The organism is Paenibacillus glucanolyticus NBRC 15330 (assembly GCF_004000885.1).
Taxonomy (GTDB): Bacteria; Bacillota; Bacilli; order Paenibacillales; family Paenibacillaceae; genus Paenibacillus_AQ; species Paenibacillus_AQ glucanolyticus.
In genome coordinates this window covers 1-57,671 of record NZ_BIMC01000009.1, presented here as the reverse complement: position 1 = coordinate 57,671, position 57,671 = coordinate 1, and the positions used below count along the sequence as shown (strand labels likewise).

General features: G+C 49.6%; 51 protein-coding genes, 1 pseudogene and 1 riboswitch (1 of these 53 running past the window's edge). Of the genes and pseudogenes, 40 read left to right on the top strand and 12 right to left on the bottom strand.

The window, feature by feature from the left end; all coding sequences use genetic code 11:
* The 5 genes in view from PGL02S_RS14820 to PGL02S_RS14800 are tightly spaced (at most 22 nt apart) and all read left to right on the top strand, a layout consistent with a single transcriptional unit that may run on beyond the window.
* Nucleotides 1-547, top strand: the end of a protein-coding gene (locus PGL02S_RS14820) for an asparagine synthase-related protein (protein WP_036643503.1). The gene continues 1,478 nt to the left of window position 1, outside the view; the window shows 547 of its 2,025 coding nt (coding positions 1,479-2,025); the start codon falls outside the window, past its left edge; its stop codon occupies nucleotides 545-547.
* Between the two features lies 1 nt (nucleotide 548).
* Complete coding sequence (locus PGL02S_RS14815) at nucleotides 549-2,543, top strand: ABC transporter ATP-binding protein (protein ID WP_051449331.1); 1,995 nt, start codon at nucleotides 549-551, stop codon at nucleotides 2,541-2,543.
* Entirely contained in the window at nucleotides 2,518-4,320 is a 1,803-nt protein-coding gene (locus PGL02S_RS14810; RefSeq protein ID WP_036643501.1) for an ABC transporter ATP-binding protein, read from the top strand. Before PGL02S_RS14815 ends, PGL02S_RS14810 begins: the two co-directional genes overlap by 26 nt.
* Before the next feature lie 22 nt (nucleotides 4,321-4,342).
* The gene (locus PGL02S_RS14805; protein ID WP_164762864.1) at nucleotides 4,343-5,509 is read left to right on the top strand and encodes a clostripain-related cysteine peptidase; all 1,167 of its coding nucleotides are present in this window, start codon (nucleotides 4,343-4,345) and stop codon (nucleotides 5,507-5,509) included.
* 7 nt (nucleotides 5,510-5,516) lie between these two features.
* Nucleotides 5,517-5,981: a GNAT family N-acetyltransferase gene (locus PGL02S_RS14800; protein ID WP_006212735.1), complete on the top strand. Its 465-nt coding sequence runs from the start codon at nucleotides 5,517-5,519 to the stop codon at nucleotides 5,979-5,981.
* A gap of 115 nt (nucleotides 5,982-6,096) precedes the next feature.
* On the opposite strand, the gene PGL02S_RS14795 is transcribed toward PGL02S_RS14800, so the two are convergent.
* Entirely contained in the window at nucleotides 6,097-6,711 is a 615-nt protein-coding gene (locus PGL02S_RS14795) for a nucleotidyltransferase domain-containing protein (RefSeq protein WP_036643626.1), read from the bottom strand.
* Nucleotides 6,712-6,990: 279 nt separating this feature from the next.
* On the opposite strand from PGL02S_RS14795, the gene PGL02S_RS14790 reads away from it, so the two are divergent.
* The 4 genes from PGL02S_RS14790 (at nucleotide 6,991) to PGL02S_RS14775 (ending at nucleotide 12,168) form a co-directional block, all read left to right on the top strand.
* Nucleotides 6,991-8,100: a hypothetical protein gene (locus PGL02S_RS14790; protein WP_036643499.1), complete on the top strand. Its 1,110-nt coding sequence runs from the start codon at nucleotides 6,991-6,993 to the stop codon at nucleotides 8,098-8,100.
* A gap of 348 nt (nucleotides 8,101-8,448) precedes the next feature.
* Nucleotides 8,449-10,473 carry a heavy metal translocating P-type ATPase gene (locus PGL02S_RS14785; RefSeq protein ID WP_036643498.1) on the top strand — a complete coding sequence of 675 codons (2,025 nt, stop codon included), beginning with the start codon at nucleotides 8,449-8,451 and terminating at the stop codon, nucleotides 10,471-10,473.
* 449 nt (nucleotides 10,474-10,922) lie between these two features.
* Nucleotides 10,923-11,864, top strand: coding sequence for a thioredoxin-disulfide reductase (gene trxB / locus PGL02S_RS14780; protein ID WP_006212731.1), 942 nt, complete (start codon nucleotides 10,923-10,925; stop codon nucleotides 11,862-11,864).
* 67 nt (nucleotides 11,865-11,931) lie between these two features.
* Nucleotides 11,932-12,168 (top strand): glutaredoxin family protein, encoded by a 237-nt coding sequence (locus PGL02S_RS14775; RefSeq protein ID WP_006212730.1) that lies wholly within the window; start codon nucleotides 11,932-11,934, stop codon nucleotides 12,166-12,168.
* A gap of 115 nt (nucleotides 12,169-12,283) precedes the next feature.
* Here the strand turns inward: PGL02S_RS14775 and PGL02S_RS14770 are convergent, their stop codons facing one another.
* On the bottom strand, nucleotides 12,284-12,487 hold the full coding sequence (locus tag PGL02S_RS14770; protein WP_006212729.1) for a hypothetical protein: 204 nt from the start codon (nucleotides 12,485-12,487) through the stop codon (nucleotides 12,284-12,286).
* A gap of 153 nt (nucleotides 12,488-12,640) precedes the next feature.
* Nucleotides 12,641-13,813, bottom strand: a complete 1,173-nt coding sequence (locus PGL02S_RS14765; RefSeq protein ID WP_036643497.1) for an ROK family protein — start codon at nucleotides 13,811-13,813, stop codon at nucleotides 12,641-12,643.
* 376 nt (nucleotides 13,814-14,189) lie between these two features.
* On the opposite strand from PGL02S_RS14765, the gene xylA reads away from it, so the two are divergent.
* The 5 genes from xylA (at nucleotide 14,190) to PGL02S_RS14740 (ending at nucleotide 21,909) form a co-directional block, all read left to right on the top strand.
* A complete protein-coding gene (gene xylA, locus PGL02S_RS14760) occupies nucleotides 14,190-15,506 on the top strand; it encodes a xylose isomerase (protein ID WP_036643496.1) in 1,317 nt (438 codons plus the stop codon).
* A gap of 143 nt (nucleotides 15,507-15,649) precedes the next feature.
* Nucleotides 15,650-17,146, top strand: coding sequence for a xylulokinase (xylB, locus tag PGL02S_RS14755; protein ID WP_036643495.1), 1,497 nt, complete (start codon nucleotides 15,650-15,652; stop codon nucleotides 17,144-17,146).
* Between the two features lie 282 nt (nucleotides 17,147-17,428).
* Nucleotides 17,429-18,058, top strand: coding sequence for a bifunctional 4-hydroxy-2-oxoglutarate aldolase/2-dehydro-3-deoxy-phosphogluconate aldolase (locus PGL02S_RS14750; protein WP_036643625.1), 630 nt, complete (start codon nucleotides 17,429-17,431; stop codon nucleotides 18,056-18,058).
* Nucleotides 18,059-18,304: 246 nt separating this feature from the next.
* Entirely contained in the window at nucleotides 18,305-20,659 is a 2,355-nt protein-coding gene (locus tag PGL02S_RS14745) for a YcdB/YcdC domain-containing protein (RefSeq protein WP_036643494.1), read from the top strand.
* Nucleotides 20,660-20,766: 107 nt separating this feature from the next.
* Entirely contained in the window at nucleotides 20,767-21,909 is a 1,143-nt protein-coding gene (locus PGL02S_RS14740; protein ID WP_006212723.1) for a transglutaminase domain-containing protein, read from the top strand.
* A 66-nt stretch (nucleotides 21,910-21,975) separates the two neighbouring features.
* On the opposite strand, the gene PGL02S_RS14735 is transcribed toward PGL02S_RS14740, so the two are convergent.
* Nucleotides 21,976-23,373: an amino acid permease gene (locus PGL02S_RS14735; RefSeq protein ID WP_235187480.1), complete on the bottom strand. Its 1,398-nt coding sequence runs from the start codon at nucleotides 23,371-23,373 to the stop codon at nucleotides 21,976-21,978.
* Between the two features lie 172 nt (nucleotides 23,374-23,545).
* Nucleotides 23,546-23,725: riboswitch (Lysine riboswitch) on the bottom strand.
* 114 nt (nucleotides 23,726-23,839) lie between these two features.
* A complete protein-coding gene (locus PGL02S_RS14730; protein WP_036643491.1) occupies nucleotides 23,840-24,970 on the bottom strand; it encodes a virulence factor in 1,131 nt (376 codons plus the stop codon).
* Nucleotides 24,971-25,326: 356 nt separating this feature from the next.
* Between PGL02S_RS14730 and PGL02S_RS14725 the strand changes: the two genes are divergently transcribed.
* From PGL02S_RS14725 to PGL02S_RS14710, 4 genes are all read left to right on the top strand, one after another.
* Complete coding sequence (locus PGL02S_RS14725) at nucleotides 25,327-26,679, top strand: cytochrome ubiquinol oxidase subunit I (protein ID WP_036643490.1); 1,353 nt, start codon at nucleotides 25,327-25,329, stop codon at nucleotides 26,677-26,679.
* Nucleotides 26,676-27,707 carry a cytochrome d ubiquinol oxidase subunit II gene (locus PGL02S_RS14720; RefSeq protein ID WP_006212718.1) on the top strand — a complete coding sequence of 344 codons (1,032 nt, stop codon included), beginning with the start codon at nucleotides 26,676-26,678 and terminating at the stop codon, nucleotides 27,705-27,707. The genes PGL02S_RS14725 and PGL02S_RS14720 overlap by 4 nt, the downstream gene beginning before the upstream one ends.
* Nucleotides 27,708-27,934: 227 nt before the next feature.
* Nucleotides 27,935-28,966, top strand: coding sequence for an MBL fold metallo-hydrolase (locus PGL02S_RS14715; RefSeq protein WP_006212716.1), 1,032 nt, complete (start codon nucleotides 27,935-27,937; stop codon nucleotides 28,964-28,966).
* Between the two features lie 181 nt (nucleotides 28,967-29,147).
* Nucleotides 29,148-30,773 (top strand): ABC-F family ATP-binding cassette domain-containing protein, encoded by a 1,626-nt coding sequence (locus PGL02S_RS14710; protein WP_006212715.1) that lies wholly within the window; start codon nucleotides 29,148-29,150, stop codon nucleotides 30,771-30,773.
* Between the two features lie 130 nt (nucleotides 30,774-30,903).
* On the opposite strand, the gene PGL02S_RS14705 is transcribed toward PGL02S_RS14710, so the two are convergent.
* Entirely contained in the window at nucleotides 30,904-31,092 is a 189-nt protein-coding gene (locus tag PGL02S_RS14705; protein ID WP_006212714.1) for a hypothetical protein, read from the bottom strand.
* Between the two features lie 223 nt (nucleotides 31,093-31,315).
* On the opposite strand from PGL02S_RS14705, the gene PGL02S_RS14700 reads away from it, so the two are divergent.
* Nucleotides 31,316-32,194, top strand: coding sequence for a cation diffusion facilitator family transporter (locus PGL02S_RS14700; RefSeq protein WP_006212713.1), 879 nt, complete (start codon nucleotides 31,316-31,318; stop codon nucleotides 32,192-32,194).
* A gap of 108 nt (nucleotides 32,195-32,302) precedes the next feature.
* Here PGL02S_RS14700 and PGL02S_RS14695 read toward each other — a convergent pair whose 3' ends face one another.
* A complete protein-coding gene (locus PGL02S_RS14695) occupies nucleotides 32,303-32,647 on the bottom strand; it encodes a hypothetical protein (RefSeq protein WP_006212712.1) in 345 nt (114 codons plus the stop codon).
* A gap of 186 nt (nucleotides 32,648-32,833) precedes the next feature.
* On the opposite strand from PGL02S_RS14695, the gene PGL02S_RS14690 reads away from it, so the two are divergent.
* The 3 genes from PGL02S_RS14690 to PGL02S_RS14680 all read left to right on the top strand — a co-directional run bounded on the left by PGL02S_RS14690 (nucleotide 32,834) and on the right by PGL02S_RS14680 (nucleotide 35,680).
* Nucleotides 32,834-33,412, top strand: a complete 579-nt coding sequence (locus PGL02S_RS14690) for a hypothetical protein (RefSeq protein ID WP_036643489.1) — start codon at nucleotides 32,834-32,836, stop codon at nucleotides 33,410-33,412.
* A gap of 258 nt (nucleotides 33,413-33,670) precedes the next feature.
* Nucleotides 33,671-34,120: a MarR family transcriptional regulator gene (locus PGL02S_RS14685; RefSeq protein WP_006212710.1), complete on the top strand. Its 450-nt coding sequence runs from the start codon at nucleotides 33,671-33,673 to the stop codon at nucleotides 34,118-34,120.
* A gap of 54 nt (nucleotides 34,121-34,174) precedes the next feature.
* A complete protein-coding gene (locus PGL02S_RS14680) occupies nucleotides 34,175-35,680 on the top strand; it encodes a DHA2 family efflux MFS transporter permease subunit (RefSeq protein ID WP_036643487.1) in 1,506 nt (501 codons plus the stop codon).
* Nucleotides 35,681-35,806: 126 nt separating this feature from the next.
* Here PGL02S_RS14680 and PGL02S_RS14675 read toward each other — a convergent pair whose 3' ends face one another.
* Entirely contained in the window at nucleotides 35,807-35,971 is a 165-nt protein-coding gene (locus tag PGL02S_RS14675; protein WP_006212708.1) for a DUF1328 domain-containing protein, read from the bottom strand.
* Between the two features lie 280 nt (nucleotides 35,972-36,251).
* Between PGL02S_RS14675 and PGL02S_RS14670 the strand changes: the two genes are divergently transcribed.
* The 11 genes from PGL02S_RS14670 (at nucleotide 36,252) to PGL02S_RS14620 (ending at nucleotide 48,306) form a co-directional block, all read left to right on the top strand.
* Entirely contained in the window at nucleotides 36,252-36,773 is a 522-nt protein-coding gene (locus tag PGL02S_RS14670) for a DUF948 domain-containing protein (protein ID WP_036643485.1), read from the top strand.
* Nucleotides 36,774-36,829: 56 nt separating this feature from the next.
* Nucleotides 36,830-37,369 carry a hypothetical protein gene (locus PGL02S_RS14665; protein WP_036643484.1) on the top strand — a complete coding sequence of 180 codons (540 nt, stop codon included), beginning with the start codon at nucleotides 36,830-36,832 and terminating at the stop codon, nucleotides 37,367-37,369.
* Nucleotides 37,370-37,456: 87 nt separating this feature from the next.
* The gene (locus tag PGL02S_RS14660) at nucleotides 37,457-37,798 is read left to right on the top strand and encodes a general stress protein (protein ID WP_036643483.1); all 342 of its coding nucleotides are present in this window, start codon (nucleotides 37,457-37,459) and stop codon (nucleotides 37,796-37,798) included.
* Between the two features lie 254 nt (nucleotides 37,799-38,052).
* Nucleotides 38,053-39,228 (top strand): PP2C family protein-serine/threonine phosphatase, encoded by a 1,176-nt coding sequence (locus PGL02S_RS14655; RefSeq protein WP_006212704.1) that lies wholly within the window; start codon nucleotides 38,053-38,055, stop codon nucleotides 39,226-39,228.
* Nucleotides 39,225-42,884 (top strand): response regulator, encoded by a 3,660-nt coding sequence (locus tag PGL02S_RS14650; RefSeq protein ID WP_036643482.1) that lies wholly within the window; start codon nucleotides 39,225-39,227, stop codon nucleotides 42,882-42,884. Before PGL02S_RS14655 ends, PGL02S_RS14650 begins: the two co-directional genes overlap by 4 nt.
* A 60-nt stretch (nucleotides 42,885-42,944) precedes the next feature.
* Nucleotides 42,945-43,817: a CheR family methyltransferase gene (locus PGL02S_RS14645; protein ID WP_051449329.1), complete on the top strand. Its 873-nt coding sequence runs from the start codon at nucleotides 42,945-42,947 to the stop codon at nucleotides 43,815-43,817.
* A 21-nt stretch (nucleotides 43,818-43,838) separates the two neighbouring features.
* The gene (locus tag PGL02S_RS14640; RefSeq protein ID WP_036643481.1) at nucleotides 43,839-45,518 is read left to right on the top strand and encodes a response regulator; all 1,680 of its coding nucleotides are present in this window, start codon (nucleotides 43,839-43,841) and stop codon (nucleotides 45,516-45,518) included.
* Between the two features lie 113 nt (nucleotides 45,519-45,631).
* Nucleotides 45,632-45,955, top strand: a complete 324-nt coding sequence (locus PGL02S_RS14635) for an STAS domain-containing protein (protein ID WP_006212700.1) — start codon at nucleotides 45,632-45,634, stop codon at nucleotides 45,953-45,955.
* Between the two features lie 32 nt (nucleotides 45,956-45,987).
* Nucleotides 45,988-46,437, top strand: a complete 450-nt coding sequence (gene rsbW, locus PGL02S_RS14630; RefSeq protein ID WP_036643480.1) for an anti-sigma B factor RsbW — start codon at nucleotides 45,988-45,990, stop codon at nucleotides 46,435-46,437.
* Complete coding sequence (locus tag PGL02S_RS14625; protein WP_006212698.1) at nucleotides 46,434-47,204, top strand: sigma-70 family RNA polymerase sigma factor; 771 nt, start codon at nucleotides 46,434-46,436, stop codon at nucleotides 47,202-47,204. Before rsbW ends, PGL02S_RS14625 begins: the two co-directional genes overlap by 4 nt.
* A 124-nt stretch (nucleotides 47,205-47,328) precedes the next feature.
* A complete protein-coding gene (locus PGL02S_RS14620) occupies nucleotides 47,329-48,306 on the top strand; it encodes a magnesium transporter CorA family protein (RefSeq protein WP_006212697.1) in 978 nt (325 codons plus the stop codon).
* Nucleotides 48,307-48,397: 91 nt separating this feature from the next.
* On the opposite strand, the gene PGL02S_RS14615 is transcribed toward PGL02S_RS14620, so the two are convergent.
* From PGL02S_RS14615 to PGL02S_RS14605, 3 genes are all read right to left on the bottom strand, one after another.
* A complete protein-coding gene (locus PGL02S_RS14615; RefSeq protein ID WP_036643479.1) occupies nucleotides 48,398-48,829 on the bottom strand; it encodes a DUF5665 domain-containing protein in 432 nt (143 codons plus the stop codon).
* A gap of 137 nt (nucleotides 48,830-48,966) precedes the next feature.
* Nucleotides 48,967-49,377 carry a YtxH domain-containing protein gene (locus tag PGL02S_RS14610; protein WP_006212695.1) on the bottom strand — a complete coding sequence of 137 codons (411 nt, stop codon included), beginning with the start codon at nucleotides 49,375-49,377 and terminating at the stop codon, nucleotides 48,967-48,969.
* 51 nt (nucleotides 49,378-49,428) lie between these two features.
* A complete protein-coding gene (locus tag PGL02S_RS14605) occupies nucleotides 49,429-49,686 on the bottom strand; it encodes a GlsB/YeaQ/YmgE family stress response membrane protein (protein ID WP_006212694.1) in 258 nt (85 codons plus the stop codon).
* Nucleotides 49,687-49,968: 282 nt separating this feature from the next.
* Between PGL02S_RS14605 and PGL02S_RS14600 the strand changes: the two genes are divergently transcribed.
* The gene (locus PGL02S_RS14600) at nucleotides 49,969-50,973 is read left to right on the top strand and encodes an asparaginase (protein ID WP_036643478.1); all 1,005 of its coding nucleotides are present in this window, start codon (nucleotides 49,969-49,971) and stop codon (nucleotides 50,971-50,973) included.
* 66 nt (nucleotides 50,974-51,039) lie between these two features.
* Nucleotides 51,040-51,759 (top strand): pirin family protein, encoded by a 720-nt coding sequence (locus PGL02S_RS14595; RefSeq protein WP_006212692.1) that lies wholly within the window; start codon nucleotides 51,040-51,042, stop codon nucleotides 51,757-51,759.
* 96 nt (nucleotides 51,760-51,855) lie between these two features.
* Here PGL02S_RS14595 and PGL02S_RS14590 read toward each other — a convergent pair whose 3' ends face one another.
* Nucleotides 51,856-52,083 carry a DUF1128 domain-containing protein gene (locus PGL02S_RS14590; RefSeq protein ID WP_006212691.1) on the bottom strand — a complete coding sequence of 76 codons (228 nt, stop codon included), beginning with the start codon at nucleotides 52,081-52,083 and terminating at the stop codon, nucleotides 51,856-51,858.
* 181 nt (nucleotides 52,084-52,264) lie between these two features.
* Here PGL02S_RS14590 and yyaC point away from each other — a divergent pair, with 181 nt between their 5' ends.
* The 5 genes and pseudogenes from yyaC to PGL02S_RS14565 form a co-directional block, all read left to right on the top strand.
* On the top strand, nucleotides 52,265-52,804 hold the full coding sequence (yyaC, locus tag PGL02S_RS14585) for a spore protease YyaC (protein ID WP_036643477.1): 540 nt from the start codon (nucleotides 52,265-52,267) through the stop codon (nucleotides 52,802-52,804).
* Between the two features lie 107 nt (nucleotides 52,805-52,911).
* Nucleotides 52,912-53,703 carry an alpha/beta fold hydrolase gene (locus tag PGL02S_RS14580; protein ID WP_036643476.1) on the top strand — a complete coding sequence of 264 codons (792 nt, stop codon included), beginning with the start codon at nucleotides 52,912-52,914 and terminating at the stop codon, nucleotides 53,701-53,703.
* Between the two features lie 350 nt (nucleotides 53,704-54,053).
* On the top strand, nucleotides 54,054-54,746 hold the full coding sequence (locus tag PGL02S_RS14575) for a DUF6483 family protein (protein ID WP_036643475.1): 693 nt from the start codon (nucleotides 54,054-54,056) through the stop codon (nucleotides 54,744-54,746).
* A 32-nt stretch (nucleotides 54,747-54,778) separates the two neighbouring features.
* On the top strand, nucleotides 54,779-55,960 hold the full coding sequence (locus PGL02S_RS14570) for a class I SAM-dependent methyltransferase (RefSeq protein WP_036643474.1): 1,182 nt from the start codon (nucleotides 54,779-54,781) through the stop codon (nucleotides 55,958-55,960).
* Nucleotides 55,961-56,904: 944 nt separating this feature from the next.
* Nucleotides 56,905-57,671, top strand: a pseudogene (locus PGL02S_RS14565) (O-antigen ligase family protein); the annotation flags it as partial.

The window sequence follows — 57,671 nt, the reverse complement described above, 5'->3', positions numbered from 1 at the left end:
GCAGAGCATGCATCCTTTTTTTGATCGCAGAATGATGGAACTCTCCTTCTCGGTGCCGACAGAGCAGCATTATGATGTGCTTAGAGGCGAAGTGGATAATTATTATGGAACCAAAATGCTGATAAGAAAGGCATTTACAGATATTTTGCCGACCTATTTGCATAATCGGGTCACCAAAACGTCCTATGCGCATATGGCAAGAAAGAGCTTGCTCAATGAACGCAGTAATCTGCTGCAGCTATTTGACCGCTCAGAGGAGGTCCTGCTTCATCAGCTTGAGGTGATTAACAAGCATAAATTTTGGGAGCACCTGCTTGGAACATTGATTCGGGTGTCGGATACGAATAATGATCTGGGAATGTCCTATCAATATTTACGTATGGTCATCTCCATGGAAATTTGGCTCAGGGAAATGAGCAAGGGCAAAGCAGCCGTCCTGGAAAGGGCAAAGCCGCGCAGTCCAAGATGGCTGGCCGATATTGAAATCGTTGGCGAGCTTCAACAGTTTAAAGAAGTTAAGAATCATAGCTTCATGACAGGTGTCTGATATGAAAATGTGGCAAGAGCAAGCCAAAGGGCAACATGGGTGGCAGAGCAGGTGGCAAGAGGCCATCTCCCAGATGAGGACGATTCGACTGATAGGGAGCATGATATGGAGATCAGGACCGTTATTGGTCGTGCTTCTCTTTGCAGCCATGTTTGTGCAAGGACTAATCCCTGCACTTCAACTGCTAGCTTCCAAGCAAATCATTGATCATGTTACGGTTGGAAACGGGCGAATCAGCATGATCTGGGCATGGGCGTATGCCATTTCCATGGTATTCATGGTGTTATTGTTGTCTGTGCAGAAATGGATATCCAAAATCCTGGCCGAACGCTCCATGCTCGCCATCAATCTGCTTCTTCTGGACGCTTGGGAGAAGGTCCCCGGTATGAAGCTGTACGATCAGAAGAAGTACCGCAACCGTCTGGAGGCGCTGCAGGATTCGGCCAACTGGCTGCCTGCCCAGATCATTGCATTAAGCGCAAGCTTCATGACGGGCCTTGTGTCCCTTATCAGCATTGTTGTGCTGGTTGGGAATTTGTCCTTGATGTTAGCGATCGTGCTTGTGCTCAGCACAATTCCCCACGCCCTCAAGCAGAATCGGTATGCCGAGATGGATTGGGAATATGATAAATCGTCCACTGAAGATCGCCGCCGTATGAATTACGCTCGCGAACAGCTGCTCGGGCGCCGCGCCGCCAAGGAGATTCGGCTGTTTGGGCTGGGTCCGTTTTTTTTGCAGCTTTATCGTAAGATGTTTGAACGATTGTTCCTTCGTTTTGAGCACTTGCAAAAAAGGTTTGTCCGCGGCTCGGTCCTGACAGGACTGTTATCCGGGGGAGTGGCCGGACTCGGGTATTTTTGGATTGTGAATCAAATCAGCAGCGGCTCGGTTTCGATGGGGGATATCGCGCTTTACCTGCTGGCCATCTTCCAACTATCGAAGGAACTGAGGGAGACCAGCAACGATGGCGTAAATGCGCTTGAGCTTTGGCGTATGGGGCATGATTTCCGTCTGTTTATCGAGGCGGAACCCGATATCCATCAAGATCCGAATCCGGTGAAAGATGTGTACGGTAGTCCGATGACCATTGAGTTTAACAACGTCGTTTTTAAATATGAACAGGATGCGGAAGCAAATGAAGGCGAAGACGAAGATGACACGGACGAAGATGAGCCTGACTTCGACGAAGACATGGACGATAACTCGTATGACGTCTATATGGAGGATGGGGCCGGAGAAGAGTCTGAAGACACTGAACAGGAACGTCCGGACAGGGAATACATATTGAATGGAATCAGCTTCACCATCGCTCCAGGTGAATGCGTGGCGTTAGTGGGGGCCAATGGCTCTGGGAAAACAACCATCGTTAAGTTATTGTGCAGATTCTATGAGTTAACGGGCGGTTTTATCCGGATGAATGGGCGTGATATCCGAACACTGGATATCGGGGAATTGCGCAAACGCATTTCGGTTGTATTCCAGGATTACGGCAAATACGGGTTGACGGTTAGAGAGAATGTAGCGATTGCGAATGTGGATCAGCAGGACTTGAAGAGGATGGATGAAGCTGTGACACTCGCGCAAGCCCAATCATTCATTCAGGATTTGCCGAATGCCTATGATACGCTATTAGGACCTGAATGGGGAGGCGAGGATTTGTCGGGCGGTCAATGGCAGCGGCTTGCCATTGCCAGGTCGATGTATCGCGATGCGGACTTCATCATCCTGGACGAACCGACAGCTTCCCTTGATGTAAGGGCCGAGTACGAGCTATATAACAGCTTCCGCAAGCTGGCGGAGGGCAAATCCGTGCTGCTTATTTCCCATCGCTTCAGTACGGTGAGGATGGCTTCTCGAATTCTTGTGTTACAGGATGGGAGAATCATAGAAGAAGGAACTCATAATCAGTTAATGAAACTGGGTGGCGAGTATGCAAAAATGTACAAAATTCAGGCTGAAGCATTTGAACATGCCGGAGCTGAAAAAGACAGCTAGCTACGCTTGGTGGGGAATTAAGCTAATGTACCGCGCTAATCCGCGGCGGGCTATCTTTGTGCTGTCGGTCAGATTAATGGAGTCTACGCTGGGTCCGCTTCTTGTGTGGTTAAGCGCCATGGTCATCGATGGTTTGATACGGGATTACAGCGCCTTTTCCGAACGGGGTCTGTTCTTCTGGATGGTTGTGCTGTTTGTGATTCTTACCATTCTGGTTGAAGTGCTGGAGCCGATCGTGGAGATGAATAAGAAATTACTCACCGTTCAGATTCAGAAGCACATCGACGAACTCCTGATGGAAAAGGCAAATGAGTTCGAGGATATCGCTCCGTTTGATGATCAAAACTTCTATAACAAAATCAAAGTGATACGCCACAACGATTATGTTACGGAGTTATGGCTGGATATGACCTCCAATACATTTGGCGGTCTTGTTCAAATCATTGGTGGAACCATCCTGATATGGACGGTCTTTCCGTTAGCCCCTGTTTTGTTTGTAATTATGGCACTTCCCAGAGTTTTTGCAGAGGCCAAGCTGAACAACGTTACGTTTGAGGGCAGGGCCGAGGTCCAGGAATTGAGGCGCCGATCCGAATATTACATGAGCATTCCTCTCAGTCACGAATTGGCAAACGAGGTGAAAATGTATGGTCTCACTTCATTCTTCAAGAAGAAATACAAGGATGCTTCCCATGAACTGATAAAGATGCTGTCCGGTGATCAAAGAAAATGGACGCTCCACAATATGGGCTGGGGAGTCGCTGAAGCTGCCGTCAGCGGCATGGTGCTTCTACTTATTGTAAGCCAGGCAACATCCGGAGGAATTGCTGTTGGAGCATTGTTATTATTCATCGGAGCACTGTACCAGCTCAGGGAAGGGATTAACGAGCTATTCGCTGTATTTGCTATCGGCGCGCGAGAGATGGTCAATCTCCGCAATATGGCGGAGTTCTTGTCATTCCAGAGTCCGAAAACATCCGGAAGCTTGCCGGTCCCGGCACGCATTCATCAGGGCTTTGTACTGGAACAGGTAAAGTTCTCTTATAAAGGTCAGCGGGAAATTCTGAACATCGATCATTTAACGCTGCCCCATGGCAAGGTTACTGTGCTTGTCGGCGACAATGGGGCCGGGAAAAGCACACTGGTTAAATTGCTGCTTCGGATGCTGCACGCAGACAGCGGTTCGATCTATTACAATGGCATGCCCCTGGAAGCTTATGATATGGACGCATTCCGTTCCAACGCAACAGCCGTATTTCAAGACTTTGTCCGCTATGAAGCAACGATGAATACCAACATTGCAGTAGGAAATATGGAGCATTACAAGGATATGGACGCTGTGATGAGGTCAGCCGTGCTTGGGGGAGCTGACGGAATTGCTGCCAAGCTGCCGCAAGGCTACGAGACGGAGCTCGGACGCTTTTTTGGCGGTACTCCGCTGTCCGGCGGCCAATGGCAGCGCGTTGCGATGGCGCGCGCTTATATGAGAGATCAATCGGCGCAAGTCTTAGTATTTGACGAGCCCACCTCGGCTCTGGACCCGTATATGGAGCACGAAGTCATGAGACGATTGAAGCAATTAGGGCAGAACAAGACGGTCGTTATTATTTCGCACCGTTTGAGCACGGCAAGATTAGCGGATCATATTGTTCTTCTTCAAGAAGGAAACGTGCTGGAGACCGGAGATCATCTTACTCTGATGAAACGTGGAGGCGTATATGCAGAGTTATACGACATGCAGGCATCCAAGTATCAAGAAGCGGGGCATAATCAGTAACCCTTCGGCTATGCTCTCTGCCATGCATACAAGGTTGTTTCCCAAATTAAAGGCTCGTTACACCGTGCTGATCTATATGGTGGGCTCCGATCTGGAAACCAACTATGAGATGGCAAGCGGTGATATCAGGGAGATGATGGAGGTTGGCTCTTCCTGGGGTATACATATCGTGCTGCAAACCGGAGGAGCCAAGAAATGGGGACTGGATTTCATTCCCTCGGATCGCAAGTGCCGTTGGCTGGTACAACGCGGTCATTTGCAGCTGCTGCAGGAAACGGGGAATGCGAACATGGATATGGCAGAAACCCTCGGCGATTTTATAACCTGGGGCATTCAGCAGTATCCGGCAGAGAACTATGTTCTGATTTTATGGGGACACGGACTTGGCCCCATTGACGGATTTGGCGGTGATGAGCTTCACGGGAATCATAAAATGAAACTTGTCACTTTGCAAAATGCTTTGCAGCGAGCCTATCAAGTTACGCAGACGACATTCCGAATCATAGGCTTTGATGCCTGCAATATGGCCGGGCTGGAAATTGTATATGCGCTCAGGCATTATGCGGAGTATTTGGTGGCTTCCGTTGATTATACGAATCATAACGGCTGGGATTACAAGACGATTATTGAATCGCTGCGCCAAATGCCTGCGTTGACCGCTTCCAAATTGGGGGAGATTATCGTGAACAGCTATCGGCTCCATTCCAGGGAACATGGCGAGCTGCAGGATTTGCAGCAAGGGGTCATCCGGCTGGATAAGGCAGAGCGGATTGTTCACGCCCTGGAGGCGTGGAGCCAAGTATTGTTGGAGCGTATTGCCAGTGAGGATTCGTTTGATCTCATGAGACATGACAGAACCCGTTGCGAAGATTATGCAGAGGAAACAGATATGGTGGATCTGGTCGATTTATCCGGTCATTTCGGCCGCAGCTTTGGTTGTATGCAAGAAACCCATACCATTCAGGAAGCGATAGAGGATGCCGTTATCTATCATATGAAGACACCCGAGCATCCGAAGGCCAAAGGGATTTCCATCTATTTTCCCAAGCAGGATCAGGAACGTTTCATTGAAAAGTCAATGATCTATCAGCATCATGACTTCTCCGTCTCCTACAAAAAATTAATTGACCTGTATTCCCTTATCATGATTAAAAAGGATTATAATGGAATCTATCATCATATGAAATGAGGTTGTTATGTTGATCGAATTCGAGCGTTGGGAACGTCTGCAAAAGGATGATTTGCCGCTCTTGGAGCTATGGCTCGAGGATGCGGAAGTGCTGAAGAGAATGGACGGAATGCTCCCTCTGGGAGAGTGGTATGAGAATACGTCGCAAAACGATATGTACTTTACATGGCTGGCTTATATAGGCGAACAACCGATTGGAACGGTCATTATAGAACGGGACAACGAATCCGCTTATATCGGGATCATTACCAATCCAACACTCCGCTATCAAGGATACGGCAAGGCATTGATCAGCGAAGTAATGAAACGCCCCGAACTGCAAGCCGTGGCAAAATGGGTGGCCAGCATCGAGGAAGATAATAAACCGTGTTTGGCTTGTTTCTCAGCTCTGGGTTATGTGCAGGAGGAAGAGGAGCCAGATGAGGACGGATTTTTGGATCTTGTGTATGAGCGTGAACGCGAAAGGGACTGAACATAAATCCGATAGCCTGATCAGGCATTTATATGATAGTGGCTGTTCTGCGGGGATTTCGACGATACCGCGGGGCAGTCTTTTTTATGAGATCAGGGGGAATGCTTGGCGGCGGCTAGAACGATGATTGAATGTAATCGATCCAGGGATGTCCCTCTGGAAACTGTGTACGGAGCGCATAGATAAGCCATTCTTTAGCCTGTGGGTCAAGTAAGGGCAGAACCCTGATAAGATCCCTTTCATCTTTTTCACGAATCTTCTTGCTTCCCCCTTTGTATAGGAGCTGGATCTCTGGCCTCAGGTAAGGGATTCCGTGGTCCGTCTTTAAGAATATGTCCGGGAGCGGTCTTCGGATCGAAGGTTCTCTTCCATATATCCAGTTGTCCTGCTCGGCCTCAACCAGCATCATCTGGAATGAAAAAGGGGCTTCATGATTCTTGCTTACCCATACATCCCCAACGGCATGCAGATATTCGCCTTTCTCCCATAGAGATAAGGTTCCTTGGTCGGCTTTGTACAGCGTCCATTCTTGGGTTAATTCGGTGTAAATAACGGTTTGCTCTTCACGAAGGATGAAGATATCCATATCGCTGTGCTCCCTGGTCTGCTCTCCTACATATAAATCTAAAGCCCAACCGCCGGCGATGTGCCAACGAGCAGGAATGGCGGCAAAAATCTTTACGGCTTCCGGTACGCTAATCGGCACCCAATAATCATAGTCGGTTCTCATATGCATCTCAACTCTCCTTTACGTAATCCTACCGGTTTCGATCCATTCCTCCATTATAATGATTTCATCGTATCCGTAAACCGAAGATAAATTCGCGTTACGTATCCCCCATCCCATCGGCCTGACAGTCTGAAAAAGGAACAGAGGTACCGTTTCCCTTCATCTCGATATTTTTTTATCCATCGTTCATGCGGTGCACTGTATATTTCCAATTGTTTCATAATAGTCTGTAAGGAGGCGTTTATCCAATTCAACGTGAAAGGGAGTAGAAGGATAACCATGACGGAAAGGCAATGGGGAGCTGGCAGTGAATTGGGAGAGCGTCTATGGGAAGATGAAGCGTTCATCGAAGCAGGGGACAGCACGGCAAGTGAAAATTCTCCCGAGACGGATCTGCTGAAGCATTTTGCAATGGCAGGAGGAGTCACTCACGAGGAGGTGTTACTGCTGTTGGCATCGCCTGACGATATTGAGGAAGCTCTCAGGGTTTCGGGTATTCGGCATAACGGCACGGACAGACCTTCCTTGAGCCGTCTGCTGGGGTGGAGTGACCGGAACCGAAGACTGAAAGTCATGAGCCGATCCGCAGATCCTGAATCCATTACGCGTGATCTCAGGCAAGGAGCTCAGGGGATCGGATTAATACGCGGCGAAGATGCCCTGAAGCAAGGTCTGCTGCAGGAGGTATACTCGGCCTGGTTGAATTCACGCAGTGCGGAGAAAAGCGCGCTGTTAAGGCGGAGACTGATTATGTTATGGACGTCATATTGGGTGTCGATATTCCAAGCCGCGAATGGAGCCCGATGTGCAGTCAGCCTGCTTCTTGACTCCAGGCTGTCCAGTACGCTGGAGTTACGCGAGGCGCAGGATGCACAGCTGGAGTCCCTCTTCCGATCCATAGAGCAGTGCAGTGAGGAAGGCGTGGACTGTCAATTGGAGCTGCTGGCTGTACGTCCAGCTCATGCGGATGAGTTTATATCGATCCATAATTTTATGGAAGAGGTGGCAGAGCAGACCCTTATGGACCAGAAACGATTTGTTCGTATTCGCTATGGGGCACTGCTTGGAGAAGGGATGAACCCATCGGCAGCGGCTGAGATTGCCCGCTTGGCTGATGTGATTGTATTGGATTCGGAGGGGCTGGAGGATTCGGGGCCATCAGTGGAGACGACGGATAAGGTTATGGTGTTCTCGGATATGATCAATCGAATAAAACGCACGAAACCGCAGCTAACGCTTCGGATCAATGGGGTTGGAACCACGGATTTGCGGATGGTTTACCGGCAAGGCATACACGAGGTATGCTGTCAGCCTTCTGAGCTTGCAGCCATTCGAATAACAGGCGCGAGATTGGAAATGCGTCGCAGATGTTCACCCATCATGGATTAATTGTATCAGTATGAGAGCGCTTTAAATGGAAGTTACACATAGAGGAGGCCCTGCGGCGAGACCGCAGGGCCTCTTTTTGTTTAGCAGATAAGAGTTCTTCGGGGTAAAAAACAGAGCCCCGTGTTTGGTGTTTTTTATATTTTTAGAAAATGGTTAAAAAATGGGTTTACAAATGATGGGGATGTGAGTATGATACTTATAAAGTTGTATTAGGGAAAATAAATTGTATAAGTTCAAAAATGATTCTCATTCTCATTTAGCATGCTGCTCCGGCGAAGCCGGGGCAGCATGTGTCATTTTAAGGGTAGTAATAATGGATCTCATTCTCAACTAGGAAGGTGATTTGTAATGCAATGGATACAAAATCAAACGTCGACTGGACGCATATCATCCATAGAAAACGGGGCCGATCCGCGTGAGCCGCGGCAGCCGGGCAAGTGGGATTTACGCAGCCTGCTGAGCAATTCGGAGGTGGCTGCTGCGCTGGGCAGCGGCATGCTGATGCTGGTGGCTTGGCTAACGAGCCAATGGTCAGAGCCACTCTCAGTTGTGTTATATGTTATATCCTATGCCGTAGGCGGATGGGTGAAAGCGAAGGAGGGAGTCGAAACCCTTCTGAAGGAACGCGATCTCGATGTAAACCTGCTGATGATTGCTGCCGCTATGGGGGCAGCGGCCATCGGGTACTGGAATGAAGGGGCGATGCTGATCTTTATCTTTGCACTTAGCGGAGCGCTTGAGAGTTATACGATGGAACGAAGCCGTAAGGATATCTCTTCCTTGATGGAGCTGCAGCCGGAGACGGCGCTTCGAATTGAGAAGGGAGAGATGGTGTCGGTATCGATCGGCAAACTGGAGATTGGGGACCTGATTCTGGTGAAGCCGGGCGAGCTGATTCCGGCGGACGGCAAGATTTATCGTGGCGGCTCCTCTGTTAACCAGGCGTCGATTACCGGTGAATCCGTACCCGTTGATAAAGTCGTGGGCGATGAAGTGTTCACCGGAACGCTGAATGGTGAAGGGGTGCTGTACATCGAGGTGACGCAATCGGCAGAATCCACGTTATTCGCCAAGATCATCCGGCTTGTGGAAGAAGCGGAAAGCGAAGTGCCGGAATCACAACGGTTTATCAAGCGGTTTGAATCGATATACGCACGTATCGTTGTCATGGCAACCGTGGCGCTGATCGTTCTGGCAACTCCCGTCCTTGGGTGGGATTGGGATACTACTTTTTATAAAGCGATGGTGTTCCTTGTTGTGGCTTCCCCATGCGCGCTGGTGTCCTCGATTATGCCTGCGATGTTGTCGGCGATTTCCAATCGTGCCAGAAAAGGCGTACTGTTCAAAGGCGGCGCCCATATCGAGAATATGGCACGCACGGCGGTTGTAGCTTTTGATAAGACTGGTACATTGACGCTCGGTACACCTGAGGTTACAGATTTTATAGCAGGAGAGGGATGGGATCGCCAGGAATTGCTTGGCATCAGTGCCTCTATTGAAAGAATGTCGAAGCATCCGCTGGCATTGGCGATTGTTCAATCGGCCGAAAAGGAGGGGGCTTTGCTGCAGCAGGTTGAGAACGGCCAGTCTATAACAGGCTGGGGCATGCAGGCCGAAGTTGATGGCGTCACTTGGAAAATAGGAAAAAGCGATATTTTGGATGAAGTCGCTGGGGATGCACAAGGAATTACCGGTTCAATCGAACAGGACAGCTTGTCTGAATCCGAGGAGAATCGCCAGCACTGGCTGTCTATCCGCAACACCCTGGAATCCGAGGGCAAGACGGTATCCGTTATCTTGAGGGGAGACAGCATCGCGGGCATGATCGCTCTGCAGGATGCGGTCCGTCCACAGTCGGCCATGGCGGTTAAGCAGCTGCAGCAGTTGGGCATCAAGGTGGCGATGCTGACAGGAGACCGGAAGGCTACGGCGCAAGTGATTGCGAAGCAAAGCGGCGTGGATATGGTGTTCTCCGACCTGCTGCCTGAAGATAAAGTTACACACATTAAAGAACTACGTGCCCGTTACGGTCATGTGGTTATGGTAGGAGACGGTGTTAATGATGCACCGGCACTGGCTACTGCAACCGTCGGGATCGGCATGGGTGTCTCGGGTAGCGGCACGGCGCTGGAGGTAGCAGATGCGGTGCTGATGAATGACAATATCGATGAAATTGCCGGCACAGTTAAGGTGGCACGCCGGGTACAACGCATCGTGAAGCAAAATATGATATTTGCCATCACCGTCATCTTGACGCTGATTACAGCCAATTTCATCGAAGGTGTTGCGCTGCCGCTCGGGGTTATCGGTCACGAGGGAAGCACCATTCTGGTCATCCTGAACGGACTTCGCCTGCTGCGCTCCAAACCTTAATCGGTAAATAATTAGGTGAAGCGGCACAATTGATCATGTAACAAATTCCCCCTCTTTTCCTGCGTGGAGAAGAAGGGGATTACTTTATCCGGGACGAGAAGAATACGAATGGCCATAGCTGTCATTTTTTTTTCATCAAAAATTCATCTTTCTTCCGATATAAGAGCGGGATGGAGTCTGTTCATAGGCTGAAATTTATATAACCTCCTCTATAGGTACAATCAACCTTGAAGCAAGCGCTTCCATAGCAAAAGGCAGATAACGTGCTTAAAGTAAGAGGATGCAGTTCACTCCATATGTTGGTTTATTTTCCGATCATGAAGAATAGGTAAATAATATTTCCTCTGGGCTGTGAGGCGGCATATTGACATACGGCTCCGATATAACCATAATAAATATTAATTTATAATGATTATAATTAAGCGTTGCAGATATAGGAGGGAAATCATATGTACAAATCCGTTATTATCGGCACAGGCCCTGCGGGTCTGACGGCTGCAATTTATCTGGCTCGGGCGAATCTGAGCCCGCTCGTTATTGAAGGTCCGCAACCTGGCGGACAGCTCACAACCACTACCGAAGTTGAGAATTTTCCGGGTTTTCCCGAAGGCATCATGGGTCCTGAACTGATGGACAATATGCGTCAGCAGGCTGAACGCTTTGGTGCAGAATTTCGTACAGGCTGGGTAAACAGCGTTGAGTTCGGGGAGCGTCCGTTCAAGCTGGATGTGGACGGTTTAGGTGAGGTTGTTGCCGAAACCTTGATCATTTCTACAGGCGCAACTGCGAAGTATCTCGGAATTCCAGGAGAACAGGACAACGTGGGACGCGGTGTAAGCACCTGCGCAACATGTGACGGATTCTTCTTCCGCGGCAAAGAGATTGTTGTCGTTGGGGGCGGAGATTCCGCGCTGGAAGAAGCGAACTTCCTGACCCGCTTTGCGTCCAAGGTGACGCTGGTGCACCGCCGCGAAGAGATGCGTGCCTCAAAAATCATGCAGGACCGTGCCCGCGCTAACGAGAAAATCGAATGGGCACTGAACCGTACACCACAAGAAGTCATCGCAGACGAGTCCGGTGTTAAAGGGATCAAGGTGCTCAATAACGAAACGGGTGAAGAAGAGACGATCGCCGTAAGCGGTGTGTTTGTAGCAATTGGTCATCACCCGAACACAGGCTTCCTGGGCGGAAGCATTACGACCGACCCTAACGGTTATATCGTAACTACGCCAGGAACCTCCGAGACGAATATCCAAGGCGTATTTGCTTGCGGTGACGTGCAGGATACCCGTTACAGACAAGCGATCACGGCAGCAGGAAGCGGCTGTATGGCAGCTATGGATGCCGAGAAGTACATTGAGAGCTTGGAACACAGCGCGGTCGTGTTGTAAACTGTATAGATAGAGATCGAACTGGCTCTAATAGAATCAAATCATAAGTAGAGGAGACTGACCGACCATGGAAAATGTTATTGTATACACCTCCAACAACTGCCCACACTGTAAACAAGTGAAAGGTTTCTTGTCCGATCAAGGCATCGAATTTGAAGAGCGCAACATCGAACAAAACGACGAGTTTGCTCAACAAGTATGGGATATGGGCGTTCGTGCAGTACCTCTCACCATCATTGGTGAGCACCGCATTCTTGGCATGAACAAACTTCAGTTCAACAAAGCGTTGAATCCGGAAGCTTAAGATCATCGATACCTTATGGCAAGCGAACCGCTTGTTTCATGATATGAGAAAAAAAGCTCTTTCCCTGGCCAGGGAAAGAGCTTTTTTGGCTTCAAGCAGATGCTGCAACGGGTGTTTATTTGCTAAAGAACAGACTCATGATGATCTGAAATACAACATACACACCCACGCCGGAGCCGAGAAGAATGAAGCCGTTTTTTTTCTTGCCTTGAAAAAAACGCATAATGCTGAGACTGAACAAAGGTGCGATAACTAGGAGAAACAGCAATACAGTTACAAACATTTCTGGCGATATATCCGCAATGCTTACATAGGTCATTTGAGCGGTTCCTCTCCCTTTAGTATAACAATCACACGCATTCCCATAATGAAAATGATAATTTAAATGTCAGGACGAGATTAATTATAGCGGAAAATCATGAAATTTTCCTTAATATGCAGGGCGTTAATTACGACAAAATATCGTCAATTTTTAATGAATCGGCATGGATACCCTTACCGGCCCAAGAAATTGCGAGATGGCAGAATATGCTGCGCCAATCAGGGTAGAACGGCTGCCCAACTCGGCAAACCGGATCTCCATCAGCTCCCGGTGGTAGGGAAGCGTTCGCTGGGCGACGACCTGCTGCAGTGTTTCCTCAATCCAGGGCCGGGCATCAGAGAGCGGTCCACCGATGATAACCGACTGTGGATTGAATCCATTGACAAGATTGGTAATGCCGACACCCAGAAAGCGCCCCAGCTCTTCAAAATGGCGGATCGTTTCTTCATGGCCCTGCTCGGCGTAATGGATAAGCTCGGACGTTCGTCTGGAGGGAAGAGCCGTACCTTTGCTGTCGTAGGATTTCTCCGAAGCGTACAGCTCCCAGCAGCCGCGGTTGCCGCAGGTGCATTCCCGTCCTTCGGCTTCGATGGACATATGCCCGCTTTCGCCCGCATACCCGCGGGCGCCTTTATAGAGCTCGCCATTGATAATGATGCCGGAGCCGATACCGCTGCCGGCGCTAATATACAGGAGGTGGCGGGCATCCTGGCCGGCTCCGAATCGAAGCTCGCCTTGAGCGCCGGCATTCGCTTCGTTATCGATGGTAACGGGAAGTCCCAGTTCGTGCTCCAGCTGCTTCTGAAGGGGCACCATGTCCCAACCCAGATTGGGTGCGAAGAGCACGGTGCCGTCGCCGTCCACCATGCCCGGTACACCCACGCCGATCCCGATGATGCCGTAATGGGAGGGTGGGGCCTGTCTCATCAGGCCGTTAATCATGCTTACCATGAGCCTGGTCACCGATTCAACGTCATGCCCTTCAAGCGGCCTATCGTCTTCGGCCAGGATGCGGCCTTCAAGATCCGTCAGAACTGCGGTCATTTGTTTGACGCGCAGCTCTACGCCGATGGCATAACCGGCCTTTCCGTTGAACAGGAGCAGCTGCGGCTTTCTGCCGCCGCTGGATTCTCCGGGTCCGATCTCCTGGATTAGATGATGACTGCTCAGTTCTTGTACGAGATTGGAGACGGTGGCCTTGTTCAGCCCAGTCAGCTTGGACACCTTGGCCCGGGAGACCGGGGCGTGCTGACGTATCGTATCCAGAATAATCGATGTATTAATTTTCTTGACCAAAGCCTGGTCACCGGTAATATTCGTCATGTGCATTCATCCTTTTAGTCTTGCTTTGATGATGATTTATTTGTCATAAAGACTTGATAGCTCATAGTCTAGGGGCAAAGTTCGGAAATTGCAACAAGGTGTAACGTCGTACAGGGGAAACGCTGCCCTTGTACAGAGGGGCTCTGCGGGCGAGGTTCGCTGTTATCTATCGGGATGGTTCCGCTGTTCGGTTCGTGGGCACAACGTGAGCATAGGGGCACACTGGCAAACGGCAGCCGTAATAGTATGGACCATCGGGCTTGTAAAAGTTGTAAAAGAATAACTTTGTTTAACCAATAGACAAAGTAGAAAAGCTGTGTTAGGATAGCCTTGTAAGCGTTAACCAAACCTTAATAAGGTATAGGAGGATTTATTCATGGCCTATTTTAACAACGTCAGCAAAGTGGAATACGAAGGCAGCCAATCGACCAACCCTTATGCTTTTAAATTTTATAATCCGACAGAAGTTGTAGCCGGCAAAACGATGGAAGAGCATCTCCGTTTCGCGATGGCTTACTGGCATACATTGACTGCGGGCGGCTCTGACCCGTTTGGGGCCGACACAGCGGTTCGCCCTTGGGGCAGCTACTCCGGTATGGACCTTGCAAAAGCCCGCGTAGAAGCAGGCTTTGAGTTCATGGAGAAATTGAACCTTCCGTATTTCTGCTTCCACGATGTGGACATTGCTCCGGAAGGCAGCAATCTGCGTGAGTTTTACAGCAACATTGATACGATTGTGGATTCGATTGAAGATCATATGAAATCCACCGGCAAAAAACTGCTGTGGAACACAGCGAACATGTTCACGAATCCGCGCTTTATGCATGGCGCAGGCACGACTTGCAACGCTGATGTGTACGCACATGCAGCAGCACAAGTGAAGAAAGGCCTTGAGGTTGGTAAACGCCTTGGCGCCGAGAACTATGTGTTCTGGGGAGGCCGTGAAGGTTACGATACCCTGCTGAACACGGATATGGGTCTTGAGCTGGATAACCTGGCGCGCCTGTTCCATATGGCGGTGGATTATGCGAAGGAAATCGGCTTTGACGCCCAATTCCTGATCGAGCCTAAACCGAAGGAGCCGACGAAGCATCAATATGACTTCGATGCGGCAACCACAATTGCATTCCTGCAGAAATACGGTCTCGACAAGCACTTTAAATTGAACCTCGAAGCAAACCATGCAACGCTGGCTGGTCATACCTTTGAGCATGAGCTTCGTGTAGCGCGCATCAATGGCATGCTCGGTTCCCTTGATGCGAACCAGGGCGATATGCTGATTGGATGGGATACCGACGAATTCCCGGTTAATATCTATGATGCTACCTTGACGCTCTATGAAGTGTTGATGAATGGCGGTCTCGGTCGCGGCGGCGTGAACTTTGACGCCAAGGTTCGCCGTCCATCCTTCGAGCCGGAAGATCTGTTCCATGCTCACATTGCAGGCATGGATACCTATGCCAAAGGCTTGAAGGTGGCAGCGAAGCTGATTGAAGACCGTGTGTTCGAAGACTTCATTGCGAACCGCTACAGCAGCTTCAACGAAGGCATCGGTGCGAGTGTTGTATCCGGCAAAGCCACGTTGGCTTCCCTTGCAGAATATGCGTTGAACAATGAGTCCCCTCGTCAGAATCAATCCGGTCGTCAAGAAATGCTGAAAGGGATTCTGAATCAGTACATTCTTGCAAACTAATGTAATGCATGCTGGCTTCAAGTTGGCTCTATGACATTCAAACTTTCACCGGCTCCCTACAGGGAAGCCGGTGTACTTATTTCATACAAGGAAACCAATACACCTTTCATATTCGGTTCATGATGAAACGAAGGAGGATCTAGATGAGTTACGTTATCGGAGTTGATTTGGGAACCAGTGCGGTGAAGACCGTGCTGGTGGACCGCAGCGGCACGGTAGTCGCCGAGCATTCGGAGGCGTATCCGCTGAGCCAGCCGAAGCCGGGTTACAGCGAACAGCGGCCGGAGGACTGGGTAGACAAAACGGTATTGTCGTTACGTCTGTTGATGGAGGGGAACGACATCTCTCCAGCCGAGGTTGAGGGATTGAGCTTCTCCGGGCAAATGCACGGTTTGGTATTGGTAGATGGAGAGGGCGCCGTGCTGCGTCCGGCCATTCTGTGGAACGACACCCGTACAACGGCGCAATGCCGCCGTATTGAGGATACCTTGCAGGAGAAGCTGCTCGGCATCGCGCGCAACCGCGCGCTGGAAGGCTTTACCCTGCCGAAAATTCTGTGGGTGCAGGAGTTTGAACCGGAACTGCTTGATCAGGCAGCCCTGTTCCTGCTGCCGAAGGACTATGTACGATACCGCTTGACCGGACAGTATGCGATGGACTATTCCGATGCTGCCGGGACGCTGCTGCTGGATGTGGCGGGAAAATCATGGAGTGCGGATATACTGGATGCCTTCCATCTGCCCCACAGCTTATGCCCGCCGCTGGTCGAATCCTTCGACGAGTGCGGAACCCTGCTGCCGGAGATCGCGAGGCAATCCGGTCTGCGGCCGGAGACGAAGGTATTTGCCGGCGGCGCGGACAACGCCTGCGGCGCGATCGGTGCCGGTATTCTGGAAGAAGGGCAGACGATGTGCAGCATTGGCACATCGGGCGTGGTGCTGTCCTACGAGGAGCGGCGCGAGGTGGATTTTGAAGGGAAGGTCCACTTCTTTAATCACAGCGAGAAGGACGCCTACTATATTATGGGCGTAACCTTGGCGGCTGGATACAGCTTGACCTGGTTCAAGGATACCTTTGCACCGGACGTTTCCTTTGATGAGCTGTTAAGCGATATCGGGAGTATCCCGGCTGGCAGCGGTGGTCTGCTGTTCACGCCATATATTGTCGGTGAGCGCACACCGCATCCGGACGCTGCCATTCGCGGCAGCTTCATAGGAATGGACGCAGGACATAAGCTGCCTCACTTCGCACGATCGGTACTGGAAGGAATCACGTTCTCCCTGCGTGAATCCATCGATATTTTACGTGCATCGGGCAAGCAAATTGACCGTGTCATTTCCATCGGTGGCGGTGCCAAGAACGAAACCTGGCTGCAGATGCAGGCGGATGTGTTCAACGCCGAAATGGTGAAGCTGGAAAGCGAGCAGGGCCCTGCCATGGGCGCAGCGATGCTTGCAGCTTATGGCTGCGGCTGGTTTCCAAGCCTTCAGGATTGCGCAAGGGAGTTCTTGCGGCCAGCTCGCGCTTATTCTCCCGATCCTGAAGCGGTTCAAGTATATGACAAGCTGTTCGGACTCTATCAGAGCGTATACGGAGCAACGCGCGAGCTCGGCGCAGCGCTGTCCGCATTCCGTGGATAATTCATGTAGGATACAGAATCGCAGGTCAGGGATGATATTCCTGGCCTGCTTTTTTTGCGTGAGCGCTTATGACGGCATATACTTGAATCAGGCTGAAGGCTCGCCCGGAGACATTGTGAGGCAGAGGCTTGGATAAGGCTCCTGGAAGCGCGGCTGTTATTATCTTTTTTTTGCAGATGGCAGGTTCTTGAGGCTCTGTAACATGTGATCATTATGTAGCATTTGGGATTATATCGATTTAGGATAAAGCGGGACGTGTAAAAAGAAGGGGAGGGCATGGGATTGAAACTGACTGCTGAACTCAAGCGCGAGAAAATCGTTGCCATTGTGCGCGGCATTACCCGAGAACAGGCAGGCTTCGTAGGAGAAGGATTGTGCCGGGGTGGAATCCGGTTTATGGAAGTGACCATGAATACCGAAGGTGCTCTGCATATTATGGAGGACTGGCGTACCCGATATGACGGTGCTGTATATGTAGGGGCGGGGACCGTCCTTGACGTGGAGATGGCGAAGGAAGCAGTCTGTGCAGGAGCACAGTTTCTGATCTCCCCGAATACGGATCTATCCGTCATTGAGTATGCCTTAGAGCAGGGAATTGACGTGTGGCCCGGAGCGATGACGCCGACGGAGATTGTGGCGGCCTACGCAGCCGGGGCTGAGATCGTGAAGCTGTTTCCTACGGCCAGCCTGGGCCTGGAATTCATTCGGGAGCTTCAGGGACCGCTCCATCATATTCCGCTGCTGGCAACGGGGGGCGTGACGCTGGATAACCTTGCGGACTATTTTGCAGCTGGCGCGGCAGCGGTCGGCCTGGGCAGTTCGCTGCTTCCCAAGGACGCACTGGCTGCCGGCAATAGGGATGAAATCACGAGTCGCGCCGCTGCTTTTGTGAATGCAGCCAAGGGGCTGTAGCACGTATAGTTTGAGAGGTATGAACCATCGCCAAGAGGGTCGATTCAATAGTTACACTTTGTTCATCCTTTACAATGCAGGTTATCTTTTGGAAACTTACTACATAAGGAATATATAGACAAGTTATGGTATTATTTAGGGTAGCTTGGTTATGTCATTGCTGCCGTGTACAGGCACTTGTTAAGGATATCATCATGTGTAAGTAAGGCATGGTTAGGTTCAAGTTAATGGAAGGGAGCGAATCGAGTGAATTCATCGGTTAAAAAGAAGGTAAGGGTAAAAAAGACCGTGTGTGCGGTCACGGCTACAGCCATGCTCTGTTTGGCGCAGCCGGTATGGGGGGATAATTCCGTTCCGGGGAGCGGCGTCGCTGTATCCGATACGGTAACGACTACCGTCAACAACGGCGGGAGTGCGGCTTCGGAGAGTGTAACGGATAACGAAATACCGAAAGGGGCCAAGATTTCGTCCAAGCAGGCGGAAGAGATCGTTAAGAAGGCTTTTCCTGAACTGAAGAACGTCAAGGTAACCAACGTGCAGTTCCTGGAGGACGACGGCATGAGATCCAACGCGCTCGCATGGGACATACAACTGGTGTTAAACAAAGGGAACTCAAGCTCCGGCTTTAGTGCCCAGGTCAATGCGGTAACGGGTGAACTTATTAATATTTATCTTCCTAATCGTATACTGAATAATGAGAGTGACAAACCGGTGATAACAAGAGAACAGGCGAAGGCGAAGGCGCTTCAATGGATAGCCAGTCACGCCTCGGACGTGAAGACCAGCGACTTTAAGGAGAATGAGGCTTATCTTGGAATGCAAGCTGCCTTGTTTAGTCCGCCCCGGTTTGAATTCTATTTTCAGACGGCACACAACGGGATTGAATCGGATGTGAACAGCATTTCGATCACGCTGGATGGACAGGGCAATATCATGAGCTACTCCCGCAATCAGATCAAAGAAGAGTTTCCATCATCAACACCGAAGTTGGATGAAGCCTCGATTCGCAAATTGTTTGAGGAACAATTCCAAGTCTCCTTGGCTTATGTGCCTGAGAACTTATATAACAACTCCAAGGGCAATTATTTTTTAGGTTACATACCTAACGATCAATCCAGTTATTCACTGGATGCCAATACAGGGAAGTTCATTGGATTCACAGGGGAAGAGAGTGAGCTTATTTCTATAGAGAACCGTACAATCCCGGCATCCGGGGAGGCCTTCAAGCCTGTCACGGCATCTCTATCCGGCGGTGAAGCCGCTGCACAATGGGTGGAGTCCCAGATCAAGCTCCCGTCTGGCCTGAAAACAGAGTCCAAGACTCTGGGAACCCGATGGAGCAACAAAGAGACGAAGACGTGGAATATCAGATGGACTGACAGCAGCGTCTCATCCATGGGGAGAGGGGAGATGGTGTCTGCGGAATTGGATGCCAAGACCGGTCAGATCTACTCGTACAGCAGATATCGTTATGACAGCAGCGGAACCCCTGAGGTGAAGAGCCCGATTTCGCAGCAGGCTGCGCAGAAGCTCGCCTTCGATACCGTAACGAAACTGGTGCCTAACGCCAGCCAGGAATGGAAACTGACGTCGGTTGATAAACTGGGCAAGAACAATACCGGCCTGAGTTATCAATTTTCATTCCAGCGCTATGTCGGCGATATCCGCGTGATGGGGGATTCCGTGAATTTGGCTATCGATGGCAACGGCCAGATTCAGAACTTCAACGTGAATTCGGACGCCGTCCTATCCAAGCTGCCAACGGACGTGAAACCTGCAATTAGCGCGGAGCAGGCGAGATCCCAATATTTAAAAGAGATTGACCTGAAGTTGAAATATGGTTATTACGGCGGTTATACAACGATGGGCAATGAGATCACGAAGCCGTTCATTAAACTGATCTATTATGCAACGCACAAAAAGGCAGCCTACGGCGGCATTACGGTGCCGCTTGACGCCAAGAGCGGGGAATGGCGTGATATTACGCCGGAAATCAGCCGCAAGGATATTCCGGCAGTCACGGATGCGGCCGGTCATTCGGCAGAAGCAGCCCTTAAGGAGCTGGTCAAATACCGGGTATTGGTTCCGGACAAGGACGGAAAGGTATATCCGGAGCGCCAGATTACCCTTGGCGAATGGTATCAGCTGGTAGCGGCGGCAGTTAGCCCTTCATACGAACAGCTGTATGGAAGATCCACGATGGACCCTTATGCAGGTCTGCAGCCGGATCATCCATATTATCAGGCCATTCAGGTATTGCTCGGACAGAACTGGATTCCGTACGATCCGGAAAGTCCGCTGCAGCTCGACCGCAAGCTCACAAGAGATGAGCTGGCCAGCTCGCTGACCCGCATTTTGAATTATGAGAAGTTATCCAAAGCCTTTATTCTGCCGACCGACGTACAGGGGATCTCGGATTCTGACGCCGTGTCTAACAAAGGAGCAGCGCTGATTGCCTTGAAGCTTGGACTTCTGCCGGCGGTGGATGGAAAGTTCCTGCCGGAGCGAGAGGTAACGCGTGCGGAAGCTGCAGAGGTTCTGGTTCGCATGTCGAAGCTGGCTGGACGAAGCGATTCTTTCCTGTCCACATTTTATTGGTAATATCTGATATTCGTGCCCGGTCGACAAAACTAGAACCCTTAAGCCCTGATGTTATGTGTTACAATGGTGGTGCATACGGATGAGGAAGATGAAGGGCGGGTGTACCGATGAAACGAAGCCGAGGAACGATAGTTAAATTACTGTTCATAGGGACTTTGGCGGTAACCGTTGCAGCAGTACCAGAGCCGGCTAACCTCAGTGATGTCTATGCTACTTCCAACAAAGCGGTCGTGAAGTCGGTCAGTGCCATTCAGCAGAAGCTGTTAACCGCGATGAGCGACAGGCAGTCAACGGTTCGTTTTGTTTATCAGGGAGAGACCAAATCACTGAAATCACAGCTTAAAGATGCACTCGATCAGGCGATGGCCAGTGATCCGTATATTCACTACACCATCGCAAGCTATAGCTACGACTATCGTGGAACATCCAGTTCCGCCAATGTTACGGTCCGGTTGAGTTACCGCGAGACTGCGGAACAGACGGACTATGTTAATCAGCATACCGACAGCATATTGAAGCGTATCATCAAGCCGGACATGAACGATCATGAGAAGGTGAAGGCCATCCATGATTGGGTCGTCCGCAACTTGAAATATGATACAACGCTCACGAAATATACGGCCTATGATGGGCTCTATACCGGCAGCACGGTATGCCAGGGCTATTCCCTGTTAACCCATAAGCTGCTGAGGGAAGCAGGAATTCAGAACAAAATTCTGGAAGGCACAGCTTATGCTTCTGACAATCCCAAGGGTCAGCTTCATGCCTGGAACCTGGTTCTGCTGGACGGCAAATGGTACCATCTGGACACAACGTGGAACGATCCGGTGCCGGATCGGGAGAATGAGGTGTCTTATACGTACTATCTCCGGACCGATGAACAGATGAGCCGTGATCATACCTGGGTGAAATCCTACCCGAAGGCGGATACGCTCTATCGCAGCACGCTGGCCGGGCTGGCCGTAAAGGATCGTGCGAAGGCCGGGGTATACGAAGAAATCAAGCGGGATTTGGAGTATCAGCTGTATGATACCCGTTCCATTGTCAGTTCCTATAAGCAGCTGGAGCCGCTGGTTAAGGCGGCTAAGGCTAAAGGCGGCCAAAAGCTCGTATTCCGGTTTGAAGGCAGCGAGCGTGAGCTTGTGAATGTGCTCCAGCAATTGCAGTTGAAGAGCAGTCTCGGCTCCATCAAATACTATCATAATGCTTTTGAAGATACGGATGATCTGAGAGTTCAAATCATATGGTAGTGCGATCACTAAAAAAAGGCTTCCCTCCTCATTGAAGGAGGGAAGCCTTTTTGTGCATATCTGGTTTTAGTTATTATTGACGTTCGTGCTTAAATCGCACTCATTCAAAGGCACAACCCGGCTTTTCTTAACGAACCGGTAGCCGAACCAGATGGAGAGGAACAGCGGAACGCTCACATACGTAGCAATGATCGTTAACCAGTCGATCTCACCGCTGAAATTACCTTGGCCAATGATGGCGACAAGGCAGAGCAGGAAAGCGAAGATGGGACCGAAGGGGAACCAACGCGCACGGAATGGCAGATCCTTCAGGTCTTTTCCTTGGGCAACGTAGGCCTTGCGGAAGCGATAATGGCTTACCGCGATAGCCAGCCAGTTGATAAACCCGCACATGCCGGATGCATTCAGCAGCCACACATACACAACACCATCGCCGAAGAAGGAGGCCAGGAAGGCCAGCATGCCAACTGCGGAGGTTACGATCAGAGCCGCTACGGGAACGCCGCGGCTGTTCAGGCGGCTGAGCCATTTCGGAGCCATTCCCTGCTTCGCCATCGCATACAGGACACGGGTTGAGGCATACATCCCCGAGTTGCCGGCAGACAGCACGGAGCTTAGAATGACCGCGTTCATAACCGATGCGGCAAAGGCCAGACCGGCCTTCTCAAACACCAAAGTGAATGGGCTGACCCCGATATTATCCACACCGGATTGAAGCAAGCTTGGATGAGTGTAAGGGATCAGCATGCCGATGACAAAAATAGCAAAGATGTAGAAAATCAGAATGCGCCAGAACACCTGGCGAATGGCCTTGGGCACATGCTTTCGCGGATTTTCACTTTCACCTGCGGCGACCCCGATCAGCTCGGTCCCCTGGAAGGAGAAGCCTGCAGCCATGAAGACCCCGACCAGTGCGAAGAATCCGCCGTGCACCGGCCCGTCGCCCAGGCTGAAGTTGGTGAAACCAACCGCTTCACCGCCAAGTATGCCGAAGATCATCATGGCTCCGATGATAAGGAAGATAATGACGGTTGCCACTTTAATGATCGCAAACCAATATTCCGATTCGCCGTACCCTTTGGCGGACAGAAAGTTCAGCCCGAACATGATTGCGAGGAACAACAGACTCCATACAAACGAAGGGCTGTCCGGGAACCAAAATTTAATAATCACCGTTGCGGCCGCGAGCTCGGCGGCAATGGTCACGGCCCAGTTGTACCAGAAGTTCCAGCCGACGGCAAATCCGAAGGCAGGGCTGACAAACCGGGAGGCATAGGTGCTGAATGAGCCGGAATCCGGAAGATAGGTGGCCAGCTCGCCCAGGCTGGTCATCAGGAAATAGACCATAAGGCCAACGGCAGCATAAGCGATAAGCGCTCCGCCCGGGCCGGCAGAGGCAATGGCGGTTCCGCTTGCCAGGAACAGGCCTGTTCCGATCGAGCCGCCAAGCGCGATCATGGTCATATGGCGTGCTTTAAAGCTCGGCTTCAGCGAAGCAGCAGGGGCTTTTTTGCGATTCAAGGTCAAACACTCCTTCTATACACTAAGAAATAAAATTTGAAATCTATACTCTGCCAGAAAAAAAGACCACAGGTCCTATACCTGCGGTCTTTATCGTATCCGCATCATTACCCTCCATGAAGATAGCACAACACGGGGAATTCCCCGTGACAGTTCCGTTTCTTTCGACAACGGTCCCAGCACAGGATACAAGAGCATACCCTGCACTTCGGCAGACATGCCTTTCACTGTGCTTCACCGGCTTCTCTTCGCCTCGGCACAACTACTGATCATGTCTGCAACCTCTACCTCATCTTGGAATGATGAGGCTATCTGTATATTCAATTCTAGCAAGAGATTCCTAGTATAAATCACATCATTCGCCAGAAGCAATGGTTAATTTTGACGGTTCGCGGTTGATTCCGTGCGATTAGGATTGATTCCGCTTGGCCATTTGCTGCCAGACGGTTCCGGCGGCTTCTTCACCGGATTCGATGCGTTCCAGTGCCATGCGGGCCTGAAGGCTAACCTCAAATTCCGGATCGTCCGCAGCTTCTTCAAGGGCGGAACGGGCTTCTTCGGTCCCCACTTCATACAGGAAGCGTGCAGCACGCCAACGAACAATCTTGCTGCTGTCCTTCAGCGTTTCGATCATGACCGGGGTAGCGGCAGCATCACCGATATCGGACAGCGTATCGCCGGCGGTACGGCGCACGGCTGGCGTTTCGTCGCGCATCGCTTCATATAAGAGCTCCATCGCTTCAGGTGAGCGAAGATCGCCCAAGTACACAACAACGAGCCGGCGAATCTGCATCTTCGGATCCTGAAGCGCTTTGCGAAGCAGCGGGATGTGTTTCTCGGTCGGCTCCAGTACATCCAGGGCGGCATAGCGGACGCGCCAGTCTTCGTCCTGCAGCGCAGCTTCCATTTCTTCGTCTGTCAGCTTCCGGCGCTGCTCGACGAAGTCCTCATCGCTTGCACCATGGGCAATGGCCTGAGCGACAACCTTATTCAGCCGCTCCTGCGGGAATGCAGCCTCAAGCTCCTGCTCGACGTCACGGGCAATGTCGGCAAGCTGTCCGTAGCGAACGCCGTATTCCTTCAGCTTGCGTTCCTTGATAAGCGATGCGGTTCCCACGGCAGCTACCGCTTGGGAGAAGCGCTCGGACAGGCCGATACGTTCTTCCTGGTTACCGCCCTTTACACGAATTTGCATCGGAATATTCCGGAAATACTGCACGAATACTTGAGCTTCGCCGAAGGCGAAGTCCTCATCGGCTTCTTTTAATCCGGCAGCAAGTCCCTCCTGGCCGAATATTTCCTGAACAGCGCCCAGAATGGAAGGCCAATCGGCATTGCCTTTACGGTCCAGCGCGATGAAATCGAGGGTATGGAACACGCTCTTCACACCCGGAATGTGCAGCAATTGCTTGATCCAGGGGGGAGCCGAACGTTCGTTATCTACTGTATATGTTCTGCGTATCCCGGCTTCCAGCGTTTCATCGAGATGAAGCATCATGGAGTTCGGGCTCGGGGTTGGTTCAATGAATGTAATTTTCATGGTATGGTATCGCCTCCTTATCTTCTTATTGTACCTCTTTTCCCAGCAGGAAAAAACATCATGCAGCGGTTTCAAACAAAATGAACGGACTTTGGATAAAAAGAGGAAAGGTTTGTCAAACTGATAAGGGTGGCTGTATTCCATTCCTATTTTCAAAGAGTAACCGCTGCGAAGAATAGCACCCTTGCAGAGGGCTGTCATACATAGGGAGGCTGGCGTACGCATGTACAGGAATCAGGAGAGAAGGCTTGCGCTTCTATGCTTTATCGTTGCGGCCATTATGCTGTACGGCGCGGTGAAAGGATATTTGCGCTACATGAAATATTTTGGATAAAAGAAACCAAGGAGTGAACCTGATGTCTTCACTGGATCCAGTACTGATGAGCCGGATATTAACCGGTCTGACCCTGTTTGTACATATTGTTCTGGCAACCATCGGGGTAGGAATTCCGATCATGCTGGCCCTGGCGGAGTGGAGGGGGATCCGGACGGGAGACAATTACTATACATTGCTCGCCAGGCGGTGGGCGCGGGGGTATGTCATTACCGTGGCGGTCGGCGTTGTGACAGGTACCGCGATCGGTCTGCAGCTAAGCCTGCTGTGGCCTACGTTTATGCGTGTTGCCGGTAAGGCCATTGCACTGCCGCTATTTTTGGAAACCTTTGCTTTTTTTGTGGAGGCTATCTTTCTAGGCATATATTTGTACACGTGGGATCGCTTCAAGAACAAGTGGACCCATCTGATGCTGCTGATCCCTGTAGCAATTGGCGCTTCGGGTTCGGCGTTCTTCATTACAAGCATGAACGCTTTTATGAACCAGCCGCAGGGCTTTGAACTGGTGGACGGTGTATTCACGAATGTAAACCCGTTCGTAGCCATGTTCAATCCGGCGACACCAACCAAGGTAAGTCATGTATTGGCTTCTGCGTATACCACCAGCGCTGCGGCATTGGCGAGTATAGCGGCCTTCAGCCTTCTGCGGGGGAGCAAACATATTTATTTTAAAAAAGCGCTGAAACTGACGGTGGTGTCCACCTTTGTTTTTGCTGTAGCGACGGTGATGATCGGGGATTTCTCCGGCAAGTTTCTGGCGAAATACCAGCCGGAGAAGCTGGCGGCGGCCGAGTGGCATTTTGAGACGATGACCGAGGCTCCGCTTATTTACGGCGGTTTCCTCGATGAGAACAATGAGATTAAGTATGCACTGGAGATTCCTTATGCGCTTAGCATATTAGCCGGGAATAGTCCTAGCACGGAGGTCATCGGGTTGAATGAATTTCCGGAGAATGAAAGGCCGCCCCTGTCGGTCCACTATTTTTTTGATTTGAAGGTGACAAGCGGCGCGGTGATCGTTCTCATACCGCTCTTGTATATGTTCCGCAAGAAACTTCCTGGCAAAAAGCCTTATCCAAAATGGCTGCTGCTCAGTATATTGGCTTTAGGGCCTCTCTCAATGACAGCCATATGGCTGGGCTGGTTCCTTGCCGAGATTGGAAGGCAGCCATGGATCTTACGCGGATATATGAAGGTATCGGATGCGGCGACGACTTCTTCCAGCGTCGGCTGGATGCTGTTGCTGTTTATCGTCCTGTATCTGGTGCTCTCCATTTCCGCAATCCGGGTGCTTAGCCAATTGTTCCGCAATAAGAGTGCTGAAGAGGAAATCCGGCAGCTGGGACTTGAACTCGAAGGGGGAGACCGCAAATGAGCTATGCCATGGTGGCAATAACCGTCCTGTGGACGTTCCTGTTTGGCTATTTGCTGGTTGCCTCGATTGATTTCGGTGCCGGATTTTTCAGCTTTTACAGTGTTCTTACCGGACATGAGAACAAGATTCATAACATCATTCAGCGGTACTTATCCCCTGTGTGGGAAGTGACCAACGTGTTCCTGATCTTTTTTGTGGTCGGTCTTGTCGGTTTCTTTCCGGATGCGGCGTACTATTATGGAACCGCTCTGCTCGTACCGGGCAGCCTTGCGCTTGTGCTGCTGGCGATTCGGGGCGCTTATTACGCCTATCATACGTATGGCACCCAGATCGGGAACAACATCGTACACATGGGGTTATACGGAGCAACGGGCCTCCTCATTCCTGCTGCGCTGTCCACGATACTAGCCATCTCGGAAGGCGGCATTATCTATGTGGACAACGGGAAGGTGGAGCTGCACTGGTATGCATTCTTTACGAATCCGTACACGTGGTCGGTTATCCTGCTCGCTCTTGTCAGTGTTCTGTATATCTCGGCGATGTTCTTGTCCTATTACGCGCAGCGCGCGGGGGATGAGGTGGCATTCGGCGTGGTCCGGGGATATGCGCTGGGCTGGAGCGGACCGACCATCCTCGCTTCGGTTTTCGCGTTTTTTCAGATCAACCATCAGAATCCGGTCCATTTTCAAAACATGCTGGATATCGCCTGGATGTTTATCGCATCGTTTATCTGCTTCGTGATTGCGGTCTATCTTGTGTGGAAACGTACCCGGCTCGGCATCGCTTTTATCATGGTCATGTTCCAATTTGCGTTTGCCTGGTATGGCTATGGCCGCTCCCATCTGCCGTACATTCTCTATGATTACATTCATATTCATGAGAGCATTACGAACGACGCCATGGCGATCGCTTTAATTACCGCGTTCATCCTTGGCTTCTGCGTGCTGGTTCCTTCGCTGATCCTGCTGATGCGGCTGTTTCTGTTCGACGCCAACTACATTCGGGGCAAGTCCGCCAAGAAAGGGTGAGCGAAGTGGAGGATTTCAGCATTTTTGTCGCACCGATGCTAACCGTTCTGGCTGCTGTAGCCTTTCTGGCGATCTATGTTATAAAGTACAAGGATCCTTCGGATTGAAGCTATACTCAAAGGGATTGTTTCGCAAATAATCATTCGGTGTAAAAAGAACAACAAGCGTAAAGTTGAGCGGATAGGTCATTACAGGTTAAAATATGGGTAATGGAAGGAGGAGGCTGCATGCCAAAGATTCGCTATAACAATATCGATAACGTCAGCACAGACAAAACACTGAAACAGTTCAAGCAGTGGCGCGACGAACGTCGTCAGAAGAAGAAGGATTATTCCTACTGCATTCCGAACCTGACGCCGGATCTTCAGTATTTGCATAGCAACCGGCACGAAACCTCCGTTACCTGGATCGGGCACGCCACGTTCTTCATCCAATATGAAGGCATGAATATCGTTACTGATCCCGTATGGGCGCGGAGAATGGGTTTTAACAAGCGCCTTGGAGAACCTGGACTTCCCATTCATGAGATTCCTCCAATCGATGTTATTTTGATCTCGCATTCTCACTATGACCATATGCATATTGCTTCGATCCGCAAGCTGTATCGTGCGGATACGACCATTATTGTGCCAATTGGTCTGCGTCGCAAAATGATGAATAAGGGCTTCCGCCGTGTCATCGAGCTGAAATGGTGGGAATCCACGACCATCAGGGACGTGAAATTCTCATTTGTGCCAACCCAGCACTGGACACGGCGCACGCCGTTTGACACGAACACATCCCACTGGGGAGGATTCGTGATGGAGCCTGTTTTGCAGGACGCGAAGATCGACCCGGATCCTTCTGATGAATCCTCATGTGAAGTCGGGGGTGCTGCCGAGGCCAATACCCGCTTGCTTCCGCCGAATGTATATTTTGCCGGAGACAGCGGATACTTCGAGGGCTTCAAGCTGATTGGCGAGCGGTTCAACATCCACCTTGCTCTGATGCCGATCGGGGCCTATGAGCCGGAATGGTTCATGACGTCACAGCATGTCAATCCGGAAGAGGCGCTGCAGGCGTTTATGGATGTGAAAGCGGAGACGATGATTCCGATGCATTACGGTACGTTTAAGCTAGCTGACGATACAGCCAGAGAAGCGCTGGACCGGATGGAAGCGGAACGCCAGCGGCTCGGTATCGCCAAGGAGAGAATTTGCGTATTGAAGTACGGAGAAACCTTCAAGGTTCAGCCTGAATGCCGCAGTGCACAATCTTAATCACTTTAAATTTTAATAGGATGAACCATATAGGCCTCCTGTGTGCTTGCCAAGAGAAATTGGCGGGAGCAGGAGGTTATATTTGTTTAAAACCGTTTTATATCGTGCAGAAGCTTCGATAACCGCCGGACTTATGCTATAATGTGCTGAAACCAATAGTGATAAAGGATGGTAATGCTTAATGATCAGTACAAGCGGCGTAACGCTCCGCTATGGCAAACGAGCACTATTTGAAGATGTCAATATAAAATTCACCCCGGGCAACTGCTACGGCCTCATCGGCGCAAACGGGGCGGGTAAGTCTACATTCTTAAAAATCCTCTCCGGTGAGATTGAGCCAAACCAAGGCGAGGTTCATATGACACCGAATGAACGGATGGCGGTTCTGAAGCAGAACCACTATGAATATGACCAGTATCCAGTTCTGGAGACGGTTATCATGGGCCATGCACGTCTGTACCACATCATGAAAGAGAAGGATGCGCTCTATGCAAAATCCGATTTCTCCGAAGCAGACGGTATGCGTGCGGGTGAGCTGGAAGGCGAATTCGCAGAGTTGAACGGTTGGGATGCAGAGCCGGATGCGGCGGCGCTCCTGATTGGTCTCGGTATTCCGCGCGAGCTGCATGATAAGAAAATGGCAGAGCTGAGCGGCAATGAGAAGGTACGCGTTCTCTTGGCGCAGGCCTTGTTTGGCCGCCCGCACAACCTGCTGCTGGATGAGCCTACCAACCACTTGGACCTGGAATCGATTCAGTGGCTCGAGAACTTCCTTATGGATTACGAAGGCACCGTTATCGTGGTGTCCCATGACCGTCACTTCCTGAACAAGGTATGTACGCATATTGCGGATATCGACTTTGGTAAAATCCAGCTGTATGTCGGCAACTACGACTTCTGGTACGAATCCAGTAAGCTGGCTCTTGAACTTCAACGCGATGCCAACAAGAAAAAGGAAGAGAAGATCAAGGAATTGCAGGCGTTTATCCAACGCTTCTCCGCGAATGCTTCCAAATCGAAGCAGGCGACTTCCCGTAAGAAACAGCTTGATAAAATCACGCTGGAGGATCTTCGTCCTTCGAACCGGAAATATCCGTTTCTCCACTTCAAGCCTGAACGCGAAGCTGGTAAACAATTGCTCACGGTGGATGGCATTACGAAGTCCCTGGATGGCGAGAAGGTTCTGGATAACATCAGCTTTGTTGTGAACAAAGGCGACAAAATCGCATTTGTTGGACCAAACGGGATGCCGAAATCAACGCTGTTCCAGGTCATTACAGGTGAAACTGAGGCAGATGCGGGCGAATACAGCTGGGGAGTTACAACTACCCAAGCTTATTTCCCGAAAGATAACTCCGCTTATTTCGACGGCGTGGATATCAATCTTGTGGAATGGCTGCGCCAATACTCCAAAGACCAGGATGAAACATTCCTGCGGGGGTTCCTGGGCCGCATGCTGTTCTCCGGTGAGGAAGCGCTGAAGAAGGCAAGCGTATTGTCCGGGGGCGAGAAGGTTCGCTGCATGCTGGCAAAAATGATGCTGAACGGTGCAAACGTGCTGATATTCGACGAGCCGACGAACCACTTGGATTTGGAATCCATTACGGCACTCAACAATGGCCTGATCGATTTCGATGGAACGATTCTGTTCACCTCGCATGACCATCAGTTCATTCAGACGATTGCGAACCGGATCATTGAGATTACGCCGAATGGCGTAATTGACCGCAGCATGAGTTATGACGAGTATCTGGAGAGCGAAGAGGTTAAGGGTCTTCGTGAAAGCATGTACCCGGTTGAAGCATAAGGTTACAATTAACAGATGGCGGGGAAGATGATGGTTAACAGCTTTCATCCTCACCGCTCCAATAAAAAATGCTGCACCTCGGATAAGTTGGAGGTACAGCATTTTTTTTCGCGTCTGTAGGGCTTTGGCTCTACGAACCGCCAGTACGACGACGCTGGTTGTTTGGTTTTTTGTTGTTTTGACTTTTCATTTTTTGCGCAGATCCAGCCTGGAATTGTCCCGGCTTATTGGCGGCTGAATTTTGCTGTTTCTTCTGCTCCAGCTTTTGCTTGATGGCATCAGCCAAATTCACTTTACGTGACTCATTATTCTCGGGCATAGTATCACCCTCCTCTTCGTGTTCGCTTGTCCTCATTTTATTCGTTTTTAAAACGCCCGGCAAGGGTAACAATGATTAATATCATTTTCTACGTCCACTGAAGGATTGGACGAAAGCCATCATGTTTCTTTTGGACCCACACGAATTTCCGTTATTAGGATTAAATATGGATAATGATGGATATGCTTTAACCCTATAGGGAGCAGCAAAAGGAGAGACATGCATGGTAAATACCTATGACAACATCAAACAAGGTGAACGCGGGGCCTGGATCAGTATTGCGGCTTATCTCGTATTATCATCGTTTAAAATATTCAGCGGATATTTTTTTGCATCCAGTGCCCTGCTTGCGGACGGCTTCAATAACCTTACGGATATCGTGGCATCACTCGCTGTATTGATCGGACTGCGGATTTCCCAGAAACCGCCGGATTCCGATCATGCATACGGGCATTTAAGAGCGGAGACGATTGCAGCATTAATTGCCTCATTTATTATGGCGGTTGTCGGGATACAGGTGCTGGTTGAAGCCGTGCGTTCTTTTTTTGAGGGAGCTAAGGAAGTGCCGAATCTATGGTCTGCCGGCGTAGCGGGGATCAGCGCGATTGCGATGATTGGAGTCTACCGGTACAATCGGAACCTGGCCCGACGGATCGATAATCAGGCGCTCATGGCGGCGGCCAAGGATAATTTGTCGGATGCACTTGTCAGTGTGGGGGCAGCGGTCGGTATCATTGGCGCTCAATTCGGTTTGCCTTGGCTCGATACGGTAGCAGCAGTAGCCGTTGGTGTCATTATTTGCAAAACGGCATGGGAAATATTCAGGGATTGCACTTATAGTCTGACGGATGGTTTTGACGAGAATCGTTTATCAGACTTAAGGAGCACGATAGCCCGTACGCCCGGCGTTGAGGGTATCAAAGACATGAAGGCCCGAATTCACGGCAATCACGTGCTGGTGGATGTTGTCATCGAGGTGGACCCGGATATCAGCGTTTTGGAGGGGCATCGAATCAGTGACCGCATAGAAGAGCAGATGGAGAAGATTCACAATATCATGAGCGTTCACATCCATGTTGAGCCTAAAGCTTCGTCATCGTAGCCTGGTGGATAATAAGAGGTTATACAAATGGCAGGTCAAGATTTCTTGACCTGCCATTTAATATGCAAGGGATACTTGATGGATCAAGGAGCCCTTAATCATAGATGATTACTCTACATAAATCCAAGCCTTACCGAGCCATGTATAAACTTCGACCCATTCCCCGCCAAACACGACATCCTGTCGATTGCCGGTGGTGTCGATTTTTTGCGCACCCAAGGCGCCAAGCTTTTGGCCATTTGGAGCGTTATAGAAGTAAGTTCTTTCGGTCAGCTCAATCATAGGTGTAGGAACCAGTACAACTTCCTCAGGTTTGATAATCGGCTCTTCTACCGAGATGGGAGCAGGTGCGGTTGTGTCGGATACCGTTCCGCTGATCGGATCTGCGCTGGCTACGGCGGTCAGGGACAGGGTGAGTGCTAGGGCTGCAGTAATGCTTAGAGTTTTTTTCATGGAATAATTCCTCCTTGGGACCGAAGTATGATTTGACAATATCGTAATAACCACGATTTGGATGTTATGAACCAAGAAAGTTGGGAACATTTCTCAAATCGTGACAAGTTTCACGGATTCCTATATACTTTGGAGATGGGAAAAACCCTGTATTTACAGGGATATCCAATGGGAGGGGGACTATAGATGGTACGCCGAAAAAAAAGAGCCGGACGATTCCTATTGGGAGTATTTATCCTGCTCCTTGTGATCATCGGTGCGGCGGTCTGGTTTGTTTATCCTACACAGTCTCTGGACATGCGTTATCGCTCCGTTGATTTCAAGGACAAGTTGATGACCATGGTATCGAACCGGGATACTCGTATGCTGCTGAGCACCGAGGAAGTCGGGGAATTGAGCAAAAAGAACATGGTAAAATATATAAGCACCCATAATCTGGGTGTTGAGATTACTGGGGCCGATTTCACGATGAACGGCACTACCATGACAGCCCATATGAACGGGAAATGGGGGATCGTTCCCTTTGGTGCCGTGCTTCGCTTTCAAATGTCTGCGGAGGGAAGCCATCTTTACTTGACTCATCAATCTACAACCATCCGGGGCGTTGAAGTACCGCAGAATCTGTTTCAACTGGAGCCCATTCAAGTTTCGCTGAAGGACTATTTACCGGATCTGGTAACAGTGAATAATGTTAAATTTCTATCCGATGGTCTGGAATTGAATTTCACGATGGATTGGATGTCCATTCCGTCGCTGTTTAAGTAAAGTTAGAGACTAGGCTTAAGACTCAAACAAGAAATCTTGTTTGAGTCTTTTTTTTATGATGACCTATCATTCAATGTCATAATTTTCAGAAAAACATTATGGTAAAAATATATATGTAAAGATTGACACTGTGGAGATCGGCCACTATAATCAGTAATTGTTTAGAAATAAATGTTTTAGTACTAAAGTATTTAGAGGCGAAGGAGTGGGTGTCTCTATTGAAGGAGTGCTGGACCTTTAAAGGAGTGTAATGAATACATGTCCATGCGGAATGAAATTCTGGAGTTGGAGATGCTATTTAAGAAGATGGTTCGGACGGTTCATCATGAATGGCAGAAGGAGGGGTTTCCTAAAATAGGCAGAACCCAGTATGCCGCTTTGGAGAAACTTCATGAACTGGGGTCCTTGAGATTGTCGGACTTGGCGGATACCATTCATGTGACGTGCGGGGCAGTAACCGGCATATCCGATAAGCTGATTGAAGGCGGATTTGCGCGTCGAATAAGAGATACCGAGGATCGCCGAGTTGTCCATCTGGAAATTACGCCCCGCGGGCTGGATCTGATCGATCAATTGGCCAAGAAGCGCGCCGAACTGAGTCATTTGTTATACGGATTCTTATCCGACGAAGAGGTTAAGCAGCTTAACATCCTGTATCGCAAAATTATGGTGAATGTCGAACATATGCAAAGTCAGATGTCCACATAGAACAATACAGTTTATCACATGAACTTACTTAGAAAGAGAGAGTGAAACCTACACATGAGTACCCATACTGCTGTTCGCCCCGGCGAGCCCATTAAGAAAGGTCCCATCATTGCCGCATTGATGATTGGTGCATTTGTTGCGATTCTCAATCAGACATTGATGAATGTTGCTCTTCCGAGCATCATGGAAAATTTGAATATCAAACCGACGGTAGCCCAGTGGCTGACTACAGGCTTCATGCTGGTAAATGGGGTGCTGATTCCTGTTACCGCCTACCTGATCGCGCGTTTCTCGACCAGACAGCTGTTTATCAGTGCGATGACGCTGTTTACGATTGGCACCTTGCTGTGCGCCGTTAGCCCGAACTTTGCATTCCTGCTGACCGGACGTCTCGTTCAGGCAGCTGGCGCGGGCATACTGATGCCGCTTATGACCGTTGTATTTCTGAACATTTTCCCTATTGAGAACCGGGGGAAAGCGATGGGCATGATGGGGATCGCCATGATCTTTGCTCCTGCCATCGGGCCTACGCTCTCAGGATATATCGTGGAGCATTATGATTGGCGTGTGTTGTTCTACATGATATTGCCTTTCTCCATTATTGCAACGCTAATCGGGATCTTCTTCCTCAAAAATGTGACCGAGGTCAGCCGACCTAAGCTGGATATGCTCGCTGTCATTTTATCGACTCTTGGATTTGGCGGTCTGCTGTACGGCTTCAGTGATGCCGGGAATGACGGTTGGTCCAGCGCACCGGTTGTTACCACGCTGGTTGTCGGTGCGATCGCACTCATCCTGTTTGTATGGCGGGAGATGACCGTCGACAATCCGATGCTGGAGTTCCGTATTTTCAAGTACAACATGTTCTCGTTAACAACCTTGATCAATGTCATTGTTACGATGGCGATGTATGCGGGTATGATTCTGCTTCCGATTTATTTACAGCAGATTCGCGGGTTCACACCTGTAGAATCCGGACTTCTTATGCTTCCCGGTGCTATTCTGATGGGAATCATGTCGCCGATTACGGGGGCGATATTTGACAAGATCGGCGCCAAATGGCTCGCTGTCATCGGTCTTGCCATTACGGTCATTACGACATGGGAGTTCAGCAATCTGACGGAGACGCTGTCTTACAACCACATTATGATCATCTACACGGCAAGAATGTTCGGGATGTCCATGCTCATGATGCCAATCCAGACGGCTGGACTCAACCAGCTGCCACGGAGCATGAACGCTCATGGCACCGCCATGTCGAATACGCTCCGCATGGTTTCCGGCTCGATCGGAACGGCGATTCTCGTTACTGTGATGTCTACCCAGGCACAGAGCAAGGGGGAAGCCTTGATGCAATCGGGACTGTTTGATCCGAAGAATCAGGCCGATCTGCTTAAGCTTGGAAACGAAGCAACCATTTATGGCATTAACTATGCCTTTGTCATTGCTACAGGTATCAGTGTGGTTTCCTTGATTCTGGCTTTCTTCATCAAGAAAACGAAGCCGGCGGATGAGCCAAAGACCTCCGGTAATCAGGAAGCCGCCGCAGCGACGCTGTAGTCCTTATTCCTATCAACTGCGCAGCAAAAAAAGGGTGTCCCAAGCCGTTTATCTACGGCAGGACACCCTTTTTTTTACATTTCCTCTGTGTATGTTCAATGCATGGGCTTCAAGTATGCGACAGCGTCACATACTTCGTCTGCGTCCGGTAAAGAGAGAGATCACAAACAGGACAACGAAGATGAAGAACAGAACCTTCGCAATGCTGGCTGCAGCCTCTACGATACCGAAGAAGCCGAAGATCCCTGCAATCAATGCAACAACTAGAAAAATAACGGACCATTTTAACATAATGTTCACCCTGCTTTCTTAATCGATTTTAATTGGATATGCTCCTGGGATTGCATGATGTTCTATGAAGCGGCATATACCCAATTTGAAGGATCGTTAGGGAGGCGTTGGCAAGTTGCCTCAGCGCCCTTCGTAGTGTTCTTTAACCGAGGCGGCAGAGGATGAAACAACTTGGCGAATGGTGGCATTCCTGGCAAATGCCCTTTGTTTCGTAAACTTGGGGATGGGGTAACTATTGCGTATCGAAAACCAAACATTACTGGAAAGTGAGGGACAACGTATGCTAACACAAATCAGTGTTGCCATCATCGCTGTAGCGTTTGCGGTTCTTGTCTTCTTCTTGATCAAGACCTTAAAGGCCGCAACACAATCGCTCGAAAAGGTAACACAAACACTTCAGGAAGTTCAAAAGACCGTGGACGAATTGAGCTACGAAGTGAAGCAGACGATTCGAAATACAAACGATATTACGGTGGATGTTCAGCATAAGATGAAACAGATCGACCCTGTAATGGATACCGTCAAGAACCTGGGAGAGGCTTTAAGTGAGGTTACCTACGCGGTGAAGCAGGTTTCCTCAGGGATGGTCAGCCGCTTCAAGCAGTCCAGGGTGGAGCAGAAGGAAGAGCCGCGCATTCGTCAAGAAGTGCCTGTGACAGCCCAAGACCGCACGTTCCAGTCTTATGATGCCGTATATCAGAATACAGAAGCACAAGAGAAGTCACGCAGTCGGAATTGGTTAGCCTATGTGGATACAGCCGTTAGTCTGTGGCATAGTTTCCGCCGTCAAAAGGCCAGATAAATCGAAAGAGCGAATTCAAGTTACAGCTCTGTAAGGTGAAGAAAGGAGGAGGTCGCATGTGGAATGTCACACTGTTGATGGTAGGGCTCTTGATTTACTCCGGAGGTGGAGGTGTTGTGTCAGAGCCACAGCCACAGCATACAGCCGGGATATCGCAGCCGCCTATAATTCTAGCCGCTTCGGATGTTGGACAAGCACATATTAGCGACAATTCTGTAGAGAGCTATGGGACATTAAACGGGATTTCCTTAACGGATAGCAAGAAAGACGTTATCCGTAAGCTGGGAACGCCGGCCCGAACTGAACAGGAAGACTTGAGCGGGATAACCAAGCTTCATTATAAAGACATGGAGGTTGGTGTCCGCAACGGTTATACCGAATACGTTCATGTGAAGCCCTCTGCAGACTCCTTTCAGGTGGAAGACCAGAGCATAGGTATGACAACCGAACGGGTTCGGGCGTCCTTGGGCAAGCCATACTTTAAAGCCGAGGACGGAGATGTTTATCTCGAGAATCAAAATGCGCTTAAGGTTTATGTAGATCGAGATTCCGGCCAGATTGAAGGAATTGATTTGTTTTTCGATTATACTCAATAAATCTGTTTCAACCTTGAACAGGATGGGTAATAACAGTTGGACTATAACCTAAATTTAGGTTTTACACTATTAGGGGAGGTTTTCATCATGGAATTTACAAATACACAGTCTTATGCAAAAGTCGTTGAGAATGGTACGCAGGCGGTTCAGGAGGTTCAGAACCTTCGCCAGTCCGGCTACGATAACGATCGGATCTATGTGCTGGCTCACGACTCGGATAAGACGAGCCGGATTGTGGATGCATCAGATGCCAATAACGTAGGCATCAAAGAAGAAGGCGTGTTCGATGCCTTTGCGAATCTGTTCCGCTCACGCGGCGATGAACTGCGCGCCAAAATTGTATCTCTAGGATTTACCGAGGCAGAGGCAGGCTTCTATGAGAAGCAGCTGGATCTGGGTAAAGTACTCGTTATTGCTAAGAAGGATTAATAACTGTAACGGAAGTTCAGCCTTGTTGCTGTGACTATAGTATGAGTTATAGGTCTTAAAACATAGATAAGGAATGAGACATAAACAGGTCTCATTCCTTATCTATGTTTTAAAAGAATGTTCCATGAACCTATTAAAAGTGGAAGATTCAAGTTTTACACCCTTTTTCTATGGCAAAAGATACAGCGGTTATTATAGTATAATAGTAGGAAAAGGATTTCTATCGTATAAACCGAACGTTAAAGGAGAGGGCAATGAGAATATTAATCGTAGACGACAATCCGACTAACGTCATCATTATTCGAGAAATCTTGAAAAAGGAAAACTACCAGGATACCGTATCTGCATCTTCAGCCCTGGAAATGTTTGAGCATTTGGGACTTGGGGATCGCAGCCATGTGCTGCATCCGCGAAGAGCGGATATCGATCTGGTTCTGTTAGATATGATGATGCCCGAGATGGATGGAATAGAAGCATGCCGTATTGTTCAGCAATACGAGCATTTGAAGGATATACCGATCATCATGGTAACCGCCGTCGGCGATTCCAAGAAGTTGGCAGAGGCCCTTGATGCCGGGGCTGTAGATTATGTGACCAAACCGATCAACAAGGTTGAACTTATGGCACGGATACGCCTGGCGCTCCGGTTAAAGCATGAGAAAGACTGGCATATTGAGCGCGAACAGCGGGTGCAGGCGGAGCTTAAGCTTGCGGCTATGGTTCAAAATGCCGTCCTGAGCTCTCCAATTGAAGATGAGCAGCTAGAGATCCATGCACTGTACCAGCCTTCGGCAGAGCTTGCGGGAGATTTGTACGCATGGTACCCGCTTGGAGATGGCCGTTACGGCGTGATTCTGCTGGATATGATGGGACACGGTATTACTTCGTCCCTATTTTGCATGTTCATTGCCTCGGTTCTGAAAGACACCGTGACGACTTATGTCGAACCGGAGAAAGTCGTTCAGGAATTGAACCGCAGGTTCAATCAGCTAAGCCTTGGTGAACAGCTGATACAGTACTATTTTACAGCTATCTATCTTGTCGTAGACACGCGTTTGAAACGGGTGGACTATGTTAATGCCGGTCACCCACCGGCGCTGTTCTTCCAGGAAGACGGCCGTGTTATGACCCTGGACCAAGGCTGCTGCCCGGTAGGCTTGTTCGATCGGATTGAAGACATGGAGCCAAGAAGCTTTCAATATGAAGGCGAGGGTCATTTGGTGATGTATACCGACGGTCTGCTTGAATTGGTGGACGGCGGACATGACGAGAAGCTGGACTATTTGAAGGAACATTTGGGCGGCCCTCATCATTGGAGAGAAGATGAGATGAAGGAACAATATTTTGTAGATGATCCATTGCAGGAGCGAGAGGACGATAAATGCCTGGTTTGGATATCTCTTAAAAAAGGAGAGAACATAAATCAATGAAGCTTAAGAGTAAGTTAGTCATTGGTTTTACAACCTTGTTAGCTCTCATGCTGGTTCTTACCCTGATTGGGTACGACCGGATTAGTTATATGAACAGCCAGATGGATAAAATCTATGAAGAGCGCTATCAAAAAGTGCGAAACTCCAGCGGTATGCGCGGGGAAGTCAACAATATGGCGCGCGAGCTAACGAATATGATTTTGAGCAATGACCAATCCACGTATGCTGTATCCAAACAGGAAATCGAAAGCATGACCACAAAGGCAGTGGAATATTTCTCATTCATTCAAGATAGCGTAAATACCGCTGAGGAGCAGCAGCTGCTGGTCCGGATTGAACGTGCGGTTAATGAATATATTGTATACCAGAACAAGACACTGGATCTGTTGGCCAACAGCGATGCAGACGAGGCTAACTCGCTACGTAATTCAACAGGGCAATCGGTTCAGGATGAAATGCTTACCAGCTTAAACGAGCTTAGCAGCTACGAGAATCAGAAGATCAATGATGATATTACGGCAGCCAAGGCTGCTTATGACCGTTCCGTTCAGATGTTCATTTATATTATGGCCGGTGGACTATTAATCGGGATGCTGGTCATTCTATGGATCCTTCCAAGCATTACCCGGGGCATCAACGTTGTCTCGATGATGTTGAAGAGTTTTGGGGAAGGCAGACTGAAGGCGATTCGCCGTATCAAAGTTACGTCCAAGGATGAATTTGGAGATGTAGCCCGGGTATTTAAAGACTTGTCCGAAGATATTCTCGAGAAGCAGCGGATAGAGGAGACCTATCTTCAGGCGCAGCGCGATCAATCGTGGCTTAACTCGAATATGGCCAGAGTAACGGAGCTGCTGGAGGGGATTAATTCCCTTGAAGAGGTGGGTCAGCGGTTTATTAGCGAATTCACACCGATATTAGGTGCTCACTATGGAGCTATTTATATTCATCAAGAAGATAAACATCCGAATAAATTGGAACTGAAAGGTTCCTATGCGCATGAGGGCGGCGAGGAGCCCAAGATTTCCTTCATGATTGGGGAAGGACTCGTAGGGCAAGTCGCGCTGGACAAGAAACCGATTGTGCTGAGAAATGCGCCTGACGATTACATGAAAGTGGAGTCCGGCTGGGGATCATCCAAGCCGATTTCCGTCATGATCTATCCGATCCTGTTCGAGAATGAAGTGCTGGGTGTGGTGGAGCTGGCAGCCTTCGAGGAGACAACATCCCTGCAGGAGCAGCTCATCTCACAGCTGAGTCAGTCGCTTGGCATTATTCTGAATAATATTACAGGACGCCTGCGGGTCGAGCAGCTGCTGCGGGAGTCGCAGGCGATGACAGAAGAGCTTCAGGTTCAGTCGGAGGAGCTGCAGACCCAACAAGAAGAGCTTCGCCGTTCCAATGAAAATCTGGAGGAGCAAACCAATGCCCTCAAACGTTCCGAAGATTTGCTGCAGCGTCAACAGGAAGAGCTCGAGCATTATAATACCGAGCTGGTTGCCAAGACGCGCGCGCTGGAGGAACAGGTGCAGGAAGTGGAAGAGAAGAACGATGAAATTGAGAAGGCCCGGTTGAAGCTAGAGCAGCAAGCGAAGCAGCTTTCGGTTACAACCAAATACAAGTCGGAGTTCATGGCAAATATGTCTCACGAACTGCGAACCCCTCTTAACAGCCTGCTCATCTTGTCACAGCTGCTGTCTGAGAATAAGAGCGGAAATCTGAGCGATAAGCAGATCGAATATGCGCAGACGATTTATATGTCAGGTTCGGACCTGCTCAAAATGATTGATGAAATTCTCGACTTGTCCAAAGTGGACGCCGGGAAAATGGAAATTAATTACGAGGATGTTCAGCTGCAGGATATTGAATCCTTTGTGGAGCAGAATTTTGCCGCTGTAGCGTCGCGTAAACATATTGATCTTCATGTACACATCGGGGAGGACATTCCGCAAAGCATCGTTACGGACAGTCATCGCGTGAAGCAAGTCCTTCGTAACCTGCTCTCCAATGCATTCAAGTTCACGAACCAAGGCTCCGTTGAGCTGAATATGGAGAAGGCCGATCCAGAGAAACTCCCTATCTATCTGAATGCAGAAGCAGACTATGTGGCATTTGCGGTAAAAGACAGTGGAATTGGTATACCTGCTGACAAAACCGATCTGATCTTTGAAGCTTTCCAGCAGGTGGACGGCACCACAAGCCGCAAATATGGCGGGACCGGGCTCGGCTTGTCGATCAGCCGCGAGCTTTCCCGTCTGCTTGGCGGGGGGATTCTGGTTGAATCGGAAGAAGGCAAGGGCAGCTGCTTCACTCTCTTCCTGCCGAGCAGCCCTCCGGAAGTGGTTCAGGGAGTACAGGAGGCAGCGGCGTCCATTGAGGCTCCGCCAGAGAGCAATCTGATTGTTCCGAAGGCCAAGATGGTCACAACAGAGGTCAACCCATCCGTACAAGTGGATGATGATCGCAACCAGATAGGGCCGACCGATCGAGTGCTGCTCATTATTGAGGATGATGTGAAGTTTGCCAGAATCCTTCTGGATATGGCTAGAGGACGCGGGTTCAAAGCCTTGGTTGCTCTGCAGGGGGATATCGGCCTGGAGATGGCGAAGTCCTACAGACCGGACGCCATCATCCTGGATATTCAGCTTCCGGTCATCGACGGCTGGTCCGTCATGGGCGAGTTGAAGAGCTCAGCGGTTACGCGTCATATTCCGGTGCATGTGATCTCGGTTGTGGACGAAGTGAAGCAAGGACTTATGATGGGGGCTATCGCCTACCTGAAGAAGCCATCATCCAGAGAGGCACTGGAGAATGCGTTCACGCATATCGAATCGTACGCGGAAAAATCGATGAAACATCTCCTGATTGTTGAGGACGATGACATTCAGCGTAACTCCATCATTGAATTGATCGGTCATGACGATGTATCTATTACGGCGGCATCCACGGGTGCCGAAGCACTCAGCGAGCTGCGTAAGCAGCGCTATGACTGTATGGTGCTTGATTTGATGCTGACAGACATGACGGGCTTTGAGCTGCTGGATCAGATTCGTGATGATGAGAACCTGATGGATCTGCCAATTATTATTTATACCGGTAAGGATCTGGATTCGAAGGAAGAGATGCAGCTTCGCAAATATGCGGAGTCCATCATCATTAAAGACGTGAAATCTCCCGAACGGCTTCTGGATGAAACGACCCTGTTCCTCCACCGGATTGAAGCCGATTTGCCGGAGGATAAACGTAAAATTCTGCAAAAGCTGCACAATAAGGAAGAGCTGTTCGAAGGCAAGAAGATTCTGCTTGTGGATGATGATATCCGCAACGTATTTGCTCTCTCCAGCGTACTGGAAGGATACAACATGGAAGTGACCTTTGCCGAGAACGGCAGGGAAGCGATAGAGCTGCTTCAGGATAATCCGGACTACGATTTGGTGCTGATGGATATGATGATGCCGGAGATGGACGGCTATGAAGCGATGCGCCTTCTGCGAGAGATGCCTGAGTTCGAAAAGCTACCGATTATAGCATTGACAGCCAAAGCCATGAAAGAGGACCGGGCGAAATGTATTGAAGCCGGAGCCTCTGATTATATGAAGAAGCCGATTCAGACCGAGCAGCTTCTTTCACTTATGAGGGTTTGGTTGTATTCGTAAACCGCTTTTGTGGGTAAAGTACAAGTAGCAAATAAACACTCGGAAAGCGGTGCACCCGTTATGTCATCTAGTAACCATACTGAATCAGAACAACTGTTGATAACAGAGGATAGCGAATGTGAGCTGGAGCAGATCGAGTTGGAGCTTCTTTTGGAAGGTATTCATCGATTCTATGGTTACGATTTTCGTAATTATGCTATTCCTTCATTGAGGCGGAGAATCTGGCATCATGTGCATGCCGAAGGGGTATCCTCGATCTCCGCGCTTCAGGATAAAGTACTCCACGACCGTTCTTGTTTTGAACGGCTCATATATAATCTGTCCATTCCCGTCACGGAAATGTTCAGGGATCCCAAATTATTCCTGACATTCAGGCAGACGGTAGTTCCTCTGCTTCGTACGTATCCGTATATACGGATATGGCACGCCGGCTGCTCAACTGGAGAAGAGGTGTATTCCATGGCGATTCTGCTTCATGAAGAGGGGCTGTATGAAAAATCCCGGATTTATGCGACGGACATGAACTCGCGTTCTCTCCAGCAGGCCAAGGAAGGCGTGTTTGACATCAAACGCATGAAGCAGTACACCAAGAATTATATGGAGGCGGGCGGAACCCGCTCGTTCTCCGAATATTATACTGCGAAGTACAACTCGGTTATTTTTCAACCGTATTTGAAGAAAAACATGATTTTTGCAGAACATAATCTGGCAACGGATCGTTCCTTTAACGAGTTTAATGTGATCTTTTGCCGGAATGTCATGATATATTTCAATGATCAGCTGCGGGATCATGTGCACGGATTATTTCACGAGAGTCTAAGCCATTTCGGTATTCTCGTACTGGGTGCCAAAGAGTCCATCCACTTTACGAATTACAGTGAAGCCTATGAGACACTGGACCGGGTCGAGAAAATTTACCGGAAGATTAAATAGAAAGTTTTGTAGGAGGATCTCATGGGGTTTCACGAACCGATTCATATTCTGTTGGTAGATGACCGCCCTGAAAACTTACTTGCACTCGAAGCTGTTCTGGACAGTGAGCAATACACGCTAATAAAAGCGACTTCGGGGGAAGAAGCTCTGCGGTATCTCTTGAAGTATGACTTTGCTGTGATTGTTCTGGATGTACAGATGCCCGGTATGGACGGTATCGAAACAGCAAGGCTGATCAAGGCGAGAGACAAAACAAAGGATATTCCGATTATCTTTATTTCTGCAAACAGCAAGGACGCGGAGCATCTCTTTGCGGGTTATTCGGCAGGTGCAATCGACTATATGGTTAAACCTTTTATCCCTCAAATCTTGAAGTCCAAGATCGAGGGTTTTGTCGATATGTACCAAACCAATAACAGACTCAAGATCCAGTCCATGCAGCTGCATCAGAAGACGCTGGAACTGGAGAAGATCAATCATGAGCTTGTGCAGGCGAAGGAAGCAGCGGAGATTGCCGTTAAAGCCAAAACGGAGTTTCTGGCGATGATGAGCCATGAAATCCGTACGCCGATGAATGGCGTGATCGGTATGATCGATTTGCTGATGGACAGCGAGCTTCAGGAAGAGCAGCGGGAGTATGCAACGATCATCCGCAACAGCGCGGATGCTTTGGTTAACATCATTAATGACATCCTGGATTTCTCCAAGATGGAATCCGGCAAGATGGAGCTGGAGGAATATCCGTTTGATCTCAAGTCTTGTGTGCAGGAAGTGTTCGGTTTGTTCTCGGGAGAAGCCTCCAAGAAAAATTTGCAGCTTTCGTATTACATTGAGGAGCGTATTCCGTCGATGGTATTTGGCGATATGGGACGTCTTCGCCAAGTATTGGTCAATCTGGTATCCAACGCTGTGAAATTCACCAATGAGGGTGGAGTATATTTGGTTGTATCGCTGACCCAAGTCGAAGAGGACCGGTTAACCCTCGAATTTACGGTGAAGGATACGGGGATTGGCATCTCATCAGAGAAAATCGATCGGCTGTTCAAGCCATTCTCGCAGCTTGATTCCTCCATGACCCGCAAATACGGAGGGACAGGGCTGGGACTTGCCATCTGTAGATCCCTTGTGCAGATGATGGGTGGGGACATTACGGTGGAATCCAAGGAAAATAAGGGTGCCACCTTCGTATTTACGATGTGTGTTCATACCTATGAGGAAGGAGACTATCGACGGCGAGAAGATGAGCCTACCGATAAATTTCGCGTCCATGGGGAGAGACAAGCCAACATCCTGATTGTGGATGATCACCCGATTAATCGAAAGCTGATGGACAGCATGCTGAAAAAGATGGGAATGAGCGCGGACATGGCAGAGGACGGTAAGCAGGCGGTTGATATGGTTGCCGGTCCTAAAGTGTACGATATCATTTTTATGGATCTGCAAATGCCGGTTATGGATGGCCTGGAGGCTGCACGCCTGATCCGTCAGATGAAGCATGGAGCGGATGCACCTATTCTGGTTGCCATGACAGCCAATGTGATGGATGGTATCCAGAAGCGCTGCTCGGATGCCGGAATGGACGAATATATTAGCAAGCCGGTCAAAATCAGCTGCGTTAAGCACCTGTTGTCCCGATATACACCAGTGGAACCGGACGACTGGGACAACCGTCCAAACACCATTCGAATCATTAACGGTTAGGGAAAAGATTCGTTTCCATATATTAGCACGGCCACATTCCCCTTCAACCTGTTTCAACGAGTTAGATAACGGGTTATGTAAAGGGAAAACAAATTATTTGGGAGAGAGTGTCTATGAATACAAAAACAAATGATAAGTTCAATGCCAAGACTCAGATGAGCGAGGGTGTATGTACTGTATTTTTGAGCGGTGAACTTGATCTGTCCGTCGCTCCGGATTTTCGATTAGTAATGGAACCTCTTGTCGGCAATTCCGAAGTAGACTTGATCGTCAACATGAAGGACATGACATATATTGATAGTACAGGTATTGGTATTCTTCTGTCGATACTGAAAGCAAGACACGGCATGGAAGCCCGTTTTGCAGTTGAGGAAGTTCCGCCGCAAATTCAGAAGCTGTTTGATATGACGGGTATTGCGAAGTTCTTTCAGTCGTAAGAAGTATTCCCAATAGGAAAGGATCGAAAAGAATGAATTCAGATGTACAAAGAGTAACACTTAATTTGCCTGCCAGTGCTGAATACGTGGATATCGTAAGGCTGAATCTGTACGGGATAGCTTCCAAGATGGGCTTCTCCTATGAAGAGATTGAAGATATGAAGGTTGCAGTGTCTGAGGCCTGCAATAACTCGGTTTTGTATGCGTATAGTCAGGAAGGCGGAATGGTAGAGGTATTATTCCAAGTGACTAGCGAGTCGCTATCCATTACGGTCAGAGACGAAGGGGAGAGTTTCGACAGTGTGGGAGCGGTTGGTAACCGTTCACTTCATGATAAAGATCTCAGTGAGGTCCAAATCGGCGGACTCGGCTTCTACCTGATGGAGGCGCTTATGGATGAGGTGAGCGTAACAAACCAGGCTGGAAAGGGAACCGAGGTTATGCTTACGAAGCGGCTTGCAAGAAGCGAGGAGCGGGTATGAGTGATAAGGTGACTCCCCCAGAGTCCAGGGATGAAGCAGTACATTTAATACAACAGTATCAGCAGACGAAGGATAACGATATCGCAACGGTGCTGATTAAGAAATATGAGCCGATGGTCAAAATGGCTGCGGGCAAAATTGCCCGGAATCGGCCGGATCTGTATGAGGACTTATATCAGGTGGGTCAGATGGCATTAATCCGTCTGCTTCAGCAATACGACATTAGCCTGGGGATTCCGTTCGAGCCCTATGCCATGAAGAGCATGATTGGGCATATGAAAAACTTCCTCCGCGATAAGTCGTGGTACATTCAAGTACCCAGACGAATCAAGGAGAAAGGTGCCTTGGTCCAGCAGGCAATTGATGAGTTAATGGTGAAGCTGGAGAGGTCTCCGGATGTGAATGAGATTGCAGCTTATCTGGATCTATCCGTTGAAGAAACCGTCGAGGTGTTAGCCGGACGGGAATGCTATCACTACGTATCACTCGATTCCCCATTATCTCAGGAAGAAACCGGAGCAACGCTTGGAGAGCTGATTAGCTCGGATGTGAATGACTTTGATTCCGTGGAGAAGCGGATGGATCTTCAGCAGGCGATGAGTCAGTTGAAGGAACAGGAGCAGAAGGTGCTGCTGCTGGCATTCCAGGAAGGGCAGTCCCAGCGGGCCATTGCTCAGAGACTTGGAGTATCGCAAATGAGTGTGTCGCGTATCCAGAAGCGGGCAACGGAAAAATTGAAGCAGATTATGTCCAATTCATCTTACTGATATGGACAAGCCCCGTAGTGACAGACGTATGGGAACATAAGGCACGCTTCCTCAATTATAGGAAGGCGTGCCTTTTTGGAACCGCAATATCCGGATTGAAATAGAAGGGAGTGGCAAAGAGAGTATGCTTGCGCCAGATAGAGCGGAGGGTCAGGATATATATACTTTTGCAGGAGGGTGGCAGTGGCATGATGTCCGAACGGATGATTGGCAATCCTCCTGGATTGGTGAACTTCGAACGCGTTATCCCTATACGTCCGAATGGTTTGATCTGGCATCGACGTTAAAGGATCGGAATTACTTGTCCGTTCGCTTCAAAGAGGGCGTAGAAACCGTTATTATGGGGACCATGCTCTATAAGGTTACGTCCGATCCTGATCATCACAAGTCGGAACAGTTCTATTTCTATTTGGACGATCATGTGCTGATTACCATTAATCTGGATGACCATACCCGTAGTGTGATGGCCAAGTCGGAGAGAACATCCATGCTCCATCAATGCCGGGGGCCTGCAGATGGCATGTTTGTTCTGGCACGGGCGATTCTGCATTATTATCATGCAGGGATGGATCAATTCGAATGCAATCTTCGGCTTGTTGAAAGTGATATGCGCACGCGCAACCGGCGAACCTTGATGGATAAGATCCTGTCGGCCCGGTTCGAGTTATTGGACTGGAGTAATCTGTTTATCCCATTTCAAGAGCTTGTTGCCGCCGCTAGGGAAGGCTATCATAACCAACTGGATGACAGCCGCTCCTTCCAGCAGCTCCAGTACAGAGTGGAGAGACTGGAGCAGCTGATCCACCATTATGAGCGCGAAATTGATACCCTTGTTTCTATTGATGATGCCATCTCCGGATTCCGCGGCAATGAAATTATGAAGACGCTGACGATTTTTACCGTCGTCTTCACACCGGCCACGGTGATCGGTGCCGTATGGGGAATGAATTTTGAGAACCTGCCGGCTATTAAAACATTCTGGGGATTTACGGCAATCAGCGCTTTCATCCTGCTGTGGACCGGTGGAATGTACCTCTGGTTGCGTGCGAAAGGATGGACGGGTGATTTGCTCCGCGTGAAGTCCAAAAACAGAAACATATAAATTCAAGGTTAGTAGGAAAATTTAGCGTCATAACAGCCCGGTACCTGCTTCTGCTTAGGTTACCGGGCTGTTTGTATGCAGCGAGAGCTGGCTAGGATTTGGATTGATCGATATATCCTTGCAGATCGGAGATGAAATCTCCAATCATCGGTACATTGACAAAGAAGCTGAGAATGTAGCCCAAGAGACCAAGCACAAGAGCCGTGCCCAGGGTTAGACCGAGCCCCCGGGACAGCCCAGCCGTGAGGTTGGCAATGATGCGTTTCTTGGGATTCATGTAATTGTCGATCATATCCTTCATTTCCGATTTCTCCAGGGTGGCCGCGATTTTGTCCAGACGAGTGTTCAGCTTCTTCACTTCATGCCGGAGCTCGAAAGGGTGCTCCTGAACATCATCTGCCGCGCTGGAGTGCCTTTCCTTGGTTGATGCAGATTCCTCCCGCTTTTCCTCATGTGGTCTGGAATGCCCCCCGCTTCGAGTTGAGAGGCTGGAGCGGCTGTTATATGGATTGGCTTTGCTCATGAGATATCCCCGCTTTCTTAGGCAGATGCCCCGTGTCATTTCACCTGCAGAACAATACACTAATAACAAGTAACCTTCTAACGCTCTGGCACAAAAATAGCCAGCTTTGTCAGCTGGCTATTTCGTGACCTCACGAATTAATAATTCGTAGTCGATTTTATTTCACGGCTGACATCGGAAGAGGTGTCCATCGCTTTTTCCTTCACGTCTTTGGAAGCACTGGATACCTCGTCGGACACATCCGCTGAGACTTCCTTAACGCTGGACATAATATTTTGACGGCCTTCATTTACCGTTGTCATGACATCGGAGGCTTTGCTGCCCACGGTTTTAGCCAGCTCAGAAGCCTTATCGCCTACAGTGCAAGCAACTTCCTTGGTTTTATCGGTTACGATGCTCAGCTTCTCGGACAAATCGCCACGAAGCTCGCGGCCTGGCTTGGGAGCGAACAATAGAGCTGCTGCTGCTCCGACCAATGCACCGATAAAAGCACCTCTAAAGAATGTGGACCCGCCTTGTACTGGATTTTCTTGTTCTGTGTGATTCATAACTTTCACTCCTTTTAGTTAATATAAAGTTTAAACATATAAACACGAGTATCAGGCTGTGCGTCTAAACAATTTGGCAACAAGACCGAGCAGGAATACAAAGATGGCCGTACCGATAATAGCAGGTACAATGGCAAATCCGCCAATTACAGGGCCCCATGCTCCGAAGAGCCACGGTCCGAGCCACGCACCTACAAAACCTGCGATCATGGATCCGATAATTCCGCCCGGCATTTCATGACCCACCAGCGCATCCCCGATAATCCCGATGATGATTGCCATCACGATGCTGATAATGATTCCCCACATAGGATCGCCTCCTTTTTCAGAGCAATGTTTTTCGTGTGGGCTTGCTTATCTCGTAATTAAACGTAAGGCCACATCGTGAAACAGGGCAGACGGGAAACGGGGAAGAAAATGAAATGTCCATCCTCTGCGGAATTTACCCTGCTGTCATTTGCGGATTTTTGTACTATACTGGATAAGGATTTGCAATTATTATCGAATTAAAGATCTATTTCGATGTCACAAACACTCGAATTTTTCAGGAACGATGCTGTCATAGACGGTTTATAGAAGGAGTCGTGCAACATGGATACTGTATTGGTGAAGGAATATCGAGCGGATATAGTGGAGTGCGTCCACAATGGACATATATGTATTGTTAATGATGAAGGAGCCGTTCAAGCCTATGCAGGAGATCCGGAATATGTCGCATTCACGCGTTCCTCCGCCAAGCCGCTGCAGGCAATCCCATCCATCCGTTCGGGATTGGCAGATCATTATGGGTTAACAGTAGAGGAAATTGCGATTATGACGGCTTCCCATCGGGCAGAGCCGGCCCATGTTGAAGTATTGGAGCGCTTTGCCCGCAAGGTAAGCATTGGGGAGTCCAATATGGTCTGCGCATCCAGTTGGCCGCTGGATGAAGGAAGCAAGGAATCTCTTTTGCGTGAAGGAAGCGATAAGAGCAAATGGTACCATAATTGCTCGGGCAAGCATTACGGCATGCTTGCCTATTGCCAGATGGCGGGATACCCGCTTAAAGGATATGACCATCCGGAACATCCGCTTCAGCAGGAGATTCTTGGAACGGTCTCCGATTTGGCCGGATTGGCACCCGGCGATATTCGTCTAGGCACGGATGGATGCGGACTGCCGGTATTTGCTATGCCGCTCCGTGCTCTGGCCACCGCCTATATGAAGCTTGCATCCCCTGACCGGATCGAGGATGAGCCTACGCGAAAGGCGGTCCTTACGATCACATCGGCTATGAATGCATCTCCCTATATGGTTGCGGGGAACCACAAAGTGGACACCCTCCTTCTGGAAGATGATAACGTGGTGGCAAAAGGGGGCTTTAAAGGGGTGTACTGTTTTGGTCTGAAGAAGGAGCGATTGGGTATTTCGTTTAAAATCGCAGATGGTTCAGAGGAAGAGTGGGGCTGGATTGTGGAGTCCATACTGGAGCAAATCGGATACAGCAATAAGACGACCCTCCAGCGGCTGAAAGCCGCGTATCCCAAGGATCTATTCAATGATGAGGGACGCAAGGTAGGCAGGGCCGAAACTGAATTTATACTGACCCGCGTTTAAACAAGAATGATTAGATCGAAATCCGCCGGGGTATTAGAATAGTAAAAACGGCGGAGGTGACCGGCCATGATTAAGATCATGACGGCTGCGGAAAGACATACTACCCATGATGATGGTATTCATAGTGAATTCAGTTTTTCTTTTGGAGATTATACAGATCCGCATAATGAGCATTTTGGAAGCCTACTCGCACATAATGAATATGTGCTGAAACCGATGGAGGGTTTTGATCGCAGGTTTCATCATGACTTGGTGATTGTCCATTTGGTGCTGGAGGGCAAGTTAACGTATGAGGATGATAAGGGGAAGTTTATGGAGCTTACCCCAGGCACGATTCATGTTGTGAATACAGGCTCGGGTGTATATCATGCAGAGAATAATGCGTCTTCCTCCGAAGATGTCCGTTATCTGGAAATGTGGTTTTTACCTGCTGAGCCGGGTCTTGAGGCCAGTCATCACCAAGGCGACTTTACACAAGCACAGCGATTAAACCAGATGCTTCCGATCATCGGATCGGGTGACGGTGAACGCAGCTTGCCCCAATCATTGGATGTTGTGATGTACAGCAGCATACTCGAGACAGGCAAAGAGCTGACGTACAGCTTATCCGAGGATAGGAGAATGCATGTGTACGTTATCAGCGGCCAGGTTGAAATATCATCGGAAGACGGAGTATTTGATATTTCATCCGGTGACGCCGCCAGAATACAGCGTCGTCATGAGCTGACCTTCCAGGGGAACTCAAGTGAGGGGAACTCGGAAGTAGTTATCATTGATATGCCATAGATTAGGACGGCAAAGCCCCCGGAAACTCGCGAATTTCATTAGCGAAGTTCCGGGGGCTTTGCCGTGGAATGGGTATCTGCTTGGTTTCTTTACGATTTAATGATTTCCGCGAAGCTGGCCGAGTTCTGATACTACGGCTTCCACTTCGGATATGCTGAGATTTTGTTTATTCATGACCATATCATACAAGTCATAAATATCATCGTATTGATTAACCGAGAAGGCGGAAGCCTGCATTGCAGCGCCTGTAGCCATCCGAAGCTTTGTTTTGATCTGCTCAATCATATACTCGACATTCGCTTGCGATTTTTCATTCAAGTTCATGTGTAACACCATCCTCTCTTCGGCGGATTTACGATTTTCATCCCTGTATTGTATCATGTTACTGTGCAGCTCGACCAATGTTTTTGCCATTGTGGACGTGAATAGGTTAAAATCAGGAAAAAACCTGTTTCAAAGGCATCGGTAAGCAGTATGGGAGCATGGATTAATGAGGAGGTCCGTCATGAGCGAACAAGCTGATAAACCGCCAATCGTATATGCCGCCAAGGCCAAAATGTCGGGCCACGAACTGATGGTTTTCTTTCAAATGATCTCGCAGCGGCATGCAATCGAAAGCATTGTGTTCTTATGTATTGGTACCGATCGTTCAACGGGGGATGCACTGGGACCGCTGACGGGAAGCCGGCTGGCGGCATATGGGTTCCCGCACGTGGTTGGGACGCTGCCTGAACCGTGTGATGCCTTCAATCTTCAAGCGAGACTGAACGGGATACCCGCGGATAAGGTGATTGTTGCCATTGATGCGTGTCTGGGGCAGGCTTCCTCTGTCGGTTATTTCTTTACGAGTGAAGGTCCATTGACACCAGCCCAGTCTGTCGGAGGGAAGCTTCCTTCCGTGGGAGATTACAGTGTGGCAGCCGTTGTGAATGTTCAGGGTCCAAAGCCTTATTGGACCCTGCAGGTAACGTCCCTTTACCAAGTCATGGGGATGGCGGAGGAGATAGCACGGCAAGCGGCATTGGCCTTTAATCTTAGGACATAAGGCATGGCGTTTCAGCCTGGGTTGATTCTGTTTAATATAGATCATTCTTTATAAAATAATGGGTGTCTACCAAATGGCATCCGCTGAATAGAAAGAAGGGTATCGCTATGGAAAAAGTACAATGCAACGGCAGCACGATTTGTTATGTTGATCAGGGACAAGGTGAGCCGGTCATTTTGCTTCACGGGTTCTGCGGAAGCTCTGCCTACTGGGAACAGATTCTGCCATTTCTTCAAGGCTTCAGAGTCATTGTACCGGATCTCCGGGGACACGGACGGTCTGACGCACCGATGGGACCTTATACCATCGAACAGATGGCAGACGATGTACTCCAGTTAATGGATGAGCTCGATATTCCGAAGGCTGCATTACTTGGCCATTCCCTCGGAGGCTATATTACGCTCTCCTTCGCCCAGCGTTACGCTTCTCGTCTGAACGGCTTCGGCCTGATTCATTCTACGGGTTATCCGGACTCGGATGAGGCGAAGGAGAAACGAGTGAAGGCGGTTAGCACCATTCAAGGGGAAGGCATTACTGCTTTCGTTGACGGGTTGGTGCCCGGCTTATTCGCTCCTGGCACAGAGGATACCAAGCCAGAGTGTATTCAGCGGGCGAAGGAGATAGGCTACCTGACACCACCGCAGGGAGCAATAGGGGCGGTGCTGGCTATGCGTGAACGTCCGGACAGACGCGACGTTCTCTCGGCATCCATACTGCCTATCCTGCTTGTAGCCGGAGAGAAGGATGGATTAATTCCAGCAGAGCGTACCTTTACGACAGAGAATGACAATGTAACTCGCATTGTGATTGAAGGTGCCGGACATATGAGTATGATGGAGACGCCGGAGAAACTTGGCGAAGTGATTACGTCTTTCATGGAACAGCTTGAACATGAATAAACGCATGACAACCCTTGTATAGCTTATAATAAACGGATACCTCTTGAATCGGGGTATCCGTTTTATTTTTTTCATAATGTGTTTGGTTTGCTCCCATCATCCATCCTGGGCTGATCAGTGCTGTGTTGTTGAAGGTTACCCCGCGCTACTGGAATTCTGATCCCGGATAGCCTACAATTTAATCTAGATTGAGCTTAGAGTAATGAAGGCTGCGCCGCAGAGGGAATCTGCGAAGCTGCCCAGCGATCACAGGTGAGTGTCCGGCAGCGGAACTCATATTGGAAATATAACAATCAGGTCACTAGATGAATACGCTGCATTCGAAGTGATGCAGGTTAGGGGGCAAGCGTATGTTTCGCAGGGATTATCTCGTGCGTCTTATAGAGGATATGTCGCAGATGATTGCCAAGGTGTTTTCGCTGAAGCAGGAGCGCAAGCACACAGAAGCGCTCTGGGAATTGGATGATCTATTCAAACGGCAGTTCCGGTTGAATTCCCAGCTGCTTCGCTCACTGTCTGCTTCCGATATTGAGCAGTTATTTCGAAATCACGGCTATCTGGAGGCGGACAAGCTGCAGAGTGCTGCAAGACTAATGGAAGAGGAAGCCTCCATTCTGCTTGAGTTGGAGCGTGAAGAAGAAGCAGCGCTGCTCTATACCAAGGTCTTTCAGTTATATTTGAAGGCTGCCCTGCAAGGGGCCGATCCGAAGCTTCTGAACTTGCCGGAACGGATACACATCGTGAGGGAGCGTTTAAAGTCCTATGCATTGCCTGACACCGCTGCGCGGGATTACTATGCATATGCGGAGCAGCAGGGGATGTATGCGGAGGCCGAGAACATCCTTTATCAATTGCTGGATCACCGTGCGATTGAATATAACGAAGCGCTGCAGTTTTATCAACGATTACAGCTGAAGTCGCCTGAAGAGCTAGTCAATGGAGGGCTTCCTCTTGAGGAAGTCCGCGAAGGAATGGATGAGCTTCACCGTCGATTCCAGCATTCGGAGGAGGACGGTGGCGAGCAATCTATCCGTCAGGATTAACCTGTCCCTGTCTATACCATAAAGAAAGTGAGATGTACCTTTTGGATACATTAAGAAAATTGATTCATAACATCATGGAAGAAAGATCATTAATTACGGCTACACTGAGCCAGCTTCGCAAGCGGGAAGGCATGACCTACAGCAAGGTGACGATCAAGCCCGTAGATCTCAAGAACAAGCTCCATTATCAGTTCGCCTATTATTCGGGCACCAAGGTAACCCATTTGAACGTGCCGTCGGATGAGGCGGAGGCCGTGCTGGTGGACTTGTTCGAGAATGTGTTCCGGCAGGCGATGATCTACACACCGGAAGCGGATTATCAGGTTCTGATATCCAAGAAATACAAGGTTTCGATTCTGACGAAATCGCCGTCCAAGACGAAGACAGATTTATCCCATAACCGAAAAAAGACGTACATTCTCGAAGAGGGGGAGCCAGTTCCGTTTTTGGTGGAGCTGGGCATTATGAACGAGGATGGCAAGGTGTTTGCCCGCAGATACGATAAGTTCAAGCAGATTAACCGTTTCTTGGAGATGGTTGAGGATGTTCTTCCCCATCTGCCGGAGAACCGTCCGCTGACCATCGTCGATTTTGGCTGCGGTAAATCCTACCTGACCTTTGCCTTGTATCATTATTTGGCGGTAACCGCACGCAGAACGCTGAATATTGTCGGATTGGATCTAAAGGCGGATGTGATCGAACACTGCAGTATGCTGGCGAAAAAACTGAACTATAACCAACTGCGGTTTCTTGTCGGCGACATTGCGGAATATGACGAACTGGAGCAGGTCGATATGGTGGTCACGCTGCATGCATGCGATACGGCAACCGATGCAGCGCTGGAGAAAGCAGTCCGTTGGGGGGCCTCGGTCATCCTGTCGGTGCCTTGCTGCCAGCATGAGCTGTTCGCCCAAGTAGAGAGTCCCATCATGGAGCCTTTGCTGTCCCACGGTATTCTGAAAGAACGCTTCTCGGCGCTTGCGACAGATGCGATCCGGGCCAAGCTGCTGGATCTGATGGGGTACAAAACGCAGCTTCTGGAGTTTATCGATATGGAGCATACGCCCAAGAATATCCTGATCCGTGCGGTCAGCGGTTCGGCTGGTGATCGGGATAAGCTGTGGCAGGAGTATACCGCGTTTCGCGATTTTCTGAGCGCTTCGCCATATCTTGAGCGAGCGTGCCAGGATTTATTGCCAAATGCAAAAAAATAATTCGCGTTGACCCTGTGAACGATGAAAGTCCCTCATATCCGCAAGGCTATGGAGGCGTAAGCAAACTAATTCACGTTGACCCTGTAAACGATGAAAGTGCGAGAGCTCACTTTCATCGTTTTTTGATTATGCTATAAGAAAGTATGCTCTATCTGAAATCAGCACCTTGACGGATGCTTTGGAATGCGAAAACAATCGACCCTCTTAATGTATTCATCACGCCCACGGTGCGTGGTCCGAGGTTTGCTTGGATGATTGGTGAAGCTAATGGACTGGCTCTTATCTGCCATAAAAACCAGAGTTTGATTTGCTAATGGACATGAGGGGTCCTATCTGCCATAAAAACCAGAGTTTGATTTGTTAACGGACATGAGGGTTCTTATTTGCCCAAAAACAACCCCAAAGATGCGTTCAAATGCCGAAAAAGGGCTGTGGTGTCCGTTAGTTCTTACAAGTTCTCGATTTCGTTGAAATAACCTCTCTCTGGTCCGTTAGGATGATGTCATACTCCCCAATAGTGTCATACCTCGCAACAGTATTACACTGATGCTGTGGCTGCTGTGGGAGGAGAGGGATTCAATGCTTATGTAGAGGCTATAATCAAACCGGCTAGATAGGGCTCTGCAAAACCCGAAGACTCTAAATTCTTCTTCAATACGCCTGTCCTGATCTTCTTCTGAATCGATTGGTCCAAGCGTTGTTTGTTTCTGCTTCTAGACAACTTTACAAAGTCATTTGCGTCTGTGAGCCGGACAATATAGACCGTACTGTAAACCATCCCCTAATCCAGCCAGGAGTTCACCGCCAGTTCCATAAGAATAGCCGTGTGGTTCCTTGTCCAAAATGGATAATAGGTTGTGTTGACCCTGTGAGCCTAATGGATGAAAGCCATGAAATGAGCATCCACATGCGAGGGATACACACACATTCCTTATGGAATCGGGGTGTTCATTCTGGTACAGACCACATTTCGTTATGGGGCTGTGATGCTGATCGTTCTTCTGCTTATCGCTGGTGTTCGTACAGGTATGTTCTTTGAGGTGGACATATATCTGATCGGAACAGGTTTCGGTATGCTCCTGCTGCTTATGGCGGGAGTACGGCTGTTCGGAACACGCCGGAGGGTGGCGGCAGTTCATCGTGTCATGATGCCGGATACTCTGCTGTTTGATAGAGGTCTGCCCGTTATCCTTGGGTGTATATGCGGCATCCTGTTGCTTTATGGATTTCATGGAATCAGAGGGCCGCTGTCGCTGGAGGGTACGATGAAGGAGATCGTTCTGTGGGGAGGTTATGGAGCCTTTGCAGCTGCTGCATGGAGCGTGTGCCGTACAGCAGAGGGTCTGAAGGCAATGCGGATGGGCTGGCATCTGCTGGGGGCAATTTTGTGCGGCAATGCGCTGCTTGCCGTGTACGGGCTCCTGGAGCTGCCGTATGGGATTCACCATACGGCGGATGCGGCGATCAGCGCGACGGGCGCGAGGCTTGGCGGACTGCTTCAGTACCCGAACACGTTCGGGGCCGTGATGGCAGCCTTCCTGCTGGAGCGGCTGTTCGCGCTGCCGTCCGTCCCGTGGACTCGGACGAGCACGCTCCGCGCAACGGCGGCCTTGCTGCCGCTGCTGCCCTACACCGCCGCGCTCCTCCTGACGGAGTCGCGCGGTGCCTGGCTCGCGGCCGCACTCGCGTGCGCGGCCGGCTTCGCCAAGGA

What these genes read in the sequence shown, in the direction of transcription:
- PGL02S_RS14645 (WP_051449329.1), top strand. Translation starts at nt 42,945, where the DNA reads ATGTCATCTAGTAACCATACTGAATCAGAACAACTGTTGATAACAGAG.
- PGL02S_RS14575 (WP_036643475.1), top strand. Translation starts at nt 54,054, where the DNA reads ATGTTTCGCAGGGATTATCTCGTGCGTCTTATAGAGGATATGTCGCAG.
- PGL02S_RS14805 (WP_164762864.1), top strand. Translation starts at nt 4,343, where the DNA reads ATGCATACAAGGTTGTTTCCCAAATTAAAGGCTCGTTACACCGTGCTG.
- PGL02S_RS14600 (WP_036643478.1), top strand. Translation starts at nt 49,969, where the DNA reads ATGGATACTGTATTGGTGAAGGAATATCGAGCGGATATAGTGGAGTGC.
- PGL02S_RS14595 (WP_006212692.1), top strand. Translation starts at nt 51,040, where the DNA reads ATGATTAAGATCATGACGGCTGCGGAAAGACATACTACCCATGATGAT.
- PGL02S_RS14735 (WP_235187480.1), bottom strand. Translation starts at nt 23,373, where the DNA reads ATGACCATGATCGCGCTTGGCGGCTCGATCGGAACAGGCCTGTTCCTG.
- PGL02S_RS14580 (WP_036643476.1), top strand. Translation starts at nt 52,912, where the DNA reads ATGGAAAAAGTACAATGCAACGGCAGCACGATTTGTTATGTTGATCAG.
- rsbW (WP_036643480.1), top strand. Translation starts at nt 45,988, where the DNA reads ATGAATTCAGATGTACAAAGAGTAACACTTAATTTGCCTGCCAGTGCT.
- PGL02S_RS14775 (WP_006212730.1), top strand. Translation starts at nt 11,932, where the DNA reads ATGGAAAATGTTATTGTATACACCTCCAACAACTGCCCACACTGTAAA.
- PGL02S_RS14660 (WP_036643483.1), top strand. Translation starts at nt 37,457, where the DNA reads ATGGAATTTACAAATACACAGTCTTATGCAAAAGTCGTTGAGAATGGT.
- PGL02S_RS14650 (WP_036643482.1), top strand. Translation starts at nt 39,225, where the DNA reads ATGAAGCTTAAGAGTAAGTTAGTCATTGGTTTTACAACCTTGTTAGCT.
- PGL02S_RS14705 (WP_006212714.1), bottom strand. Translation starts at nt 31,092, where the DNA reads ATGCCCGAGAATAATGAGTCACGTAAAGTGAATTTGGCTGATGCCATC.
- PGL02S_RS14730 (WP_036643491.1), bottom strand. Translation starts at nt 24,970, where the DNA reads ATGAAAATTACATTCATTGAACCAACCCCGAGCCCGAACTCCATGATG.
- PGL02S_RS14715 (WP_006212716.1), top strand. Translation starts at nt 27,935, where the DNA reads ATGCCAAAGATTCGCTATAACAATATCGATAACGTCAGCACAGACAAA.
- PGL02S_RS14625 (WP_006212698.1), top strand. Translation starts at nt 46,434, where the DNA reads ATGAGTGATAAGGTGACTCCCCCAGAGTCCAGGGATGAAGCAGTACAT.
- PGL02S_RS14700 (WP_006212713.1), top strand. Translation starts at nt 31,316, where the DNA reads ATGGTAAATACCTATGACAACATCAAACAAGGTGAACGCGGGGCCTGG.
- PGL02S_RS14695 (WP_006212712.1), bottom strand. Translation starts at nt 32,647, where the DNA reads ATGAAAAAAACTCTAAGCATTACTGCAGCCCTAGCACTCACCCTGTCC.
- PGL02S_RS14670 (WP_036643485.1), top strand. Translation starts at nt 36,252, where the DNA reads ATGCTAACACAAATCAGTGTTGCCATCATCGCTGTAGCGTTTGCGGTT.
- PGL02S_RS14635 (WP_006212700.1), top strand. Translation starts at nt 45,632, where the DNA reads ATGAATACAAAAACAAATGATAAGTTCAATGCCAAGACTCAGATGAGC.
- PGL02S_RS14785 (WP_036643498.1), top strand. Translation starts at nt 8,449, where the DNA reads ATGCAATGGATACAAAATCAAACGTCGACTGGACGCATATCATCCATA.
- PGL02S_RS14770 (WP_006212729.1), bottom strand. Translation starts at nt 12,487, where the DNA reads ATGACCTATGTAAGCATTGCGGATATATCGCCAGAAATGTTTGTAACT.
- xylA (WP_036643496.1), top strand. Translation starts at nt 14,190, where the DNA reads ATGGCCTATTTTAACAACGTCAGCAAAGTGGAATACGAAGGCAGCCAA.
- PGL02S_RS14810 (WP_036643501.1), top strand. Translation starts at nt 2,518, where the DNA reads ATGCCGGAGCTGAAAAAGACAGCTAGCTACGCTTGGTGGGGAATTAAG.
- PGL02S_RS14795 (WP_036643626.1), bottom strand. Translation starts at nt 6,711, where the DNA reads ATGAGAACCGACTATGATTATTGGGTGCCGATTAGCGTACCGGAAGCC.
- PGL02S_RS14740 (WP_006212723.1), top strand. Translation starts at nt 20,767, where the DNA reads ATGAAACGAAGCCGAGGAACGATAGTTAAATTACTGTTCATAGGGACT.
- PGL02S_RS14680 (WP_036643487.1), top strand. Translation starts at nt 34,175, where the DNA reads ATGAGTACCCATACTGCTGTTCGCCCCGGCGAGCCCATTAAGAAAGGT.
- PGL02S_RS14685 (WP_006212710.1), top strand. Translation starts at nt 33,671, where the DNA reads ATGTCCATGCGGAATGAAATTCTGGAGTTGGAGATGCTATTTAAGAAG.
- PGL02S_RS14640 (WP_036643481.1), top strand. Translation starts at nt 43,839, where the DNA reads ATGGGGTTTCACGAACCGATTCATATTCTGTTGGTAGATGACCGCCCT.
- PGL02S_RS14570 (WP_036643474.1), top strand. Translation starts at nt 54,779, where the DNA reads ATGTACCTTTTGGATACATTAAGAAAATTGATTCATAACATCATGGAA.
- PGL02S_RS14620 (WP_006212697.1), top strand. Translation starts at nt 47,329, where the DNA reads ATGCTTGCGCCAGATAGAGCGGAGGGTCAGGATATATATACTTTTGCA.
- PGL02S_RS14790 (WP_036643499.1), top strand. Translation starts at nt 6,991, where the DNA reads ATGACGGAAAGGCAATGGGGAGCTGGCAGTGAATTGGGAGAGCGTCTA.
- yyaC (WP_036643477.1), top strand. Translation starts at nt 52,265, where the DNA reads ATGAGCGAACAAGCTGATAAACCGCCAATCGTATATGCCGCCAAGGCC.
- PGL02S_RS14610 (WP_006212695.1), bottom strand. Translation starts at nt 49,377, where the DNA reads ATGAATCACACAGAACAAGAAAATCCAGTACAAGGCGGGTCCACATTC.
- PGL02S_RS14710 (WP_006212715.1), top strand. Translation starts at nt 29,148, where the DNA reads ATGATCAGTACAAGCGGCGTAACGCTCCGCTATGGCAAACGAGCACTA.
- xylB (WP_036643495.1), top strand. Translation starts at nt 15,650, where the DNA reads ATGAGTTACGTTATCGGAGTTGATTTGGGAACCAGTGCGGTGAAGACC.
- PGL02S_RS14675 (WP_006212708.1), bottom strand. Translation starts at nt 35,971, where the DNA reads ATGTTAAAATGGTCCGTTATTTTTCTAGTTGTTGCATTGATTGCAGGG.
- PGL02S_RS14815 (WP_051449331.1), top strand. Translation starts at nt 549, where the DNA reads ATGAAAATGTGGCAAGAGCAAGCCAAAGGGCAACATGGGTGGCAGAGC.
- PGL02S_RS14615 (WP_036643479.1), bottom strand. Translation starts at nt 48,829, where the DNA reads ATGAGCAAAGCCAATCCATATAACAGCCGCTCCAGCCTCTCAACTCGA.
- PGL02S_RS14800 (WP_006212735.1), top strand. Translation starts at nt 5,517, where the DNA reads ATGTTGATCGAATTCGAGCGTTGGGAACGTCTGCAAAAGGATGATTTG.
- PGL02S_RS14765 (WP_036643497.1), bottom strand. Translation starts at nt 13,813, where the DNA reads ATGACGAATATTACCGGTGACCAGGCTTTGGTCAAGAAAATTAATACA.
- PGL02S_RS14720 (WP_006212718.1), top strand. Translation starts at nt 26,676, where the DNA reads ATGAGCTATGCCATGGTGGCAATAACCGTCCTGTGGACGTTCCTGTTT.
- PGL02S_RS14590 (WP_006212691.1), bottom strand. Translation starts at nt 52,083, where the DNA reads ATGAACTTGAATGAAAAATCGCAAGCGAATGTCGAGTATATGATTGAG.
- PGL02S_RS14725 (WP_036643490.1), top strand. Translation starts at nt 25,327, where the DNA reads ATGTCTTCACTGGATCCAGTACTGATGAGCCGGATATTAACCGGTCTG.
- PGL02S_RS14665 (WP_036643484.1), top strand. Translation starts at nt 36,830, where the DNA reads ATGTGGAATGTCACACTGTTGATGGTAGGGCTCTTGATTTACTCCGGA.
- PGL02S_RS14605 (WP_006212694.1), bottom strand. Translation starts at nt 49,686, where the DNA reads ATGTGGGGAATCATTATCAGCATCGTGATGGCAATCATCATCGGGATT.
- trxB (WP_006212731.1), top strand. Translation starts at nt 10,923, where the DNA reads ATGTACAAATCCGTTATTATCGGCACAGGCCCTGCGGGTCTGACGGCT.
- PGL02S_RS14655 (WP_006212704.1), top strand. Translation starts at nt 38,053, where the DNA reads ATGAGAATATTAATCGTAGACGACAATCCGACTAACGTCATCATTATT.
- PGL02S_RS14690 (WP_036643489.1), top strand. Translation starts at nt 32,834, where the DNA reads ATGGTACGCCGAAAAAAAAGAGCCGGACGATTCCTATTGGGAGTATTT.